The 57,671-nt window shown below is 45.9% G+C and carries 59 protein-coding genes (2 of these 59 only partly in view); 19 read left to right on the top strand and 40 right to left on the bottom strand.

The annotated features are described in order from the left end of the window. On the bottom strand, positions 1-688 hold the 5' portion of the coding sequence (locus AC4PM4_RS14110) for a response regulator transcription factor (protein WP_488731540.1). It extends 872 nt beyond the left edge of the window; the window shows 688 of its 1,560 coding nt (coding positions 1-688); its start codon is at positions 686-688; its stop codon lies beyond the left edge, outside the window. After that, positions 685-2,499 carry a cache domain-containing sensor histidine kinase gene (locus AC4PM4_RS14115; protein WP_491613877.1) on the bottom strand — a complete coding sequence of 605 codons (1,815 nt, stop codon included), beginning with the start codon at positions 2,497-2,499 and terminating at the stop codon, positions 685-687. The genes AC4PM4_RS14110 and AC4PM4_RS14115 overlap by 4 nt, the downstream gene beginning before the upstream one ends. A gap of 250 nt (positions 2,500-2,749) precedes the next feature. Here AC4PM4_RS14115 and AC4PM4_RS14120 point away from each other — a divergent pair, with 250 nt between their 5' ends. After that, positions 2,750-5,899, top strand: a complete 3,150-nt coding sequence (locus tag AC4PM4_RS14120; protein ID WP_491613878.1) for an alpha-mannosidase — start codon at positions 2,750-2,752, stop codon at positions 5,897-5,899. Between the two features lie 193 nt (positions 5,900-6,092). Further along, entirely contained in the window at positions 6,093-6,776 is a 684-nt protein-coding gene (locus AC4PM4_RS14125) for a DUF6199 family natural product biosynthesis protein (protein ID WP_491613879.1), read from the top strand. A 32-nt stretch (positions 6,777-6,808) separates the two neighbouring features. Here the strand turns inward: AC4PM4_RS14125 and AC4PM4_RS14130 are convergent, their stop codons facing one another. From AC4PM4_RS14130 to AC4PM4_RS14140, 3 genes are all read right to left on the bottom strand, one after another. After that, positions 6,809-8,131 carry an LLM class flavin-dependent oxidoreductase gene (locus AC4PM4_RS14130; RefSeq protein ID WP_491613880.1) on the bottom strand — a complete coding sequence of 441 codons (1,323 nt, stop codon included), beginning with the start codon at positions 8,129-8,131 and terminating at the stop codon, positions 6,809-6,811. A 77-nt stretch (positions 8,132-8,208) separates the two neighbouring features. Continuing rightward, positions 8,209-9,456, bottom strand: coding sequence for an MFS transporter (locus AC4PM4_RS14135; RefSeq protein ID WP_491613881.1), 1,248 nt, complete (start codon positions 9,454-9,456; stop codon positions 8,209-8,211). Positions 9,457-9,597: 141 nt separating this feature from the next. Further along, positions 9,598-10,038, bottom strand: coding sequence for a GNAT family N-acetyltransferase (locus tag AC4PM4_RS14140; RefSeq protein WP_491613882.1), 441 nt, complete (start codon positions 10,036-10,038; stop codon positions 9,598-9,600). Between the two features lie 353 nt (positions 10,039-10,391). Here AC4PM4_RS14140 and AC4PM4_RS14145 point away from each other — a divergent pair, with 353 nt between their 5' ends. The 6 genes from AC4PM4_RS14145 to AC4PM4_RS14170 are packed head-to-tail and all read left to right on the top strand — an operon-like array spanning position 10,392 to position 16,341. Beyond that, complete coding sequence (locus AC4PM4_RS14145) at positions 10,392-11,318, top strand: ABC transporter permease (protein ID WP_491613883.1); 927 nt, start codon at positions 10,392-10,394, stop codon at positions 11,316-11,318. A gap of 1 nt (position 11,319) precedes the next feature. Continuing rightward, positions 11,320-12,276, top strand: coding sequence for an ABC transporter permease (locus tag AC4PM4_RS14150; protein WP_063565300.1), 957 nt, complete (start codon positions 11,320-11,322; stop codon positions 12,274-12,276). A 13-nt stretch (positions 12,277-12,289) separates the two neighbouring features. Further along, a complete protein-coding gene (locus AC4PM4_RS14155) occupies positions 12,290-13,324 on the top strand; it encodes an ABC transporter ATP-binding protein (protein ID WP_063565299.1) in 1,035 nt (344 codons plus the stop codon). Continuing rightward, entirely contained in the window at positions 13,305-14,261 is a 957-nt protein-coding gene (locus AC4PM4_RS14160; RefSeq protein WP_063565298.1) for an ABC transporter ATP-binding protein, read from the top strand. The genes AC4PM4_RS14155 and AC4PM4_RS14160 overlap by 20 nt, the downstream gene beginning before the upstream one ends. Before the next feature lie 32 nt (positions 14,262-14,293). Beyond that, positions 14,294-15,952 (top strand): peptide ABC transporter substrate-binding protein, encoded by a 1,659-nt coding sequence (locus tag AC4PM4_RS14165; RefSeq protein WP_063565297.1) that lies wholly within the window; start codon positions 14,294-14,296, stop codon positions 15,950-15,952. Continuing rightward, positions 15,952-16,341, top strand: a complete 390-nt coding sequence (locus AC4PM4_RS14170; RefSeq protein WP_090809598.1) for a DUF3899 domain-containing protein — start codon at positions 15,952-15,954, stop codon at positions 16,339-16,341. The genes AC4PM4_RS14165 and AC4PM4_RS14170 overlap by 1 nt, the downstream gene beginning before the upstream one ends. Positions 16,342-16,453: 112 nt before the next feature. On the opposite strand, the gene AC4PM4_RS14175 is transcribed toward AC4PM4_RS14170, so the two are convergent. From AC4PM4_RS14175 to AC4PM4_RS14200, 6 genes are all read right to left on the bottom strand, one after another. Then, complete coding sequence (locus AC4PM4_RS14175; protein ID WP_491613884.1) at positions 16,454-16,993, bottom strand: SMI1/KNR4 family protein; 540 nt, start codon at positions 16,991-16,993, stop codon at positions 16,454-16,456. Between the two features lie 336 nt (positions 16,994-17,329). Further along, positions 17,330-17,659, bottom strand: coding sequence for a GRAM domain-containing protein (locus AC4PM4_RS14180; protein WP_063565294.1), 330 nt, complete (start codon positions 17,657-17,659; stop codon positions 17,330-17,332). Positions 17,660-17,843: 184 nt separating this feature from the next. Then, complete coding sequence (locus AC4PM4_RS14185) at positions 17,844-18,662, bottom strand: purine-nucleoside phosphorylase (protein ID WP_063565293.1); 819 nt, start codon at positions 18,660-18,662, stop codon at positions 17,844-17,846. 73 nt (positions 18,663-18,735) lie between these two features. Next, the gene (locus AC4PM4_RS14190; protein ID WP_491613885.1) at positions 18,736-19,116 is read right to left on the bottom strand and encodes an immunity protein TriTu family protein; all 381 of its coding nucleotides are present in this window, start codon (positions 19,114-19,116) and stop codon (positions 18,736-18,738) included. A 147-nt stretch (positions 19,117-19,263) separates the two neighbouring features. Continuing rightward, positions 19,264-19,440, bottom strand: a complete 177-nt coding sequence (locus tag AC4PM4_RS14195) for a hypothetical protein (protein ID WP_170867893.1) — start codon at positions 19,438-19,440, stop codon at positions 19,264-19,266. Between the two features lie 91 nt (positions 19,441-19,531). Next, positions 19,532-20,692, bottom strand: coding sequence for a serine hydrolase domain-containing protein (locus tag AC4PM4_RS14200; protein WP_491613886.1), 1,161 nt, complete (start codon positions 20,690-20,692; stop codon positions 19,532-19,534). A 185-nt stretch (positions 20,693-20,877) separates the two neighbouring features. Between AC4PM4_RS14200 and AC4PM4_RS14205 the strand changes: the two genes are divergently transcribed. Continuing rightward, the gene (locus tag AC4PM4_RS14205) at positions 20,878-21,318 is read left to right on the top strand and encodes an Lrp/AsnC family transcriptional regulator (RefSeq protein ID WP_491613887.1); all 441 of its coding nucleotides are present in this window, start codon (positions 20,878-20,880) and stop codon (positions 21,316-21,318) included. A gap of 12 nt (positions 21,319-21,330) precedes the next feature. Here the strand turns inward: AC4PM4_RS14205 and AC4PM4_RS14210 are convergent, their stop codons facing one another. Beyond that, positions 21,331-22,455 carry an MFS transporter gene (locus AC4PM4_RS14210; protein ID WP_491613954.1) on the bottom strand — a complete coding sequence of 375 codons (1,125 nt, stop codon included), beginning with the start codon at positions 22,453-22,455 and terminating at the stop codon, positions 21,331-21,333. 420 nt (positions 22,456-22,875) lie between these two features. Here AC4PM4_RS14210 and AC4PM4_RS14215 point away from each other — a divergent pair, with 420 nt between their 5' ends. Both AC4PM4_RS14215 and AC4PM4_RS14220 read left to right on the top strand, forming a co-directional pair. Next, positions 22,876-24,444, top strand: coding sequence for a helix-turn-helix domain-containing protein (locus tag AC4PM4_RS14215; RefSeq protein WP_491613888.1), 1,569 nt, complete (start codon positions 22,876-22,878; stop codon positions 24,442-24,444). An 87-nt stretch (positions 24,445-24,531) separates the two neighbouring features. Next, positions 24,532-25,599 (top strand): ABC transporter substrate-binding protein, encoded by a 1,068-nt coding sequence (locus AC4PM4_RS14220; protein WP_491613889.1) that lies wholly within the window; start codon positions 24,532-24,534, stop codon positions 25,597-25,599. Between the two features lie 127 nt (positions 25,600-25,726). Here AC4PM4_RS14220 and AC4PM4_RS14225 read toward each other — a convergent pair whose 3' ends face one another. The 12 genes from AC4PM4_RS14225 to AC4PM4_RS14280 all read right to left on the bottom strand — a co-directional run bounded on the left by AC4PM4_RS14225 (position 25,727) and on the right by AC4PM4_RS14280 (position 35,537). Next, positions 25,727-26,278, bottom strand: a complete 552-nt coding sequence (locus AC4PM4_RS14225) for a hypothetical protein (RefSeq protein WP_491613890.1) — start codon at positions 26,276-26,278, stop codon at positions 25,727-25,729. Between the two features lie 557 nt (positions 26,279-26,835). Next, complete coding sequence (locus AC4PM4_RS14230) at positions 26,836-27,183, bottom strand: hypothetical protein (protein WP_029881333.1); 348 nt, start codon at positions 27,181-27,183, stop codon at positions 26,836-26,838. Positions 27,184-27,239: 56 nt separating this feature from the next. Beyond that, positions 27,240-28,103 (bottom strand): phosphotransferase family protein, encoded by an 864-nt coding sequence (locus AC4PM4_RS14235; protein ID WP_491613891.1) that lies wholly within the window; start codon positions 28,101-28,103, stop codon positions 27,240-27,242. Between the two features lie 58 nt (positions 28,104-28,161). Further along, the gene (locus tag AC4PM4_RS14240; protein ID WP_064635944.1) at positions 28,162-28,590 is read right to left on the bottom strand and encodes a GNAT family N-acetyltransferase; all 429 of its coding nucleotides are present in this window, start codon (positions 28,588-28,590) and stop codon (positions 28,162-28,164) included. Positions 28,591-28,608: 18 nt separating this feature from the next. Next, complete coding sequence (locus AC4PM4_RS14245; protein WP_064635943.1) at positions 28,609-29,091, bottom strand: DinB family protein; 483 nt, start codon at positions 29,089-29,091, stop codon at positions 28,609-28,611. 493 nt (positions 29,092-29,584) lie between these two features. Then, the gene (locus AC4PM4_RS14250; protein WP_063565500.1) at positions 29,585-29,968 is read right to left on the bottom strand and encodes a nuclear transport factor 2 family protein; all 384 of its coding nucleotides are present in this window, start codon (positions 29,966-29,968) and stop codon (positions 29,585-29,587) included. A gap of 291 nt (positions 29,969-30,259) precedes the next feature. Further along, the gene (locus tag AC4PM4_RS14255) at positions 30,260-30,727 is read right to left on the bottom strand and encodes a hypothetical protein (protein ID WP_072734696.1); all 468 of its coding nucleotides are present in this window, start codon (positions 30,725-30,727) and stop codon (positions 30,260-30,262) included. A gap of 626 nt (positions 30,728-31,353) precedes the next feature. Next, complete coding sequence (locus AC4PM4_RS14260; RefSeq protein WP_072734698.1) at positions 31,354-31,881, bottom strand: cysteine hydrolase family protein; 528 nt, start codon at positions 31,879-31,881, stop codon at positions 31,354-31,356. A 40-nt stretch (positions 31,882-31,921) separates the two neighbouring features. After that, positions 31,922-32,350, bottom strand: coding sequence for a hypothetical protein (locus AC4PM4_RS14265; protein WP_491613893.1), 429 nt, complete (start codon positions 32,348-32,350; stop codon positions 31,922-31,924). A 41-nt stretch (positions 32,351-32,391) separates the two neighbouring features. Next, positions 32,392-32,937 (bottom strand): GrpB family protein, encoded by a 546-nt coding sequence (locus tag AC4PM4_RS14270; RefSeq protein WP_491613894.1) that lies wholly within the window; start codon positions 32,935-32,937, stop codon positions 32,392-32,394. 48 nt (positions 32,938-32,985) lie between these two features. Then, entirely contained in the window at positions 32,986-33,849 is an 864-nt protein-coding gene (locus AC4PM4_RS14275) for a GNAT family N-acetyltransferase (protein WP_491613895.1), read from the bottom strand. A gap of 197 nt (positions 33,850-34,046) precedes the next feature. Beyond that, positions 34,047-35,537, bottom strand: coding sequence for a glycoside hydrolase family 43 protein (locus tag AC4PM4_RS14280; RefSeq protein ID WP_491613896.1), 1,491 nt, complete (start codon positions 35,535-35,537; stop codon positions 34,047-34,049). 177 nt (positions 35,538-35,714) lie between these two features. Between AC4PM4_RS14280 and AC4PM4_RS14285 the strand changes: the two genes are divergently transcribed. After that, positions 35,715-36,617: an ArsR/SmtB family transcription factor gene (locus tag AC4PM4_RS14285; protein ID WP_491613897.1), complete on the top strand. Its 903-nt coding sequence runs from the start codon at positions 35,715-35,717 to the stop codon at positions 36,615-36,617. 105 nt (positions 36,618-36,722) lie between these two features. Here the strand turns inward: AC4PM4_RS14285 and AC4PM4_RS14290 are convergent, their stop codons facing one another. From AC4PM4_RS14290 to AC4PM4_RS14325, 8 genes are all read right to left on the bottom strand, one after another. Then, positions 36,723-37,196, bottom strand: coding sequence for an NUDIX hydrolase (locus AC4PM4_RS14290; RefSeq protein ID WP_491613898.1), 474 nt, complete (start codon positions 37,194-37,196; stop codon positions 36,723-36,725). Positions 37,197-37,223: 27 nt separating this feature from the next. Continuing rightward, positions 37,224-37,715 (bottom strand): GNAT family N-acetyltransferase, encoded by a 492-nt coding sequence (locus AC4PM4_RS14295; protein ID WP_269054393.1) that lies wholly within the window; start codon positions 37,713-37,715, stop codon positions 37,224-37,226. A 62-nt stretch (positions 37,716-37,777) separates the two neighbouring features. Beyond that, positions 37,778-38,188, bottom strand: coding sequence for a DUF6157 family protein (locus tag AC4PM4_RS14300; RefSeq protein WP_491613900.1), 411 nt, complete (start codon positions 38,186-38,188; stop codon positions 37,778-37,780). Positions 38,189-38,254: 66 nt separating this feature from the next. Continuing rightward, the gene (locus tag AC4PM4_RS14305) at positions 38,255-38,683 is read right to left on the bottom strand and encodes a GNAT family N-acetyltransferase (protein WP_491613902.1); all 429 of its coding nucleotides are present in this window, start codon (positions 38,681-38,683) and stop codon (positions 38,255-38,257) included. Positions 38,684-38,862: 179 nt separating this feature from the next. Next, entirely contained in the window at positions 38,863-40,089 is a 1,227-nt protein-coding gene (locus AC4PM4_RS14310) for an amidohydrolase family protein (protein ID WP_491613903.1), read from the bottom strand. Between the two features lie 123 nt (positions 40,090-40,212). Then, on the bottom strand, positions 40,213-40,881 hold the full coding sequence (locus AC4PM4_RS14315) for a DUF1361 domain-containing protein (RefSeq protein WP_491613904.1): 669 nt from the start codon (positions 40,879-40,881) through the stop codon (positions 40,213-40,215). 361 nt (positions 40,882-41,242) lie between these two features. Next, positions 41,243-41,797, bottom strand: a complete 555-nt coding sequence (locus AC4PM4_RS14320) for a methylated-DNA--[protein]-cysteine S-methyltransferase (RefSeq protein WP_400346147.1) — start codon at positions 41,795-41,797, stop codon at positions 41,243-41,245. 64 nt (positions 41,798-41,861) lie between these two features. Further along, a complete protein-coding gene (locus AC4PM4_RS14325) occupies positions 41,862-42,566 on the bottom strand; it encodes a DNA alkylation repair protein (protein WP_274568190.1) in 705 nt (234 codons plus the stop codon). 396 nt (positions 42,567-42,962) lie between these two features. Between AC4PM4_RS14325 and mgtE the strand changes: the two genes are divergently transcribed. Beyond that, the gene (gene mgtE, locus AC4PM4_RS14330; RefSeq protein WP_491613905.1) at positions 42,963-44,333 is read left to right on the top strand and encodes a magnesium transporter; all 1,371 of its coding nucleotides are present in this window, start codon (positions 42,963-42,965) and stop codon (positions 44,331-44,333) included. A gap of 133 nt (positions 44,334-44,466) precedes the next feature. Here mgtE and AC4PM4_RS14335 read toward each other — a convergent pair whose 3' ends face one another. Then, positions 44,467-44,970, bottom strand: coding sequence for a hypothetical protein (locus tag AC4PM4_RS14335; protein WP_491613906.1), 504 nt, complete (start codon positions 44,968-44,970; stop codon positions 44,467-44,469). A gap of 157 nt (positions 44,971-45,127) precedes the next feature. On the opposite strand from AC4PM4_RS14335, the gene AC4PM4_RS14340 reads away from it, so the two are divergent. Together AC4PM4_RS14340 and AC4PM4_RS14345 are read left to right on the top strand one after the other, a co-directional pair. Then, the gene (locus tag AC4PM4_RS14340) at positions 45,128-45,709 is read left to right on the top strand and encodes a LysE family translocator (RefSeq protein WP_076287827.1); all 582 of its coding nucleotides are present in this window, start codon (positions 45,128-45,130) and stop codon (positions 45,707-45,709) included. Between the two features lie 21 nt (positions 45,710-45,730). Continuing rightward, the gene (locus AC4PM4_RS14345) at positions 45,731-46,507 is read left to right on the top strand and encodes an AraC family transcriptional regulator (RefSeq protein WP_076287826.1); all 777 of its coding nucleotides are present in this window, start codon (positions 45,731-45,733) and stop codon (positions 46,505-46,507) included. Between the two features lie 137 nt (positions 46,508-46,644). Here AC4PM4_RS14345 and AC4PM4_RS14350 read toward each other — a convergent pair whose 3' ends face one another. Then, positions 46,645-47,211, bottom strand: a complete 567-nt coding sequence (locus AC4PM4_RS14350; RefSeq protein ID WP_076287825.1) for a hypothetical protein — start codon at positions 47,209-47,211, stop codon at positions 46,645-46,647. 145 nt (positions 47,212-47,356) lie between these two features. On the opposite strand from AC4PM4_RS14350, the gene AC4PM4_RS14355 reads away from it, so the two are divergent. Then, positions 47,357-48,025, top strand: a complete 669-nt coding sequence (locus AC4PM4_RS14355; RefSeq protein ID WP_491613907.1) for a phosphatase PAP2 family protein — start codon at positions 47,357-47,359, stop codon at positions 48,023-48,025. A 129-nt stretch (positions 48,026-48,154) separates the two neighbouring features. Here AC4PM4_RS14355 and AC4PM4_RS14360 read toward each other — a convergent pair whose 3' ends face one another. Continuing rightward, positions 48,155-49,588, bottom strand: a complete 1,434-nt coding sequence (locus tag AC4PM4_RS14360; RefSeq protein ID WP_491613909.1) for a glycoside hydrolase family 1 protein — start codon at positions 49,586-49,588, stop codon at positions 48,155-48,157. Between the two features lie 113 nt (positions 49,589-49,701). On the opposite strand from AC4PM4_RS14360, the gene AC4PM4_RS14365 reads away from it, so the two are divergent. Together AC4PM4_RS14365 and AC4PM4_RS14370 are read left to right on the top strand one after the other, a co-directional pair. Beyond that, positions 49,702-50,619 carry a helix-turn-helix transcriptional regulator gene (locus AC4PM4_RS14365; protein ID WP_083584792.1) on the top strand — a complete coding sequence of 306 codons (918 nt, stop codon included), beginning with the start codon at positions 49,702-49,704 and terminating at the stop codon, positions 50,617-50,619. Positions 50,620-50,694: 75 nt separating this feature from the next. Next, positions 50,695-51,510, top strand: a complete 816-nt coding sequence (locus AC4PM4_RS14370) for a class I SAM-dependent methyltransferase (RefSeq protein ID WP_063565258.1) — start codon at positions 50,695-50,697, stop codon at positions 51,508-51,510. 103 nt (positions 51,511-51,613) lie between these two features. Here AC4PM4_RS14370 and AC4PM4_RS14375 read toward each other — a convergent pair whose 3' ends face one another. From AC4PM4_RS14375 to AC4PM4_RS14385, 3 genes are all read right to left on the bottom strand, one after another. Beyond that, positions 51,614-52,408, bottom strand: a complete 795-nt coding sequence (locus tag AC4PM4_RS14375; protein ID WP_400346151.1) for a hypothetical protein — start codon at positions 52,406-52,408, stop codon at positions 51,614-51,616. A gap of 86 nt (positions 52,409-52,494) precedes the next feature. Next, positions 52,495-52,911, bottom strand: a complete 417-nt coding sequence (locus tag AC4PM4_RS14380) for a hypothetical protein (RefSeq protein WP_072734719.1) — start codon at positions 52,909-52,911, stop codon at positions 52,495-52,497. Positions 52,912-53,186: 275 nt separating this feature from the next. Further along, on the bottom strand, positions 53,187-54,467 hold the full coding sequence (locus AC4PM4_RS14385) for an XRE family transcriptional regulator (protein WP_465117536.1): 1,281 nt from the start codon (positions 54,465-54,467) through the stop codon (positions 53,187-53,189). Positions 54,468-54,847: 380 nt separating this feature from the next. On the opposite strand from AC4PM4_RS14385, the gene fabV reads away from it, so the two are divergent. Further along, positions 54,848-56,038 carry an enoyl-ACP reductase FabV gene (gene fabV, locus AC4PM4_RS14390; RefSeq protein ID WP_274568214.1) on the top strand — a complete coding sequence of 397 codons (1,191 nt, stop codon included), beginning with the start codon at positions 54,848-54,850 and terminating at the stop codon, positions 56,036-56,038. 104 nt (positions 56,039-56,142) lie between these two features. Here the strand turns inward: fabV and AC4PM4_RS14395 are convergent, their stop codons facing one another. Both AC4PM4_RS14395 and brfA read right to left on the bottom strand, forming a co-directional pair. Continuing rightward, entirely contained in the window at positions 56,143-57,375 is a 1,233-nt protein-coding gene (locus AC4PM4_RS14395) for a DNA glycosylase AlkZ-like family protein (RefSeq protein WP_256337999.1), read from the bottom strand. Positions 57,376-57,531: 156 nt separating this feature from the next. Then, positions 57,532-57,671 carry the 3' portion of a ribosome rescue factor BrfA gene (brfA, locus tag AC4PM4_RS14400; RefSeq protein ID WP_063565252.1) on the bottom strand. 85 nt of this gene lie beyond the right edge of the window, so the window shows 140 of its 225 coding nt (coding positions 86-225); the start codon falls outside the window, past its right edge; its stop codon occupies positions 57,532-57,534.

Genomic DNA, 57,671 nt, shown 5'->3' on the forward strand with positions numbered 1-57,671 from the left:
CGAACAGCAGCATGATGTCTCCGTCCTGATCAGGAAAACAGATGATTCCGCAGCCATCCGGGAGGCCTTTGTTCCCGATCTGCTCACACTGCTCAGCAATTCCCGGCAGATACATCTGGGGATCATCCCCCTTGTCATCTCCTACAATCCTTAGAGAAGCCGCACAATATGTGGATTTGTTCATGGGAATCTCAAGCATCTGCGCACGCTCACGGAATTCTTTGGCGTCAATGGTCTCGTTCGCCCACCGCTGCAAAATATTGTTGCGCAGAATCCTCCAGCTCTGATCCATTTGAATCTGGCGCATCTCTTCGTGCTCCCAATCCCGCTGCATATGCTTGATAGTCGCTTCCAGTTCATCCATATTGACTGGCTTGAGCAGGTAGTTCTCAACCCCCAGTGAGATGCCCTCCCGCACATATTTGAATTCTTCGTAACCACTTAAAATAATGAATTTGGTATATGGATTGCGCGCTTTAGTCTCCCGGATCAGTTCAAGTCCGGTCATTTGCGGCATCATGATATCCGTAATAATCAGATCGACAGGAACCTCGTCCATCATTGCTAGCGCTTCCAACCCATTGCATGCCGTTCCGGCAATCTGCATGTTATTCTGATCCCAATCAATGATCGCTTGCATTCCTTTGACAATAAGCGGCTCATCATCGACCAACATTACACTTCTCATCCCGTTTCCTCCCTTGTAACTGGAATGCTGATGGTCACCTCACATCCTTCGCCCTCCGCACTGTTCAGGTGCAGACCATAATCACTGCCATAATTCAGACGTATGCGGTCGTGCACGTTCTTAAGACCCAAAGATCGGTCAGATGTCTCAGCAGCTTCATCGCCCTTATGCAACCCATGTTGCAGTTCAAGTAATCTCTCCGCGGAAATCCCCTTTCCGTTATCCTTCACACGGATGTGAATCACGCCGTTCTCTTCTTCGGCTGTGATGGAAATCCGGTTATCATCATCATTTGTACGAAAACCATGCACAATGTAATTCTCAATAATCGGCTGGACCAGCAACTTGACGACCATGCTTCCCGCCGCTGCATTCTCAATATAGGTCTCCACGTGCAGCTTGTCCTCATACCGATATTGGACCAAAGCCAGGTACATGCCGCACAACTCTATTTCCTCCGCCAAGGTTACATGGGTCTGCTTTTTGATCAAATGACGGAACATCGTGGCGAGAATATAAATCATCTGCCCAACATCCCTCGCTCCCAAACTGATGGCTTTCATGCGGATGCTTTCGAGCGTATTGTACAAAAAATGTGGATTAATCTGGGCTTGTAAAGCCACAAGCTGCGCATTTTTTTGCTTAATCTCCGACACATATACCGTTTCTATGTAAGACTCAAGCCGATCACACATATGATTAAATCTCTGCGAAATCTGCTGCAGCTCATCTTCCCCCTCCATATCGATACGTTTACTCAGATCACCCTCCTGCCAGCGACGCATGTAAAGCACGAGTCTGTGAATTTTTTTGGAATAACGACGGATGATGGTGAACGTTACCGCGATGCTAATCATGATGCACAAAATCACAATCCCAATGAGGCTGAAACGAATCGCCTGAAGGCTCTGTTTGATTTGCGTCTCCGGAATAATAGAAGCCACGACCATTCCCGTATTCCCGATATTCAGCAGCTGCACCTTGGAGCGCTCCTCCAGATCCACCCAATCCTCCGGTAAATTCATCTTCCCCCAGTACGGGTAGACGGTGTTGTCATACTTGCCCTGCGAATCGAAAATCACCTCACCTTCCCCGGTCATCAGCATGACCCGACTGTTCTTGCCGCCCGGTCTGTCTCGAAGAAGCCCTTTGATGCGGTCTGTATTCAGCTCAAACATAATTGCACCATACTGCTTCAATGTCACGGAGTCTTTGAGCACATTCGCGTAGCTGTACGGGGTAGGCTCATCAGCCATTTTCCCTTCGAACAGCGGTTCGCTGCCCATGTACTGCCAAGGTGCACTCCTCAGCCGCTGGAACCAGTCCTGATGCCCTGCAGACAGCTTGGGATGATAGTAAAAGTGCTGGGTCTCCCGATTAAGAACATAGAAAAAATCCTGATCCGTGCTGTATAACACGACATTTGCAATCGAGGCCTCATCCTTTAACAGCAGACGTAATTGATAATCGAAGTTCCCTCGCTCTGTACGGTAGCTGTAAGCATATTGATTCAGACGCCAATTGAGAAAATCCTCGTATTCATGAGTCAAAAAATATTTCAGATCATCGCCGATCATGGCGTCGGTATAAATCTGCTGCACGGCATTATACAGCCGTTCGTACTGCTGATTCAGGTTGATACTGACAATATCCAGCTCCTGCAAACTGGCATCCATTTGTTCCTGTACCACTCGCTGTTCATAGTAGCGGTAGGCCAACACCGAGATGCTGATGAACAACAGGACCATAACCATGGAATAAAACAGTAGGATTTTGTTGAACATTTTTTTCTTCAAGTAGTTCTTATACATGGTTCGTATCCTGGACATTCGCGCCTGAACACCTCCTCCAGACCAATTTCCAACTCAGTGTATCACCGTTTGGTTAAATTCGACAATCACCAGTGCTCAGAATCAGTAATCCATATTTTGATTTGTCAAAAGCGAATGGAAGCGCTATAATGGGCGCATTCCCCTATAATAGTTATGTAATACATAATCGCTTTGGATGCTCTCTATATATGAATCACTCCCCGATAAAATGAACTGGGGGTTTTTAACGATGTTTCTTACTGAAAACAAACTACAAGCACGTATTCATGAATTATCCGAGCTGCGTTACCGGGATCGTTTGCCTTTAAATCATTTTCTTGCCTGCGAAGACCGCAGGGAAGAAATTAACCCTGCCCTGCCGGGAGACGATAGCCATTGGAAGCCTATGCATACAGGAGAAAGTTGGTCCGGTCGAGATCTCTATTTGTGGCTGCGTACAAAAGTCGAGTTCCCTGCCTCATGGGAAGATAAACGGATTGTCGGACTGTTTGATTTCGGCGATACCGGGGGTGGTAACAATTCCGGCTTTGAATCACTGTTCTACTGGGATGGAAAGCCGTTTCAAGGCGTAGATTCCAACCACAAGGAAGTGTTCTTTCCAGCCTCTGCCGCAGGCAGCACCAACGAGTTGGTCTTCCGCTTATGGTCCGGTCTGGAAGGTGGCGGTCAGCCCCGCAACCAGACGCATACGTTCAGACAAGCAGAACTGTGTTGGCTGGATGAAGCTGTTGATGATCTTGTATTTACAGGGTCAGCAATTCTGGAAACGGTCAACATTCTGGATGCCCATGCACCTGAACGCACAAAGCTGCTTCATGCACTCCAGCAGTCCTTCCGCCTGATTGATTGGTCGCAGCCTAAGTCCGATGTCTTCTATACCTCTGTGCATGAGGCAAGGGATGACCTGAGCGCCCGATTGAGTGCGATGGACAAAGCCTCTGATGTGACCGTCACTTGTATCGGCCATACTCATATTGACGTTGCTTGGCTGTGGCGGTTGAAGCATACGCGCGAGAAATGCGCCCGTTCCTTCTCTACGGTCATGCGCCTGATGGAGATGTTCCCGGAGTATGTTTTCCTTCAGACACAGCCCCAATTGTACGAATATGTGAAAGAGGACTACCCGGAACTGTACGAATCCATCAAGGAGCGTGTCGCTGAAGGACGCTGGGAAGCGGGCGGCGGCATGTGGCTGGAGGCTGACTGTAACCTGACCTCGGGCGAATCCCTGGTCCGACAATTGCTGATCGGTACTCGTTTTCTCAAAGAAGAATTCGGGACGGACTGTCGATATCTATGGTTGCCCGATGTATTCGGCTACAGCTGGTCTCTGCCGCAAATTCTGAAAAAATCCGGCATTCATACATTCATGACGACCAAAATCAGCTGGAACCAATACAACCGCATGCCATTCGATACATTCCACTGGCGCGGAATTGACGGCTCAGAGGTGCTGACCCACTTCATTACTACACCCGAGCCTTGGTCCGAGCCGGGTTCATGGTTCTATACCTATAACGGAAAAATCATTCCGAAGACGGTCAAGGGCATCTGGGATGCCTACCGCGATAAGGAGATGAACCAGGATCTGCTGCTGTCGTACGGATACGGAGACGGCGGAGGCGGAGTTAACCGCGAAATGCTGGAGATGAGACGTCGGCTGGATCAACTGCCCGGATTGCCCAAGGTCAAGACAGGACGCGCAGATGATTATTTTGAAAAGCTGCAGGAGACGGTCGAGAAAACCGATTCGTACATCCATACTTGGGATGGCGAACTGTATCTGGAGTATCACCGCGGAACGTATACCAGTCAGGCGTACAACAAACGGATGAACCGTAAGCTTGAGCTGGCTTACCGCGAAGCGGAATGGCTGAATGCATTGCAAAGTATTGTGCACAATGACTGGAATCTGTATCAAGCGAAGTCTCTGACTGCGGGTTGGAAAATCATTTTGCGCAACCAGTTCCATGACATCATTCCCGGTTCCTCCATCACAGAGGTGTATGAGGATAGCAGAATTGAATATGCAGAAGCTGAGCTGATTGGCAATCACGTGGACACGCAGGCTCGGATGGCTATTGCTGGCAGCGGAGAATCTCCGTGTACGTACACCATTTGGAACTCCTCCCCATGGGTCGTTACAGAAATCGTGAGCATTCCTGCGGCATCAGGCGAATTGGAAATGGGAACTTGGCTGAGCGATTCCGGTGAGATTCTGAACGCTCAATACCAGGATGCACGTTGGTCCGTCGAGGTAAAGGATATTCCTTCGCTGGGGTATACCACAATTCACTTCCAGAGCAATACGGTAAACGATATCCCTGAGCAATCTCCATTCATCCACACAGCTAATGGAATCGAGACACCATTCTATCTGCTCGAGTGGAATGAGAATGGGCAGTTGACACGCCTTTACGATAAAGAGCCACACCGTGAGGTGCTTGCCAAAGGCGCAAGAGGCAATGTGCTTCAGGTGTTCGAGGACAAACCTCTTGCCCACGAGGCCTGGGATATTGATATCTTCTATCAGGAAGATATGCGAGAGATTACGAAATGCACCAGCATTGAAGTCGTAGAGACTGGTCCGCTTAAGGCCGTGATCCGCTTTGCTTGGGAATACCTTGGCTCTACGATTACGCAGAACATGACTGTATATACCGGGCATCGACGTATCGATTACGCCACTGAGGTGGATTGGCATGAACAGCAGCAACTGCTGAAGGTTGCCTTCCCAGTCGGCATCCGCTCCACTGAAGCCACCTATGATATTCAGTTCGGTAACGTTAAACGGCCCACGCACTGGAACACAAGTTGGGACTGGGCGCGTTTCGAATCTGTTGGCCATCAATGGGCTGATCTGTCCGATAGAGGTTATGGCGTCAGTTTGCTGAATGATTCCAAGTACGGTTATGACATTAAAGACAACGTCATGCGGCTGACCCTGATCAAGAGCGCTACGCACCCTGATCCACATGCCGATCAGGGACTGCACAGCTTCACCTATGCTCTTCTTCCGCATCAGGGAGATTGGCTCGTTGGCGGAACCGTGCAGCAGGCCTGGCTTCTGAATGCTCCAGCTCGATATACACAAGGGGTATCAGAGCAGCCAAGTCGATCCATGCTCACCTTGTCCGGGAGCACAGCCATGATCTCGGCAGTTAAGAAGGCGGAGGATTCCAATCGTGTCATCGTACGCGTTCATGATTATTCAGGCAGCATGAATACGCTTGAACTGACAAGCGATCTACGGATTCACGCGTGGAGAGAATGCAATCTTATGGAAGTACCAGAGGGCGAACTCCTGTATGATACACCGATAACTTTTGCTCTTGAACCTTATGAAATCAAGACGTTTGAGATTGATCTGAGAGTATAACCCTATAACTGCAGCAGCTTAACCAAAGAAACCAGCAAATCCCCAGATGATGGGCGACTTGCTGGTTTCTTCGTGTTGTAGTTATTTGATCGTTATTCAGACAGTAACGGAGATCGCAACCTGTGCTTCTTAATGACGTATTATAGAACTAAATGGAAAGGATGGCGTTTATATGGGAGAGTCACTCAAAAAAATGAAGTCCCCCACCTTCATTTTCTTTTCATGCGTTCTGGTCCTGTCCGTAATCATCGCGATCCTGTCCAGACCTTATTTCACAGAGCCGATTTTCCATGTTGAGAACAACAAGTACACATTCGATAGTGAACAAGGTAATCTAATGACTTATCGCAGCGGAACGGCAGATCCTATTCAAGTACGCCTTGATCATCAGGAACGGACTGTTTACATCAATCATCAGCAATATCTCATCAAGAAAATTGATTCTGCGTTCAGTACAACGTATAAGTTGATATATCCTAACGGGAACAAATATGAAGTCCAAGATCATTCCGGACAATTAATAAGTTTTGATGCAAAAGGCAATAGCGTTTCCGAGGTCTTCTTGTACGTTGGCAGTCAAAGAGTACTTCAAGAGGGGGAAGAACAATTCTCTCCTGCAACGCTTGTAACAGCCGCTTACCCAGAATATCATTACACTCGTGGTGCTCCAGGTTATCTGTTTCTCGCATTAGCCGCAGTGATTTTCGGATGGTGCAGCTTCCGTTATCAAAAATTTCAAGACTTCCTTTTCTACCTCTCACTTCGTTCGTTCTGGGCGAACGATGTCGAGCCTAGCGACTTTGATTACTTTTTGAGCAGGGTATGCGGGATTGTCGTTATGATAGGGGCTGTCTGGATCGCTTTTAAAGCATTCTGAACTGGAAGCAAGTTCGATGTGCGATAATTGATTTATTTTACCGTCTCCAATGTATATCGATTGCGTGGAATCTCAAGCCCCAGATTACCGCGCAGTGTCTCATGCTCATACTCGGTACGGAACAGGCCTCGCTCTTGTAAGACAGGTACGACCAGGTCCACGAAGTCCGCGAGTCCGTTCGGCACAACTGTGCGAATATTGAAACCGTCCGCAGCTTCACCTTCGAACCACTCCTGAATCTGATCAGCGATCTGATCCGGTGTACCGATGAAAGAAGTGCGAGGCGTCGATGCAAGCAATGCCACTTGGCGGAGGGTCAGTCCCTGTTCTCGTGCCTGCTGCTTGATCTTGTCTGTTGTACTGCGGAAGCTATTACTTCCCAAATCACCAATCTCGGGGAAGGGCTCATCCAATGGGAATTGGGCGAAGTCATAATGATCGAAGTATCGGCCCAAATAGTTCAGTGCCTGGTCAATACTGACCAACTCCGCAATCTCCTGATACTTGCGCTCGGCTTCTTCCTCCGTTCTGCCCACAATGGGACCAATGCCAGGGAAGATCAGAATATCTTCTGCCTTACGACCATAAGCCACCGCTCTTGACTTCACATCCGAATAGAACTCCTGAGCTTCCTCTAACGTCTCATGCCCCGTGTATACAGCATCGGCCGATCGGGCCGCCAGATCCTTGCCGGATTCGGAAGAACCTGCCTGGAAAACGACCGGATGTCCCTGCTCCGAGCGCGCCACATTGAGTGGACCCTGAACGGAGAAGTGATCTCCCTTGTGGTTCAGCGTATGCAGTTTGGATGGGTCGAAGAAAACACCGTTCTCTTTATCCCCGATAAACGCGTCATCCTCCCATGAATCCCACAGCCCTTTGACCACATTCAGATGTTCTTCTGCAATTTCGTAGCGCAGCGCGTGGTTCGGATGTTCACCTTTGCCAAAATTCAGAGCCGAGCCTTCCAGTGGTGAAGTGACAACGTTCCATCCGGCTCTTCCTCCACTGATATGGTCCAGGGAGGCAAATTGTCTTGCCACTGTGAATGGTTCACTATATGAGGTAGACAACGTCGCAACCAGCCCGATGTGTGAGGTTGCTCCTGCGAGAACGGAGAGCAGGGTTAACGGTTCAAAACGATTCAGGAAATGCGGGTTGGATTTCTCGTTAATAAAGAGGCCGTCGGCAATAAAGAGAAGATCGAATTTCCCTTCCTCCGCCTTAATCGCCTGTTTCTTGTAGAAATCCAGATTTACGCTGGCATTGATCGGAATATCCGGGTGTCGCCAAAAAGAGATGCTATTTCCCACTCCATTCAAGTTTGCTCCCAATCTCAATCGTCGTTGTGACATATTAATTCCTCCCTATGTTGTAGTGATGACCATTTAATTCAGTCCAAGTACCTTTTTTTTCTCTAAGGATCATTTCATCATTTCTTTATGCTGTTTCCGCCTGCTTCTGCTGCTGCCATGCCCAATCCCGGTTTATTCGCCTCGTTCCTTTCGCTTAACCGGACTGTCCAGGCTGCTCCCAGAAGGACAATGCCTGTTAGGAGAAAAATAAAAGGAATCCCCGTCCATCTGCCCAGAAAACCGCCGAGTAACGGGCCGAGTACAATACCGAATTGATTTGCAGTCTGACTCAGACTGACAGCCCTTCCCCGGAAATCACGGTCAGCATATTTGATGATTAACGCATTCAAGGCCGGATACACGGCAGCAAAGAACAGACCGTAGACAAATCGCAAACTTCCAAAATAAATGAGGTTATACGCCGTCAGTTGCAGTAAACTACCAATGCCGCCGCCCAGCAGGCCGATAAACAGCGTTTTCTCGTATCCGATTTTCCCACCAATCCGTCCCCAGCGCGGCCCCATTATTACCGTTGCCACGCCGATGGCTGAGAAGACGATTCCTGCACTAAGTGTTGCACTACTAACGTCTCCACCAATCTGGACCACATAAAGCGTCAATACAGGTTCAATAATGAGCACGGAAGTTGAAACGAGTAAAATCAAACCATAGATCCGCATTAATCCCGGAGTGGAGGCAGCTTTTTTCAGATCACCCAGAATACTTGTGCGAACCACAGTGCGGGGGCCGCGGGCTTCTTTTACCCATATCACCATCACAGCCGAGAGCAGCGTAATGATTCCCGAGGCGATAAAGCATCCTCGCAGCCCGATCCAATGGCTTAGTACTCCACCCACAAGCGGTCCAAGAATGCCTCCGGCAGCCGTGGATGTGGAGATGACACCAAGCGCATAACCTACATGCTTCTCCGGTGTATTGGTGCCGACCAACGTAATAGATGCAGGATTGAAGCCGGCCATGAGTCCTTGAAATATCCGCACAGCGATAAACGTGTAAGGATCATAAACGAAATAGTTAGCCAGATGAGCAATGGCGAGGCCAACGCCCGAACGAATCAGCATCAGTTTGCTTCCATATCTGTCAGCCAGCGAGCCCCAGAAAGGAGCACATAGTCCGCTGATCAGAAAGCTGATCGAGATCGAAATGCCGGACCAGACTTCCAATCCGCTCTGAATACCGAGATCATTTTGCAGAAACAGCGGAAAGAACGGAACAGACAAGGTGTAAGCCATATGATTAAAAAATAGGCCAAACCACAGAATATACAGATTTCGCTTCCAATGCGGCATCTTGGTATTCTCCATACTATATAATTCCTATATAAAAAGTAGGTTATTATCCATATTAGGATACCGTCACTGGAAAGTATAATAGAAAAGTTCAATAGACCCATTCAAGAATTAAATGAATGGGTCTGTTAGATGCTGCTATTTTGACCGTAACGATTACTGCACTTGAACGGACATGAACACATCCACCTCATCTTCACTGTCCAAAACAAACCCAAAACGTTCATACAAACGCCGAGCCGGACTGCCCTGCAATACATTTAAAGTAACACGTTTGCCCCGGACCTCATCCCGTTTCAGCAGCATATTCAGCACTTGAGTTCCTATTTGTTGACCCTGATAATCGGGATGAATATAGAAATGCTCAAGTAGCATCTCCTCTGACTTGGGCTTCAACGCTACACACCCCACCAGTGCACCCTCGACCTCAATAATCCACGTGTGGACAGGGTCAAATGTATTACGGAAACGTTCACGGACCTTCACCTCATCGTACCTTTTCAACCTGTTTAAATCATCATATAGAACCACAGCTCGCAACTCAGCAAGGTGCTCCTGATCTGCCTGCTTGGATTGACACATGGTTACTTGGTTCATTGGAAGGGCTCCTTTTTCTTCGATTATTTTATTCTGTATTCTAGCTATTCAGATTGTCTATATTGGATTCGGTGGATCATTGGTCTATGGGGATTTAATAAATTCATTCGACCCCAATTATACAGGAAAAAGCAAGCCATTTTTATATTCTAAGAGTTATCCAAAGTAACAAACCTGACTACCTAATGTTGACAATATATACAAACCACTTTAATATACCTAGTATTCTTATCAGCTTTTAATAGTTTCTCGCATTCTACATCGAATGTGTGCATTTCTGCGCGATTATTAATTGAACAGCAGTAGATTAAATGGGAAGAGTGCTTAGAGAAACAGAACAGGAGATTTGCATCATGTATATTGTTAAACGCTTTTTCACCATGCTTTTGACGCTCTGGATCATTGTGACGCTGACCTTTCTAATCATGCACATGATCCCTGGAGACCCTTTTTCCAACGATTCCAAAACGATACCTGAAGCTGTCCTGCAAAATATGCGTGCAAGATACCATCTGGATGAACCGCTTGCTGTCCAGTATGCACTGTATTTGAAAAATTTGCTGGTGCTGGACCTAGGACCCTCCATCCAGTCCAAAACGACCGCTGTCAACACATTGATCGCACGAGGGTTTCCGCCCTCCGCCCTTCTTGGCATCCAGTCCATTGTCATTGCACTTATTGCAGGCATTGCACTGGGCACGGTTGCCGCCCTGTTCCACAAAAGGCCGCTGGACTACATATCCATGTTCATTGCCATCATCGGGATATCCGTCCCGAGCTTCATTCTTGCACCGCTGCTCATTAAATATGCGGCTGTCCAATGGAGGCTCTTCCCCGTTGCATCCTGGGGAACCTGGCAGCATACGATACTGCCCTCGCTGGCTTTGTCGGTAACACCACTGGCTGTCATCGCTCGCTTCATGCGGACCAGCATGCTGGATGTGCTGCAGCAGGAATACATAAGAACAGCAGAAGCCAAAGGATTATCTACCTGGTCAGTCGTCATCCGGCACGGAATGCGAAACGCGCTCATTCCGGTATTATCTTTTATCGGGCCGCTCTTCGCCTCCGTAATCACCGGCACCTTCGTAATTGAGAAGATATTTGCCATTCCGGGAATCGGCAAATATTTTGTGGACAGCATCTTCAACCGTGATTACCCGGTCATCATGGGAACGACGATCTTTTACAGTGTCATTCTGGTCGTAACCCTCTTCCTGATCGACCTTTCGTACCGGATCGTCGATCCGAGAATCAAGCTTTCCAGCAAAGGAGATTAGCATGAAAGCTACAACTACAGACCCCATTACATCGGACCCTCGCTTCACACCGGCAGATCGAAGCCGATTGAGTGCGAACCGCATATCCAGCCCGGGTCTTCCCTTATGGAAGCAACGTACATACAGTATTTTTCGTCATCGATTATCCTTGCTTGGTTTGTTGTTGCTCGTTGTCATTATTGCGCTGGCTCTGGTAGGTCCGTTACTGGTTCCCTACTCGCCAAGCTCACAGTCCCTGCTCAAGACCAATTTGCCACCCTCCGCTGATCACTGGTTTGGCACGGATGATCTCGGACGGGATATGTGGGCCCGTACCTGGTCAGGAGCTCGTATATCCCTGCTGATTGGCTTTACAGCCGCAGCCATAGACCTCGTGCTTGGCGTCCTGATTGGCGGAATCGCCGGTTACTGCGCCGGACAGGGACGGACAGGAGATCGAATCGACAGCCTTTTGATGCGAATCATTGAAATTTTGTACAGTATCCCGTATTTGCTGGTTATCATCCTACTTCTTGTCGTTATGAAACCGGGATTGTTAACGATGATTATTGCCCTGTCCATTACTGGTTGGGTTGGGATGGCCCGCGTCGTCCGAGGTCAGATCCTGCAATTGAAACAACAGGAATACGTGCTTGCAGCGCAGAAGCTCGGCACATCCCATGCCAAGATCATTTTCAGGCACCTGCTGCCCAACGCGGCTGGAATCATTATCGTCAACCTGACCTTCACGATTCCATCGGCTATTTTCTCCGAATCCTTTCTGAGCTTTTTAGGACTCGGTATCCAGTCACCCATCGCTAGCTTGGGGACGATGGCCAACGATTCGCTTGGGGTCATTCTGAGTGGACAATGGTGGAGACTGTTATTTCCCGGTCTAATGATCTCGCTCACCATGTTTGCATTTAACGCTTTCGGTGATGGGCTGCAGGATGCTTTTGATCCGCGCTCCAACCGTTAAGGAGGTTCACACCATGAGTCATTTACTGGAGGTCAATCATTTGAAGGTCTCCTTTGCCACACGTGATAAAGAACTTGAAGCTGTAAGAGATGTTTCTTTTCACGTCGATGAAGGAGAGACACTTGCCATCGTCGGCGAAAGTGGGAGTGGAAAAAGCGTAACCGCCCGTTCCCTGATGGGGATGTTCTCGTCACCGAACGGCCGTATTCGCAGCGGCGAAATCCGCTTTGAGGGGCGGGTTATCAGCGGATTATCCGCTAAAGCCATGCGCCGAATCCGAGGCTCCGAGATCAGCATGGTGTTCCAGGACCCCATGTCTTCTCTGAATCCAACGATGAAAGTCGGCATTCAAATCGGCGAGGGGCTTCGCAAGCACCGCAAACTATCGCCAAAAGATGCCCGGGCCAGATCTGTAGAACTGCTAAACCTCGTGGGTATTCCTGATGCACCAAGCCGCTATCATCAATATCCTCATGAATTTAGCGGCGGAATGCGTCAGCGGGTTGCCATTGCGATGGCACTTGCCTGTGATCCCAAGCTTCTGATCGCCGATGAGCCAACGACCGCTCTCGACGTTACCATTCAGGCGCAGATTCTGGATATTCTAAGCAGCCTACAGCAGCAAACGGGCAGTTCAATTTTGCTGATTACCCATGACCTGGGCGTTGTCGCCGAAGTGGCTCACCGCGTTGCTGTCATGTATGCAGGCACCATTGTGGAGACCGGTACGGTGGAGGATATCTTTGATCGGCCACGCCATCCATATACGTGGGGACTTCTCCAGTCCACCCCGCGACTGGATGATACAGAACATGACAGGCTAATTCCTATTGAGGGCTCGCCCCCGGATATTGCTGCGCTCCCGCCTGGCTGTCCGTTCGCAGACCGATGTCCGCACACGATGGATATCTGTTTGACGGAAATGCCTGATGCAACCATATTTTCATCAAAACACAGTGCCAGATGCTGGCTAAACGACCCTCGAGCTCCTCGAGTGGATGACCGTATCCCGGCAGAAAGGAATGAGCATGACCGAATCTATAATTGAAATTCGCAATGTGAAGAAGCATTTTCACGGCCCGTCCAATCTGACCGTCAAATCCGTTGACGGCATCAGCCTGAACATCCGTCGGGGAGAGACACTCGGGCTTGTCGGCGAGAGCGGCAGCGGCAAATCTACACTAGGTCGAACCATCGTGGGGCTGCTGAAAGCTACGGAAGGACAGATTTTGTTTAACGGACAAGATACCGGACAGGCCAAACCGCGTGAGAAGCGGGAGTTGAACCGCCATCTGCAGATGATCTTTCAGGACCCGCACGCTTCGCTTAACCCGCGGCTTCGCATCGGAGATATTATCGCTGAGGGGCTGGATGCTTACAAGCTGGCTCGAGGAAAAGCGCGAAAAGACATCATCGCAGACTTGTTGCTGCGCGTCGGGCTTCACCCGGATCATGCCCACCGCTTCCCCCATGAATTCAGTGGAGGACAGCGCCAGCGCATCGGGATTGCCCGGGCACTTGCCGTCAAGCCACGTTTCATTGTAGCCGATGAACCCATTTCCGCGCTGGATGTGTCCATTCAGGCACAGATCGTCAATTTGCTGAAGGACCTGCAGCGTGAAGAGGAACTGACGTATCTATTTATCGCGCATGATCTGGCTATGGTGAAGCATATCAGCGACCGGATCGGAGTCATGTACCTGGGTAAAATGATGGAACTGTCCGGACGGGACGATCTGTTTGCTAATCCGCTCCACCCCTACACTCAGGCGCTGCTGTCGGCCATTCCCGCCGCACATCCCCGTTTAAAAGGGCAAAGGGAGCGTATTCGGCTTCAAGGGAATCCGCCCAGTCCCATTCATCCCCCGGCGGGCTGTCCGTTTCATCAACGATGTTTTGCCGCGATGGATGTTTGCGCAAACCGCATGCCTGCCGGAAGGGAGGTCGAAAAAGGACACTGGGTAGCATGTCATCTTTACGAATAACACGAATTAATCATTAATGGAGGAATGAACAAATGAACAAAACAAAAACGAACTGGACCGTCTCTCTCTTGCTCGCAGCATCCGTTGCCTTGAGCGCATGCTCCAGTTCGACAACTGACAATGGTGCCACTGCTTCAAAACCGGACAATCAGGCAGCAGCGGCAAACGTTGAGCAAGTACTGAACACAAATCTGGCCGGTGGAGAACCATACACACTGGATCCTGCACTGGCATCTGATACAACATCCTACTGGGTGATTGATAATCTGTATGAGGGACTGTATACATACGACAAATCAGGCAAAATCGTTGAAGGGGCAGCAAGCAAAGTCGATGTATCACCTGACGGTAAAACCTACACCTTTACCATCCGCGACGATGCAAAATGGTCGAATAACGAACCTGTAACTGCCAAGGATTTTGAATACTCTTGGAAACGTGTATTGAACCCTGCCACTGCCGCTTACGACCCCTCTTCTCTGTATTACATTAAAGGCGCAGAAGCTTATAACACGGGAAAAGGAAAAGCTGAGGATGTCGGTGTGACTGCCAAAGATGACCATACACTGGTGGTTGAGCTGAAATCTCCGCTGGCCTTCTTCCCAACCATTGTCGTTGGCCATGCTTATCTGCCGGTTCAAGCTTCCGTTGTGGACAACAATGAGAAGTGGGCAGCAGAAGCCGATACGATTGTAGGTAACGGTCCTTACATTGCTAAGGAATGGAAACACAATGAACAAATTACACTGGCCAAAAATGATCAATACTGGGATAAATCCAACATCACGATGGATACCATCCATTTCAAAATGGTTCAGGACTCCAACACGTACTATCAACTGTTCAAAACGGGTGAGCTTGACCTGATCCTCTCCCTGCCAGTGGATACGCTTGATCAGGAGCGGAACAATGCGGAGTTCCTGTCCCATCCTTCATTCAGCGTATATACCTACTCCTTCAATGTGGAGGAAAAACCTTTCACGAACAAAAAGATCAGACAGGCCCTAGCTTATGCACTTGATCGTGAAGCGTTGACGACAAGTGTAACCAAGGGCGGTGAAACACCAGCTTTCGGATATGTCCCTTACGGCGTAACAGCACCATCCGGCAAAGATTTCCGGGAAGAGGCGCCAACCCAATATTATGCGTACGATCCGGCAAAAGCCAAAGAATTGCTGGCCGAAGGATTGAAGGAAGAAGGCTTGTCTGCACTCCCGACAGTTACCTTCAAATACAATACGTCCGACAAACATAAAAAAGTAGCCGAAGCCATTCAGGAAATGCTCAAAACTAATCTGGGTATTGAAGTCAACTTGGAGAATCAAGAATGGAAAACTTACATCGATACCTTCAAGCAAAAGAACTTCCAAGTCGCACGTATGGGCTGGGAAGGAAACTTCCTCGATCCGCTGGGTGTGCTGGAACACTACACATCGAAGAACTCCAACAACTTCACCAACTGGAGCAATCCTGAATACGACAAGCTGATCAGTGAATCCACGTTTGAGCTTGATCCAGTTAAACGGTTTGAAGAGCTGCATCAAGCCGAGGCCATTCTAATGGACGAACTGCCAATTATACCGATCCTCTTCTCTGCCGACACTGCATTGATTAGTCCTAGTATTGAGGGCGTTATCTTTGACACTCGTTCCAACCCGGATCTCCGCTTCACCAAGCGGGTAGCCGAGTAATGTTTATCCGGTACGCTCTGGCCGGTCTGATAACGGCTCTGGCCGCCTATCTGCTGGACTTCTGCGGAATACTAGGCGGCTCCGGTGGCCTACATGAAGGTTCAGACCAGCTGTTTGTCGCCGGTCTGATATGTCTCTTGGCCGGAACAGCAATCCATGTGCTGCAGACTGGGTTCATGAACCCCTTTCTGCAAGGATTCGGTGATCTCAAGCGCATGTTTGTCAGAGAATCGAACGCCCTGCAACGGGAAAATGAACGGATTCGCACCCAGACAGCTCTGCCGTTCTGGAAAAAGTCCTTACTCCGCCAGCTCACGGTCTATACCTTGGGCGGCGGTTCAGGTCTGATTCTATGTTCACTGCTGTTGCTCTGGCCCGTATCCTACTAAATCCAACATAAAAGAATCGCTCTCTGGTGCGGCTTGATGCCTGCACTCCAGGGAGCGATTTATTTTTCTGCGCCACTATTTTGCACGGAAATTTCTTTCTTCTGCCTAATGATTAAGCGGAATCGTTCGATTCGTCCTCTGCTATACATTTCCGAATAAAATCAAATAATCCCTTAGCCTCAACCGACCGATGTCCCCAATCATGCCAAAAGTACAATACCTGTCCCACGGTTCCAGAACTTGATGGGTCAGTGTCCAGACATAGATAATCCCCACCACCATTTTCCGCAATCGGAATCCATTTGCAGTTCCACAGTACTGGCTTAATGGCATCATCTTCAATCTCGGGCTCCATCTCGTCCGGATCGAATTCTTCCTGCAAAAAGGCCCAGTTCTCCTTCACCTGATTCAGAGGTGACAATGTCAGGTTACGAACAAAGGAATCTACGCCAACATTCCAGGCTTGTCCGTTATGCACACGATACAGAGCCTTCATCTCGTCAGGCAAGGTCACGCCAAGTTCGTTTTCTACGGATCGAAAATCTTCATCGCTCGCACCCGGCTGGAGATTGAGCGCTACCTCAAAATCTGCATTTGCTCCCGTACCTTTTGCAATAATACGCCGCCATAGCAGCTCTGCTTGCTCTATCATTCTCCATTCTCCTTCTTGTGCGCTTTATAGATTGTCTAGTCTAATGATATAGAAAATCTAACTGTACGATATCAGAGATAGGAAATACAAGGGAGTGCATGACGAGCTTGTTAATCCCATCATTTTGCCAAATCAAAAAGCACCGCTCAACGGATTAATTCCGTATAGACAGTGCCCATTGTATAGCCTTTTTAGTGCATATCATGTTATTAATATTGTCTATATAGATTTCAATGCATCATTAATCTATGAGGATTTGATAAATTCATCTGGCCAGAGCAGAATCCGTTCACTTTATTATCCCACATTTTTTGGTTTATGTACTTCATCTGAAACTTACATTATTTCGTTATTCATTCTCTTGGCTTGTACAATCTCCTTGATAATCTTAGAGCGATTCCAGACAACAAACTTGAAGACATGTCCACTGTCTAATGTAATGGTAATTCCGTTAGGGATTAGTCCCCATGTCGCACTTTTCTCAATCTTAGTCATAGCCCAGATCTCGATTTGAACCCATTCCGTCTGAAAATTCAGACCATGAGGAATAAAAACTAATCGTTCATTAGTTAGAAAAAGCTTTCCTCCTACTCCTTCAAAACCTCTTAACCAGTTTGCATGAATCCTCTCAAAAATGACGTGTTCATGGGGGCCCAATTCTTCCATTTCTATCAGTCTCCTTTTTCAGCCTATAGCTTGAATCTCTATTATTATAGGTCGTTTTGACCGATATAGGAATATTTTGCACATGTTCATTTGTAAAAAAAGCACTGCCCTACGGAATCCCTCCGTCTTGGACAATGCTTAATATATTAGTGCTTTAAAAGGAAGCATCCTACTTGATTCCGAATTACATCTCTTTCAGAATACCTTTAACCAGTCCGATGAAGGTTGTTTTCACTTTTGCCGCGACTTCAATCACTTCATCATGACTTAACGGCTGATCCAGAATGCCGCAGGCCATATTGGTCAGACAGGAAATGCCCAGTACTTTCATCCCGCCATGAATGGCTACAATCGCTTCAGGTACCGTCGACATACCCACAGCATCCGCGCCCATCGTACGAATCATGCGAATCTCTGCTGGAGTCTCATACGCCGGACCGCTCCACCATGCATATACCCCTTGCTGCAAGCCAACATTCTGCTCCTCCGCTACCTTCAGGGCGATACTGCGAAGTTCACGATTATATACCTGTGACACGTCAGGGAAGCGCACGCCCAGCTCGGCATTATTCGGCCCCATCAGCGGATTGTTGCCTACCAGATTGATATGATCGGTAATCAACATAAGCTGTCCAGGTTCGAAGCTGGTATTGATCGCTCCACAAGCATTGGTGATAATCAACTGCTCGACACCCAGTGCTTTCATAATCCGAACCGGGAACGTTACTTCATCCAGCGAAAATCCTTCATAATAATGAAGGCGTCCTTTCATAGCTACGACAGTCTTGCCCATCAATTCTCCGATGACCAATTCGTTAGCATGACCAATCGCCTCGGATTGAGCAAAATAAGGAATGTCCGTATATGGAATGACGGTAGCATTCTCGATCTCGTCCGCGAGCGCTCCCAGCCCTGATCCCAGAATCATACCCACGACAGGCTTGTTATTAATACGGTTTAATATGTAATCTCTGGCTTCCTGAATATGTGCGGATTGATGCATAAATATATTCCCCCTGAACATCTGAGTTTGGATTAAGTAAGTACTATAAACCAAGTGTAATGAACATTAGTGATCAAGTAAATGGGAGCCGGATAAAGTGGACTATGCCTCTCCTCCCGAAAGCAGGTTGAAGTTTAAGCCCTGACTGTAACACCTCGAAATATGGTTTCAAAATCTCATCAAAATCAGGTTCGTCGCCTTCTACTTTTTCAACATACTTCCATAAAAGAAGTTCTTCCGTTTCGATGTTCACAACCTCATATTCCATTTGTTTTGATGCCCAGACAGTCACCTGGCCGATGGCATACACGGACTCATGAACGAATCCGGTTGAAGGATCTGGGATAAGTTGTTCATCAACGTCCCCCTGTTTGGCCTGCTCCGTCGAGATACCCAACGATTGCAGCCGTTCTACCTGACATCTGGCCCATTGATTAAATTGGTTTCGGATCATAGGAAAAGCTCCCCTGCCTTCTGACTTGACCAACATTCATGCCATACATGCTTCAACTGTACACAAAAAACCGATCCTCTGTCGAGAATCGGTTCCATTATTAATTACGACTAAATATTCCGCACTGGCATGTAATGATAAGCTGGCTCACTGCTGCTCCAACGAATGCTGATTCTTACTTTTCATGAAATCCATCCCCATGCTCAGCAACAGCATCAGTGCAGCAAACATCACGGATTTACCAATGGTTCTTTCTGGAAAGATCATATAGGCAGCTAGAAAATTGCCTGCGAAAACAAACAGGTAATTGCGGATGCGATCCATCTTCTCATCTCATTTCGGAATCAAATTTAGATTTCACTGTAATCTGCTGCTCTACCTTATCATAATTTTCCATATAAATCCATAATACAACTTATCTCTTTCGCTCAATCCCCTCATAGACTGCCTCGCAAAGTTCAGTTGTGAATCTGCCTGACATGCCCTCCAGAGCCGTATTCGTAAAAGCGACAACGCTCAGTTCTTCTGTTGGATCAACAAACCACGAGTGACCATAGGTTCCACCCATGCGCCACGTTCCAGTAGATTCCAAAGTACCCGCCTCAACCGGATCTTTCAGCACCGTGAATCCCAGCCCAAATCCTCTGCCTGGCCAATAAGGCATCTCCAGATCGCCAATCTGATTAGTCGTCATTTCGGCGACCAGCGCTTTAGGAAGAAGCGAACCTCCACCTTGACGCAGTGTTTCAAGCAATATAAGAAAGTCTCCTGCACTTCCTATCATGCCCGCACCACCCGAGAGATAGGCCGATGGATCAAGGTATCTTTCGGGTGCAAGTTGGAAGCCTGCCGTTCCTTCAATAAAAGGAACCTGGTCCTCATCACGCAAGCGACGAGGTTGCCCAGAAATGTCGGAACTGTCCGCATAGGCAGCCGTCATTCTCTCCGAGTCCACTGTGACAAAATCCGTATCCTTCATGCCCAGCGGATGAGTTACGAGCAGTTGTACTGCCTCTCGCAGTGTCAGCCCGGTCACTTTCTCAATAACTGCACCGAGTACATCAGTTGCAATCGAATATCTCCACATCTTCCCGGGCTCATACAGCAGTGGAGCAGAAGCAATCCTCTGCAAATTCTCTTCCAGCGTAATGCCAGCGATATCCATTCCATCTGATACTCCGGCAAGTTCGTACGTTCCTCCGTTTTCCTGAAAAAAACGATACGTTAAACCCGCCGTATGTGTCATCAGATGATGAACCGTCATGGAGGCCACTTCCCCATTTGGCTGTTTGGGACGGAATTCAGGCAGCCATTTCATAACCGGGTCATCCAGCTTTAATTTACCTTGGGATATCAATACCATGGCGGCGGTGGATACAATCGGTTTGGTTACAGAAGCATACCTGAACAGCGCATTTTCTTGCATGCGTCTGTTCTGTTCCCGATCGGCGAGGCCATCCGCGCTGTTGTAGACCAGCTCCCCTTTCCACGCAATCTGAACAACGGAACCCACAATTCTTTTTTCTGCCAACGTACGGTGAATCACTTCTTCTACAAATGCAGAATTAAACTTCATATCTTTGTCTCCCATTTCTCTCTTCCCCTCCATGTGCCACGTGCTTGATTATTTAAAGTAAGTGTGCTTATTATATAAATGATCTCATTCATATTACATAAGACAACAAAGTTATCCGCTTTAATCTACAATGAATATAAAGGCATTCACAAAATATTTCCTATAATTTAAAAGGAGGCCATCTTATGGACCAAATCGATACTAATATCCTCTTTCATTTGCAAAACCAGGCAAGGCTATCCATGACGGAATTGGGCAAGCTGGTCGGTTTATCTCAACCCGCCGTAACGGAACGCGTGAAGCGTCTAGAAGAAAGCGGTGTAATCGAAGAGTACCGTACTATCATTTCCCCGCAGAAAATAGGGAGGTCGAGTACTTCCTATCTTCTTTTTCGCACACGGGATTGTCATGCCTTTCTTGATTTCTGCCGTTCGTCACCCGAAGTGATCGAATGTCATCGCGTGAGCGGAGAGCATAATTACCTGTTGAAGATCATGACAAATTCGATTGCTGGTCTTGAAGCATTTGGAGACCGATGCGATCAATACGGTACCTACACCACCCTCATCGCGATGTCCTCACCTATTGCAACCAAAAATCTCATCGAAGGAACGAATCCGGTGTAAATGTTTCATCGATCATCGGTCCTTAACCTGTCTTGGAAAATCATGTTTACTGGCGAACCAGGCGCCGAGTAAGGCCATAACGATCAACAGGATCAGGGAAATAGGTAGGAAACGAGCGCCTGTCTGCTCCAGCAGGATGGCTCCGACGATCCCTCCCCCTCCGATCCCCAAGTTCCATGCTGTCACCAGCATGGATTGGGCAACATCGGCACTTTGGCCCGCCGCCTGCGCAATTGCAGTCTGTAATAACGTAGCCGCTCCGCCAAATGTAAGCCCCCACGCCACTACTCCCAGAATGATCATCATCGGTTGATGGATAAAGATCCCCATCGCCAGTGAGGCCAGCGCAAATAGAACAAGGCTAACCAGAATCAATAATCTCATGTAACGGTCAATCAACAGCCCAATAATCCATATACCGATTACCGAAGTCACTCCAAAGATCATCAGAACCAGGTCCACCCGTTCGGACAGCATCGTCTCGCCCAGATAAGGTGAGATATACGTGTACAGAATGTTATGGGCCAGTACCCAGGTCAGAACAACAAACAATATGGGACGAACCCCCGGTATAACAAAAATCCGATGAAGCGCAAGCTGCTGACGTGCAGGCTCCCCCTCATAGTCAGGTACTTTCCAGAGCACCCACAATACAAGCACTACCGTCAATAATGAAACTGTTCCAAAAATAAGACGCCATCCTGCGTAATTGCCCAAAAAGGTACCCAAGGGAACGCCCAATGCAAGCGCGAGTGGTGTGCCTACCATAGCGACAGCCATCGCTTTTCCCTTTAACGTGTCTGAAACCATGCGGCGTGCGTAACCTGCAGTCATCCCCCACAACACTCCAGCAGATACACCCGCCATGAAGCGTGCAGCAAGGGTCAAACCATATACTGAAGATACGGCCGTAATCGTATTGAAAATCAGAAAACCAAAGATGCATAATAGCAGCAGCGGTCTGCGTTTCCATCCACGAGTTGCTGTCGTCAGCGGAATTGCCGCCAGAAGAGATCCCACCGCATACAAAGTGACGAGCTGTCCAGCCAAACCTTCTTTGATATTCAGATCTTTCGCTATTTGCGGCAGCAGCCCCGCCGGCAGGCTTTCTGTAAGAATGCATATAAATCCAGCCATGGCCAAAGCGAGTAGAGCTGACCAGGGAAGGCGTTCTTTTGCGATTGTGTTCGCGTTCACAAAAACTCTCCTTTATCCTTTATTTTTGTATAATCTAGAAGCCTCTGGCCTACAGAATAAGCTTATAAAATCGGACCAACATTTGGCATACTTAATCAACGGTAGATCGTCCGTTTTAGGAGGATAATCCACTTAATTTAGGTATTTCACTTCGAATTTTAATGTAAACGCTATTAAACAGTTATTATCGCGCACTGGATCATTAAAGAGGATGGGAGAACAACGAAGGGAACATCGAAGATGGCGAAGATGATTGATAGCACTTCTGATACTCGCTAGAATGATAAGATAATACATAGGCTTTGACTTCAATGCCTTTAAACACACACTGAAATCGGCTTCATAGAGGGGGACATCTCGATGTACAATCTTACATCCATTGAGCACCACACCAGGCTGCCCTCTAACGGCAACCCGTTCACACATACAGAAGGACAACTGTTATTGCTCCTGGAGGATGGAGAGATCTGTCTTACCGTGAATCGTCAGCATCGCGATCTTAAGGCAGGGTATTTTATTTTTCTCCAGGATGGCAAGCAGCTGCAGATTAGACAGACTTCCGCAGATCCATTACGCATCATCGCGTTGGAGATAGAGGGGCAAGTCTCGAATAGAGAGGATTCCGAAGAGGCTCTTATTCTCCCTCCCCTTTTTGAGCATAACCGTGTGGGTATTCTGCAATCCCATGAACGCGAGTTAATCAAAGAACTGCATATACTCTGGCAGAAGCATAATCATTGGCAGCAGATTCGTATCCAAGGACAATTTCTGCAATGGGTCGCAGATGTAGGAGAACGGCTTGAAGCCACCTCCGATTATGACTCGGCCAGTCTTGTACTGGATGCGCTGCGTTACATGGAGCAGAACTATCAGACACAAATCACACGCCAACAGCTTGCCGAACGAGCAGGTTTCTCCGAGGGGTATTACTCCCGTTTTTTCAAGAAAAACGTGGGTAAAAGTCCGCAAGAATATCTGACCGACATTCGAATGCATCATGCCAAACGGCTGCTCACCAGGCAACAAAGCTCCATACAGGATGTAGCCGCCCAAGTGGGTTATAACAACCCTTTATACTTCAGTCGTATATTCAAAAAAACCGTAGGCCTCTCGCCCACCGTCTATATTCATTCGAATCCACGCCAGATCAGGGTGGCCGCCATGAATAATCAATATACAGGTCATCTGCTAGCACTGGGACTGGAGCCTTGCGCAGCAACGGGTCCTTCTTTCAAAGCCGAAACCTCTTTGCTGGATCATACGCTTTTCATGAATGCCTATGAAGGGGATGCGCCCGATTCAACTACATTGCTCCGGGCTGAACCGGATCTGATTCTGACCAGTGAATATACAGATGATGCACATGTTCAGCAGTTGCACCAGATTGCACCTACACAGACGATTGCTTTTCAATCCCAGGACTGGCGCAGTCAGTTCCTCGAAATTGCTGAGGCTACCGGACGAAATCAACAAGCTTACAGCTGGCTGGATGAATATGATGAGAAATCCCATCAGGCTGCAACCCATCTTCGTCAGCAGATTGGCTCTGCTTCAATCGTGTCGTTACTCGTTCGAAGTCAGGATTGTTTTGTTGCTGGCTACCGCCATATGGGCGCGGTCCTGTATCAGGATCTGCAATTGTCCACCCCTTCCCTGATCCATGAACAGCAAAGCCATTATATTGCTGAGGATTGGAAAATGGACGATCTTGATGCCGATTACATCATGTTGGTGTTCCACCCTTCGGTCAGTGATGCCGAGCGGCAGAGATGGTTGAACTCACCCTGGTGGAAAGCGCGGGAAGCGGTGAAGCGGGGGCGGGTTTATTTGGATCAGATGAATTATGTACTCGGCAGCTATAATGCCTTCTCGCATGATCTGTTATTACGGGAAATTCCCGAGCGCCTTCGGTCACTATCGTGCATGTGAATGGTTCCTTTTGTGCCTCGACGCACGGAATCTTCTCTCCTATACTAGTAATTGAGAATGATAATCAGTAAAGGGGAACATGCACATATGAATACAGATAGAAGAAACAAACGTGGATTCAAAACCAATTTGAAGGCAAGCATCATGCTAATGCTGCTGCTTATTCTGGTTGCCGGGTGCTCCAAGGCCGAACAAGCTTCTACGGGTGAATCCACTTCCACAACCAGTGAGTCAACAGAGAGCACCAACGGCACCTCATCGTCGGATAGCGAGGCAATCAGTACAGAGACACGCACCGTTGAGGGTATTAAGGGTCCTGTTGATATTCCTGCTGAACCCAAGCGTATCGCTGGCTTGACCTATGCGTATGCCGATCACCTCGTGGCATTGGGCATGAAACCATACGCCATGGTGACCCAAGTCGGTCAGGAGATGCCTGCCTATCTGAAGGACAAGCTCGAAGGCGTCATTCCACTCGGTTCAGTTAATGAATTCAACAAGGAAGCACTTCTAGACACAGAGCCGGATCTCATTCTGTCCAATGAAGTACTTGTTGATGAATACGACGCAATCAGCGCAATTGGACCAGTCTATATGAGTAGCTACTTCAGCAATTCGCTTGAATGGTTCAAGGACACAGCCAAAGTATTAGGCAAAGAAAAAGAGGCAGACGAAATCGTGGATCAGTTGTATCAAAAGGCGAAGGATCTGGGCACCAAGGTTGCTGCCAGCGATGCCGCGGATGACACCATTCTGATTTTTCGTTTGACCGATAAGCAGATTCAGGTATTTGCTCCAAGTGACAAATCACCTGACGCCTTCTATTCTCCGAACCTGCTGTACGATATAGCCGGACTCCATGCACCTGATCTTGCCAAAGCAGGCATCGTCATGAATGAAGTTATTGAGAATGTGTCGCTCGAATTGTTGCCTGAATTGAATCCGGATCGTATTTTCATGATCATCTCCGGTAGTGAAGCAGATAACGAACAAGCGCTCACTAAGCTGCGTGACAATTCAGTCTGGAAAGGCCTGAAAGCTGTGAAAAACGACCAGGTTTACATGGTGGACAACACGGTTTGGGTAGCTGGATTTGGACCGATTGCCTATGGTCAGGTTCTGGATGAAGTAGAACAAGCTTTGCTTGGAAACTGAACGCAAGATGACTAGAGATTTGCAGCATAAATAAAAAAAACAGGCATGTCGTTTACATGAAGGGGGAAGGCCCTCAACGTAAATGCATGCCTGTTTATGTTTATGTTTATGTTTATGATTTTGTTTCTCATTTTAATGTATAGCCCCCGATATAAATTTCCATCAGTTCATTAGAGAGCTGAATAGCTTCGGAACGATTCGTTGCGGGCATTGAGAGCATGAGCCCATCTTCGGAGCTCCAGCTTTTACTGTTCTGCTCTCCGCTTGAATCCTCCTCCGAAATGGCGATGGTGAGTTTGCTGAATGCACGATCAACAAATAGTATTCCGTATAAGAAGATATCCGTTTTCCCATTTTCAGAAATAAAGTATTCCATCGATCCGTATCCTTTATGAAAACGAATTTTGAGCATTTTTTGATCTTCGGGTACAGGGAAAGATTCACCTTCAATATCAATAGTTCCTCTGAATATGTAGTCACCCGAGGTCGTTAGATAACGCTTGCCATCCATCTTGATATGAACCGTTTGCTCTGGCTCCCTGTTGTCTTCTCCCCCCAGCCGATACTTTACACCCACACCATCAAGATGGATCGTTCTGGGCAGAAACAGAAGAACCACACTGATCACAATCATCAATACCCAGATGGCAAGCACGATCGAAATGATTTTTTTCCTCATAGTCCATCTCCTCAACTCATCGGTCTACAACTTATGAAGATATACTGTCTCTTCCTGATCTTCATTCCCTTGAATATGGACAAGGATGGGAAAATCTTCATTCTCCCCTCCTAATCAAAGATGGCATATGAATTAATTACAAATTATAACATATAAACTACTCGCATAACGGTTCAAAGCAATTCGCTTACTTTCATTAAGGCACGGAATCAGGCCTATGCTTACAAATGACTTAAAACGCATAGCTGAAATTGGCACACAACTTTGCATACAACAAAAAAACCGGTCACCTCGTGACCGGTTTAATCAGCTCCTCGGGGAGCATTTGCAAATATGAGCGAATGACAAGGAGCACATATTTGCTCTCTTAATGTTACTCCAGAACGGCTTCTTTGGCTGAGCTGCTGATCGAATATACAAAGGCCAGTTTTTGCTTCCACGAAAAAAAACAAAAACACCTCCGTATTCCGTCGATGATGACAGCAGAGCAATATGCCGTGGAAGGTGCTTTGTGATGACGATCATAGAATGGTTAATCTGTAATGGCGTGTGAAGGGTTACAACTTGTCCACCTGTAATAATGTTACCGGCTTCACCGTACAAGCTGGACTAATCTGCTCCTCAGTCAGTATGTTCAGTTTGATCAGGCTTTTCAGCTTATGACTGTCCACCTTGGACAGAAGTCGCCAGATGTCCGGATCGGGAAGGGAAGCATACAGCTTCTGATCATCATATTCCTTGCGGTGCTGAAGCACCGTTTTCACAGCGTATCCGCCAACTTGCGTCTCATAGACGCCCTGCTCCTCACAATACCCGACAATCTCATCTCGTAACACAGATAGACGTTGTTCAATTTCTTTTTGTTGCTGTTTTAATTCAAAATAGGTTTGCACCTTCTGTTCCATACCTATCACGCTCCTCTATACCATAGGTATGCAACGAAGAACAGTTTAGGACAGAACTACAGCAGTTCATCATTTAAATATGAATTATTGCCAGTAATCTTTTTAACTCGCTGCATAACACCCGGCCCCAGAGGAACATTAAACACTCGCTTTAATAGAATCCAGCGCAAACAAGCCATCGCTTCAAAAATCTCCTCATCGTCTGGTGTGTATTCCGTCAGACTCTTGAATAGAGCACTGTACATCTTACCGTTTCGTTCCCCCGTATAGATCGTCATCAAAAAAATGGACCACGCCATATCGTATCTGGGATCACCACGCTGACCATTTGTCCAATCGATAATCGCATATTGATCACCTGCCTCCAGAATATTTCCCAGGTTATAATCACCGTGGATCAAATGATCCTGCCTCAACTCAGTCCGTTGAAGAAGGGTCGTCAGAATCTGATGCATATCCTCATGCAGTTCAATGGAGGGAAAAAAATATCCAATGAAATCATATTGTGGTATGTAATTTGCAGCCGCGTTACCTGTATCCTTTACATCATAACCATGGACTTGAATTAACTTTTGAGCCAATTGCTGCAACTTGGTTTTGCTTAACTTGGCTATAGGCTCACCGTCATAACTCGTTAATAGGACTTGATTAGAATCCACATCCATGCCCCAACCGTACGGTTTGGAGACTTGTATTCCACTCTGGTATAGTTCAGATAATAGTTCATATTGGTTGCGAATATTGGGTTTGGAGTCCTTGTTCCATATCTTTAACACATAAGAGTGATCACCGCATTCTATCTTCACAACGTCTGCTTCCAGCCCTGGTGACAGGGGAAGCATCTTGTATGGTTTCCCAAGCAGACAGCGAGTTTCTTCGCTCAACTCCATCCAACGGATACTTTCCAGAGTTAACCTCATTTTGCCCAACCCTTCTCTGTGAAATTAGAAATAACGGCATTTGATACTCCATAGATCTTTATAATGATTTATCAAAAACCTTCTGCCACTTCTTCTCATTATATCCGATGGCAATATAGAACCGATGCGCAGCTTCCCTTTTACCGCTTGATCGCACGCGAATCTTGTTAAACCCGTTCATCCGTGCCCACTTCTCACATTCGCTCATGATCTTTTTACCAATTCCCGCACCTCTATGATGCTCATCGACAACCAAGCCACCAATCTCAGCAAAAGGTACACTTTCGATAGAATATCTTCCCTGTACGTGCCCCCAACCCACAACAAGGGAATCGATCTCAGCTACGCAAACATAATGATCAGTCATTGAGCCTAGTCGATTCAACCTTTCGATGATCTCTTCTGTTGTACTGGTGTAACCCAGTTGATGGGATAATTGGCTAATCCCCTCGCCATCCCCAATTCTAGCTTCTCTGCAATGAATCATAGTGTCTCCTTTTCTAATCTAGTTATCAGGTGTAATAAGTCCTTTACCAATGAAATTGGCAGACACAGGCTTCTTGTCCAGTTCTCTGGACCATACCGATAACTGCCCCATATGGTGAATCTCATGAGCAATCACGTGTCGCATCACTTCTCCCCACGATTCCTTGGCGACGGTGCTATCCAATTCGGGATCAATGCAAGGTCTCTTTTCCATGCTGGGGTCCCAGGATAGAACAAATGCCTCCACATCAGGTCGCAGCTTGCGGTCGAATTGTCGTACGGCTTCCAGTGTTTTATAATTATCAAAATTCTCCATACCATCCGGTTTGCCCTGCAATACTTGGAGCCAGCTCCACTCTACATCGATGATATGAAAAAACGTTTGCAATATATTGCCTACCCCGCCTGTTCGAGGCCGAAGCAGCTCTTCCAGCGGTACATCCTCACACCACTGAAACCATTGCTCACGCACGATCCAGTTATAACGAAAGAAAGATTCCATTTAGCTATTCTCCTTTTCTATATAATTGAACTAAAAAATATTTACACTTGCCACTCCGATGACAGAACAACCTTCCGATCGCTGTTATCCCCAGATTTTTTGGAATCCCTTTTTCAAAGGGGAAAATCCGGGGATAAAGGCGAACGCTCCGCTTCTTCAGGTTATTTCTGCCCTCTACGTTCTCGTGTAAATGTTTAGTTCAATTTATATATCATGCTTTTTAAGTATTTTGATCAGTTCCATATTGGCAAAAGTTTTGTCCGAATGTTCAAGGTGTTTTCCAAAATCCAATGTCATGCTTCCAAAAACTTTTAGAAACTTATGCATCCATTACGTAATCACAGCGCTGATCGGGGTTACTAAACGGGCAAATCATTACGCTTACTTATCTGCCGGATAGTTCAACGGAAAGAAACTGCCTGTATAACCTGCAGGCTGCTCCATACTCATTTGAACTAACGTTACCCGTTAGCTTAAAAAACGTGTGGTGTATTCAACTGTAATCTTCAATCAAAGAAATTTTTCCTTCCTTAATCTCGAATGTTGTCTTTCCTTTTAATTGCAGCTTATCCCCACTCTTTAATCCATTAGGAAAATCCACGGCAAGAATACCTTCATAATCGATTCCTACCTCTACTTTGTCATTTATAACACTGTAATCGGTAATTGTCTGGCGACGGCTAGAGAACATCGTTGACGACTGTTCTGCCAACTCCCTAAATGCTTGTATTCCTCTGGTCTCCGTTGTAGTTTCTCCATTGGAAATATTACTGAATATTATGTCATTATGTAAGAGTTCGACCATTCTTTCAATTTCAAATGAATTGTATGCTTCAAGATAATTTTCAATTATGCCCCTTATTTCTTTACTAACCATAACCATACTCCTCTCCTTTACATAAAAGAGATGATACCCTTGTTTACCCAGGCAATTTATTCTCAATGTAATATTACCATATATTTCAACTATCCTGCCCCATAACTTAAAGAGGCATCATCACTCTAATATAATTTTACATTTCTCTATCGTCCCTAAAGGTATACAAAAAAAGGATCGTCAGCATATCTGCAACGATCCTTTTTTGACAGCCTGCTAGTTGAAAACAACATCTGACGCCGGTAAATACCGAATTCAGTTTGCAGCCTAAGATTTCTATTTTATTTCGTATTAAAGCTCTTCCTTCGTATTTGCAAGTTTAACAGAAAGCAATCCTGACATGTTGCCACTGTTTTTAGTGCTGATGCTAACCCAGTGGGTACCTGTTGCCCATGGTTTTGTTCCATATTCAGACCAAGTTGCACCAGGAGCTACAGAGAATAACATTTTTTGAGTACCAGACAGAGTACTTTGAGTAACTCGGACAGTTAGGGTTTCCTTAGATGTATTTTGAACCCAAACTTTGACCCATCCATAATTTGCTTGGATATTAAAACTCTTCGTGTAGCTACTTCCGGAAATCTGTGAATTCACAATCTCATTATCAACTGCCATTGGGGTAATGATTCCTTCGCCTTGTGCAGATGCAGTAGTTGCTGATGAGTCCCCTACATTATTTGTTGGTGCTGCAGATGCAAGCGTGACAGCTGCTACCAAGGATAATGCCGACAAACCTACGAACAAAGTGCTTTTCTTCATAATTAAAAATCCCTCTTATTTAAAAATATACATAAAAATAGCTTTGCAAATTTACCATAAGTTACATGTATATACAATAAGAAAATAATTACAATTTCAAAATTTTATGGGCGGCCAGCTCAAAACGTGGACATGAAGCTTAATGGGATATTATTAGTCTAATATAATTCCCCTGTTCTCTACCGTCCGCAAAGGTATACAAAAAGGATCGTCAGCATTTCTGCAACGATCCCTACTTTCATTCCGCTAGCTGGCTGTATACCTCAATTATCATAAGCCTTCTATCATAACCCATGATATGGAAAAAACAAAAGAGCCGCGATCGTCGCAGCTCCCTACTCTTTTGGCTTCGTCATTCTCTTCTTTACATAGAGTAAAATATGAATTCCAGCGTATATAAACAGGACATTAAACAGATAAAGAAGAGCATTCACATAAACATTGGAAAGGAACCAGATCGTATCATCAGGTTTCTTATAATGATAATCAGTAAAGAACCGCAATGGAAAACCATACTCTGTTCGTAAAGTCCCCTCCGTGTAGGCTGTTCCTGGAATAAAGATCAAACCTAATACAGCAAGCCAAGCCGAAAGATTAAATATTCTTTTATTAAACGTCAATTCATCTCATCCATTCATTACATTTTCGGTATCCACCACATTCGCAAACATACTCAGAACCGAATTGTGATGTTCTATAATTTGCTCAGCTTGAAGAATGTTGGAATTCCATGTGCTGTGAGCATCACGAACCAAGGTTAGTGCATAGCCAAGGCTACTTGCTCTGCGACAAGTCGTATCCACGCATATTTCCGTCTGCATGCCAGTCAGAATAAGATCCTTCACTTCGTTTTCTTGTAATTTCATGTTCAGATCTGTTTCGTGAAACGAATCCGGTGTAAGCTTTTCAATAATAAGGTCACCAGTGATCGGCGCAATGGACGGATGAATCGCCCAACCTGCCGTTCCACGCTCAAGGGGACTGCCTGCTCCTTCACTGTGCTGAATGTAGATAACGGAGTGACCTTTTTCCCGAGCCTTGAAAATGACGTGTTGAATTTTCTGAAGCAATATATCCCCCTGATATACGGGATCTGATTCATCGAACATGGCTACCTGAACATCGATAACAAGAAGTGCACAGTGGGTTGGCATCTTATATTCCTCCTGAAAAATAATATTAAATCAGCAATTGTTATGACTCCTTCTTCCGTTTTCGCACCGTTAACAAACCTTCCAATCCCACATCGATCAACACAAATAGTATAGCAGCTAGAACGCCAAATAAAGTCAAAACTATCGACTCTTTAAAATTTAAAATTTCTTCTCCCGCGCCCATGAGTAAATAATAGATATACATTCCTAAGACTCCAGAACATGAGTAACCCAGTATTCTCAAACTTAGATACAAGGCATGATTAACGAACTGAATTCTGCTCAACAGATAGTCCAGCAATAAAGATAACGGTAGCCCGATCAATGTGATCAGGGGAGTCGCATATACAAGATAAACCAGAATATAGAAATCAAAGCTGTAAGATTCATTCATGGATATGATACTTGCAATTAAAGTAAAACTAATGATGGTTAGAACGGTCGTCAGCAGCTTTCTTCCAATGTTCATCTCACCACTCCCATAAGGTTATCCATATACAATGAATATTCCTATGCGTCAGATTCTCCCGGTTGCCACCCGATTTCTTGGGACCATATATGAGCTTTCTCTAATATGCTCCACACCATCGGTCCTTTGCCTTCCACGTATTTTGGACGCTGGTCCTTGTATAATGCCATAAGCCGGTGCTTCTCTTCTACATATTTCAATCGATCCTCTGGATGTTGCCTCAAATAATCTCTAAAAAGCAAGTTCATCTGCTCAGAGAAACTCCCTGCTTGTCTTACATGTACATGTGTTCTCCTGCTTCCGGGTACTTCACGAAAATATCGCTTGGTATTATCGGGATTTTCTTCTCTAAATACGAAGCCGGCCGCTTCGATTTCTTGTTTGTAGTTAAGCAAACCATCATAATCAGATACGGAAATTTGTATATCTATGATCGGTTTGGCATCCATTCCGACGATGGAAGTTGATCCGACATGGTCAATCCGCACAGCCTTTTCTTCCAACGCCTCTCTTAATCTCATCCCGGTTTCGAGGAACATTGGCCTCCAAGCAGGATCATACGTTGCAATTCTCCATTGATCTTCCATGTAGTCCTCCCTTCGATTTCATTAAGTATAGTTTCTATCATCATTTCTCTACACGACTCTATAAACCAAGTGAGATGTTTCCTCTCCTGAAAGAAAACCTAATCTGGTATATAAATAGTCAGCCTTATTTCCTAATGTAACGAATAAACGAATGGTTGGAGAGAAACCTTCCAGATGAGAAATCGCCTTGGATAACATATATCTTCCCAAACCCTGATTACTATAGCACGGCTTAACTGCTATATCATACACAAGAGGTATATCCTCCCACATCGAAATTAAACAAAATCCAACGACCTCGTTTGTCTTTTTATCTACTAAAATCGATGATGCATTCAATAGCTCATCCTGACGGTTATGTTCAAAATAATAACTCACGTCATCCCGATATGTATCCAGATTTCCCTCATCCATTCCTCCACGATATGATTCGTTCATGACTTGAACAATGCTTGGCAAATGCTCCAATTTGGGTTTAATAGAAATAAAATCAGTATGCAGGTCATTTTCAATCTTCTCCGTAGGTCTAATCATACATTTTCTTGTGTTTAACACTTCGAAACCAGCCGACTTCAACACATCAATATGTTCAGCCAGAACATTGTATGCATCTACCTTTGACTGACCCCCTGAATTTTGAATGGCATAATTCTTTAAGAAATGAACCAGATCTACAGTCAACATGGACGGAGGAATCATGAAGAAAGATCCGAGCTCACTGCTTGTCAAAGAAATCCCGCCCACTCGTTGATTGTCTTGATAGATCCAATAACAATCACTTGCGTCTAACATCATTTCTTGAAGAGATACCCAGCTCGGTCTAAACCAGATATTCTTTCTATACGTCGCAAAATACTTGGCATAGCTAGTTTGATTCGCTGCTACTAACGAATATGAAGTCTTATCACTCATTGCCTTCTCCCTCTCTACTACAACTTACTTCTCGGTGGTTATCCAAATATGTTGTAATCTATATTTGATTCTCAGCATACAACTCATTCTTTGCTACGGCTATATAATACATAAACAAGTGCTACTACACTTTTGTTTGAGAAATCACGAGAATTGACAAAAAAAGAGAAGGAACACAAGTCCCTCCCCTTACCTTTTCAGATATAATCACACTTAAATTTAGAAAACTCAGCTACAGAACCCTCTCCGCTCGCGTATAGACCAATGAGCACCCCTGTAAATCCCCCGGCAACTTCTGAGGAAAGGTATTTCGTCTGTGCTGTCCCTAAGAGGATATCCTTGCCATCTGCATGAATAAGGAAGCTGTAGCGTTCATGGCTTGCCTGTATAACCAATGTGGCATGATGATTACTTCCCAGTTCAACTTCATTTTCGACTGATTTGATATCCCCAATATTCAGACGCTCAATCACCTTATACCCGCTCTGCTCTTTGCGAATGGCCAAGTCATAATGGTGCTGTTCATCCATGTAGATGGTGATGCCTGCCTCGCCATTCGTAAGACTAACGTCAACAGAGATGGTCGCGTCAAAGTCTTTTTGACGGAGCCCAATGAATGTCGGGGATGCTGGAACATCCAGTGTCACTTCAGTTCCTTTTAACTTTATGTTGCTTTGCTCTAACAAGTAATTTTCTGTATTAGGATGACGAAGATAACACCAGTCCAGATTCCAATCCGTGTTCTCGAACGTATAGCTTTTCTTCTCTTGTTGAATGACTATGTCGGAAATACGATCAGTTTCAAAACTCATAAGCGTCGTACCTTCATGCCCTGCCGTAAACCAGCCTTCCTCATCAAAGTTAACTGGCGTAAGGAATACTTCTCGGCCCAGATGATGATAGGTAAGCCACTGCCCACTCTGACGGAATCCCAAATGGAAGATCCACCAATTCCCTTCCTGGTCCTGGATCAGGTCACCATGGCCAACCCCTTGTAGTTCGTAACCGCCCAGATTACGGTTGGTCAGAACAGGATTCTTGGCATAGGGTTCGAAAGGACCCGAAGGAGAATCTCCCCGCGCATACGTGACCATATGACCGTATTCGGTTCCGCCTTCAGATGCCATGAGGTAATAGTATCCATTGATTTTATACAAATGTGGGCTTTCCAGATAACGTCCGCCTGATCCTTGCCATATTGAACGGCTTGGAGTCTTTTTGCGACCTGTTTCAATGTCAATTTCACACTGAATGATTCCCCCAATTCCTTCATCGTCGGTTCCGTTGCTCATAAAGAAGGCCTTACCATCTTCAAAATACAAATCCGGATCGATTCCCCCTTGATCCACAATAATCGGTTCTGACCACTCCCCGTATATATCATCAGTCCATATATAGAAATTCTGACGCGTGGTGTCGTTCGTCGTGGTCATATAGAATCGCCCGTTGTTGTATCGAATTGTGGGGGCGAAAACTCCGCCGGAGCTGCTTACGGTCTCCAGATGAATTTGGCTTTTTCGGGTTAAACAGTGACCGATTTGCGTCCAGTTCAATAAATCTTTGCTTTCAAAAAGCGGGACACCCGGAAAATACTGAAAAGAACTGCACACCAGATAATAAGTGTCATTCACCTTGCAGATGCTCGGATCTGGATAGAACCCTTTAATGACGGGATTATTGTATTTCACTTGAGCCACCTCTTTTTCTCTAATTTACATATTTAAGAATCCAACTTCATAAGCAGATAAAAAAATTAAACACTATCGCAATCATTCTTTCAATGCGTTAGAGTTGAAGAGTCAAGTTAATTTCGTTAAATTAATATATATATGATTTCAATAGATCTGGTTAGGAGATTGTTAAGGATGATCAAAGCGAACGGAGATCCAAAATTCATACCGTTATACGAAGCGCTGGCAAGCGAGGTTAGATGGAGGATCATGGATATGATTGCACCTAGCGAAATGAATGTGAAGGATATTGCAGCTGCGTTAGAACTTAGCCCCTCCATCGTCACCATGCACATACGAAAGCTTGAGCAAGCCGGACTGATCGATAGCCGCCGGATACGCCTGAATGGAGGCACGCACAAATTGTGTTTCCTCAAACAAAATAACATCGAGATCGAACTACCATCCGCCAGCCGGACAGCAAGAATTAGAGAACAGACAATTTCAGTGGGGCACTATACTGCATTTGAAGTCTATCCTACCTGCGGTCTTGGGACGCATGAGAAAGAAATCGGTGTTTGGGACGACCCACGCTACTTTCTTGATCCTGAGCGGGTTCACGCAGCCATCCTTTGGTTTGGAAGAGGTTATGTCGAATACAAAACACCTAACTATATGCTTCCTGACGAGACTGCTAACGCCATTGAGATTTCAGTGGAACTGGCTTCTGAAGCCCCGGGTTTAAGAGATCATTGGCCATCGGATATCCGATTTACGTTTAACGGCATTTCACTTGGAACTTGGACAAGCCCCGCTGACTTCGGAAGAGCTGCTCGAGGCAAATATACGCCGACATGGTGGCATCGCAATGTGAATCAATATGGATTATTAAAGACGATTCGTGTTGATAGCTCGGGTACGTATATGGATGGAGAGCGGATGTCGGACGTGACGATCGAGGATATCAAACTGGAGCAGCCATTCTGGACGCTTCGTTTCACAGTTGACGAGGAGGGGGCTAACGTCGGGGGATTAACACTTTATGGTTCCGGGTTCGGCAATCATGACCAGGATATTGTCATACGCGTACAACGCTAATCTTTCTTTATGTAGTAACGAATAATCCCGTTCTTCTCTTCAAACGTATTCCTTTGAATGAACGGGATACTGCTGTACGCAGTTAAAAAAGCCTTCTTCTCACCATTACTTGGTTCTTATATGCCTTACCATAGACCCATTTTCTAGTTTTTGTTCCATTAACAATTCCAGCAATCCATCAGGAACTAGCTTTACATCATCCATTGTTGTTGAAAAATAAGTGATTGGTTTCCAACATGCTTTATAGGGGATAGAGCCTTCTATTCCAACAAATTCTTCCTGGTTGTATTGAGATTTATCTATAAATGATGCTTCATAGATAAAATCAATTTCATGACCTAATTCATCTTCTACTCCAAAAATATTTTCAATAACGGAAATTAATCTGGACTCTTCGATCTCTTGATCCAACTCTTCCTTGAGCTCCCTGATCAGAGTTTTCTTACTGTTCTCACCGAACTCTATCGTTCCACCAATAGGTCTGTAGAAAGTAGTTGAAATATCCGGGAAGTTAATTTCCTGAACCAAAATGCGATCTTCTTTCCTCAAAATAGCTAATGAGACAGAACGAATTTTCATTTTTTTCTCCTTAACCTATGTTTGTTTTTATTCTTTCGTACTAAATGTCTGAATATACTTTCTGGCATCGTCTCTGAATGTTTCCGTATAATGATCATTTGTATAATCTTTTAACACCTTTCGCCAAAACGCTATTGCAGGAGTGTTACTCTCCATCTGAGCAAGTGCCCAATTGGCTTTGTATAACTCAAATGTCTGCATCGCAGCAGCATATCCAACTCCACTTCTTCTAAACTTCTTCAGGATCATAAAATCATAGATTACATGTGTAGGATCTGGATCGGTATCTAAATTTTCAAGTAGTACAATCACAAAGCCGGCTATAGTGCCAGAAATCGTAATGAAATATGGCCTCCACCTGTTATCACCTTCCCAAATGAAGTCAATATTCCCATCGTATTTGCCTTCTTGATTGATATCCTCGCTTGTAAATTCGCTGAAATCATAATGGTACAGTTGATACAGATTCGATAACATATTTTTCTCTGCCAACGTTACTGGAGTGAGGTCTACTATCATACTGCCTCCCTATAGTTCTCTTTTAAATTTCACGCTGAGCATTGGTGCTCCAACGGATAGAGCTATTGACGGCTCGAACGCATCGCCTTTACATGTTTTAAACTGCTGTCGTTTAAGAACTCTTTATAGACTTCGGATTCAACGGCGTAGATCGCCACTTTTCCTTGTGAATTATGATGAATACCCCAACCGTAACGCTTACCCAACGAAGAAGTACGAAGACAGGGTTGTCCCTTAGAGAAAAACTTGGTTCTCTCTATGGATCTTTGTTCGTCGGGTATATGATTGCGCTGCGCGAACACTTCAAACATGACATCCTCTTGCGTATATTGATAAGGGTGGTTTGTTATCATTTCATATTGTAAAACTGGAACGGTTTTGCCGCCGTTTTTGGCTTTGGGGATCTCTGCCACTTTAACAGGACAATCTTCTGCTGCTGCAATGAAAGTTTCATAATAGTTCATGTCTTTCATCTATATATCCTCCCATCTATTCATAAAAAAATATGGATACGAATATACAATCAAGCTTGAGCTGTTTTATAAATATTTCTTAAAAGCCTTGCTGGATTCCCCATCGTACCCTAACTTCGTGTAGAAGCCGTGTGCTTCGTACCTGGATGAACCGCTGGTGAGAAAAACCTTTATACAATTTTTCTGTATGCATACATCCTCTATATACTTCATAAGTTCAGATCCATATCCCTTGCTCTGCACATGTTCCGTAATGATAACCCGCTCAACCACGCCAAACGGTCTATTTTCCACCAAAGCATCCAGACAAATATGTAAATGCGCAGTCCCAATAACCTGATCACCGACTTCGTAAACAAATAAGAAACTGTTGGGATTATCCCTTACTTCTTCTATCCGCTCTGCCAGTACCTTCGTATTCAGGTTGTTCGGTAATAATTCTTTGTACAACCTTTCAATTACCTCGATATCCCTTGCTTCGGCCTCTCTGATCATCAGGTTCCACTCCTCAACTTAAATAGTAAATTAAATGATAACTACGTCCATAATAACCCAAAAAGCGGTATATGCGAACAGTAAATTCCTCTTTTTCCACCTGCTGATTAGCGGTTCTTTCCTTACAGGTCCAGAACAAAAAACCACGGTTTCCCGTGGTCCATCCATTCCAGTATGCTCTATTCTACCGATCCACTTACCAGTCTTCCTTCAAACCATACCGCTTGTCGCGCAGACCTTCTGGCAACCGCCTCTGCCGAGCAACTTGCTTCTACTAGTACAAAACTAGCTGTATCCCCTACCTTCGGCCATACCTGTTGTCCCTCTGAATCCAGTGGAGTGATACCACTTGTGACAAATGCAAGAGACTGAGCCAAGGAGCGTTCATCGTTATACCCGTACAATTCGGCAAAACGGCCGGCTTTCTCCAGTTGATCTCCATTGCCAAATGGAGACCAATGATCCGTCAAACTGTCTGTCGCCAGCTTCACGTTCACCCCATGTTTATGGAGCATCGGAAGTGGCATCATCATTTTACCGATAGGCACGGTCGAAGCAACGCTCATACCAAGGGAGGCCAATCGCTTGGCCATATCTTCCGCTTCTTGCTGCTCCGCACGGGCGAACCAGAACGCATGGCTTACGGTAACTTTACCCTGAAGTCCTGCTTCTTCGGTCAGATCAGCCAATTGCAGCAACGTTTGTTTACCCGGTTCTCCAGAATCATGCAAATGAATATCGATACCTGCCTGATATTGAACAGCCAGTTCGACCATTGCGTTAAGCGATTTCTCGATATGCTCGTCCACGGTGTGAGGATCCAGTCCACCTACATGAGTGGCCCCTTCTGCCATGGCTTGACGCATGAGCTCAACCGAATTAGAGCGGAGAAGTCCATGCTGTGGGAAAGCGACGATTTCAGAGGATATTTTGCCCGAAAATGTCTCCAATGCCTGCTTTGTCGCTTCCAGCCGTTTCAACCCGCTGACCGGTTCAATATTGCAATGACTGCGCACATGGGTAGACCCATATCCCTGAATCAGGCTCAGAATGCTCTCCGCCTGACGCTTTGCATCGGGTAATAGCTTGGGCAGCAACACTTTCTCTTCTTCGATACGTTCGAAAATGCTGGAGATGCGTCGAACCGCTTTCCATGGTGCATCATAATACGTTTTATCCAAATGAATATGGGCTTCCTCGAACGAAGGCAACAGCAGCAATCCTTTACCATCAACCTTTGGCAACTCGCTTGTTAATTCCGTATCCCCATCCACGATGGCTGTAATGACTCCATCTTCAATCCGCAGATGACCAAGGCTCGTCCGGGTGCCAGTTACCTGCCCGTCTTCCATTACATAACTTTGCTCCAATGATACGTTGGTTAACCAGTATTCCTGCTTCAACATAGTCACTCCCTCTTTCCACTCGGTCTATCGAGCATCGAGTACCGATTCATCTGTGGTCAATGGTACCATAGGACCTCATTCAGCAAAAATAGTTAAAACGTTGGTGTTCCATACGATTATCGTCTAGATATTATTGGACTTCCCCATTAGTATACGAAGTGTAATATATCCCAAAACTTGAATCACAAATACCATAGCCACAAATTCAACCAGAATGCTGTTGCCCGCACTTAAATCAGTCATGATATCCTTCAAAATGAGGCCAGGCTGCTTCAAGACATCCCAACTATTCCACCGATTAAATCTCCCGATGTATACCCCTAGACTGCTCAGAAGTAAAACAACGCCTACAACTACCATACCGCTAAATGGGTTTAATCGTTTATTTAACAATTTGTGGACTTGATGTATGGAGCAAATGGACAGAAGTAAACCCAGTATGGCTACGACAAACGCTAGGGTAAGGCTATACCAAAAATCAATATTAACCCAGAATTTAGTTTCCCCCTGAGGATCAAAGTATCTGAATGCATGCAAAATTTCTGTGAAAAGATATGCCGAATTCGGTAGAAAGAACAACCAGCCTGCACACATTACCCCGACTAGTGCGATGCTCGTTCTTGTAAGTTTCTTATTGCTTACATAACTAATCGTTGATGAAATGATGAATGGAACCCATGCCAAAAAAATGTCCCACGTTAAAAATTGATACATGTTCGTGTTTGTTTTGGTACGCAAGTAGTGAACAACAAGTAGACAACCTATGGTAGCAACGATCAACACAATACTCATTTTTAAATAAATTGTATTTTTATTATTGTTCATTTCTTCGCTTCGATTTCCCTTTCCTTGGTGGTATGCAAGTGCAGTCCTGATAACCTGATCATCCATTTCATAAACGAACTGTGACTCCGCCTTCCTAGTAATACACGTCCATCATAACCCAAAATGTGGTTTATGCGAAAATAGCGGCGTGAACCCAGAAGGAAAAGAAAAACTTTTGTGGTATTTGCATTCCTCTTCCATTCTCCTCACTCCTAACAGTAGAGAATGCAAAAAAACAGGCACTAGGGAGTGCCTGTACATATTTAGAACCAAGCAAAGTACTTAGCTAATAGTTCACTGCTTCTTTTTTATATGAAATATATGATGATCAGAAATTAAACCGCGCATGGCCGCCATCCGTCACGCCTTCGATCTGTTCAATATCCAGCAGTCTTCGCTTCATCTCCAATCCTCCGCGAAAACCGGTCAGCTTGCGGTTGGCACCGATAATGCGATGACACGGCAGCAGCACCGGAATGGGATTGGCTCCATTGGCTGCCCCAACAGCTCGCACTGCTGAAGGTCTTCCCACCGCAGCCGCAATATCGCCATATGTTCTTGTCTCACCATAAGGAACATTCCCTAACTCCGCCCATACCTGCTGTTGGAATGTCGTTCCGATCAAATCGAGTGGTATTTCGTCTGTGAAAGCCACCTTGTTTCCGGCAAAATAGGATTGCAGCCAATCCATCATGCCCGTATGCTTCAACGCTGCTTGATTCTCTTCGAGCTCCACTCCAGGAGCAATTCGGCCAATCCAACTACTCCAATCTTCCAGCGTTTCATTGGGCATGATGACACGGCATAACCCTTTTTCGGTGGCAAGCAATACCCACGGACGACCGTCTAATTCCATTTTGGTCCACTTGATGCTTTTTCTCATACGTCAATCGTCCTTTCCCCTCGTAGGTTTTATATCTGGTTTCTTTTCTCGTTATGCACACATACTACACACGAATCCGTTTTATCGCTTTCCGTCTCATGCTGCGGATGATCTGCTTCGTCTCCGGATCAACACGATAGGACTCCGTTATTTTCTGAAGAGCCTTATTATACGTAAAGTCGTCCAAGGTATTGTCCTGCAAATAACGTAGCGTGGCTTCAGGCTGTTTCACATAAGCGATGGAAATCGCCCAGGCCACTGCCATTTTCACATAGTACCCTTCGTGATGAATGGTATCTAATGAAGCAAGCACTCTGCTGATATATTTTTCTTCCATATAAAAGTTCAACAGCATTACAACCCCGAAGCGAATGTCGTATTCCTGGTTGGATACCAGATAGGCCTGCAAGAACTGCCACACTTGATCCAGATGTGCCTTTGTATATTTCAAACCACCGCAGAAGCTGTCGCATACAGACCAGTTATCTATTTTGGGAACAAACCAGGCAATATGCTGCAGGAGTTCCTCCATATCTGCTTGGGCATGACCGATGACCATCGCTTGCAGCATCACTTCTTCAAAATAATCATCATCAGCGGTTTTCAGGTAGGCACGCCAGTCCTCTTTGACGATTTGTTTCGCCATCTTGCGTATTTCAGGCAGTCTCACACCTAACAGATTCGTGATATTCGGAATGAGCGCAGCCGAGAATTTCTGATATTCCGGTTCGACCAGAGATAACAATTGTGTTCTTACAACCGATTCCACATGTCTCCTCCTCATCGGGTTTTCTACAACAAGTATATCCCGGCAGCATCCATTTGTAAGCCCATATCGAATGTTTTAGCAAGATTACAATATCCATTTCCCGTGGTCACTGTTTAACTTTCATTCCATTTCGTTTAAGAATACGGAGTTGAAATATGTTCAACCAAACATTTACACAATAACGGAGAGGACAGAAATAACCTGAAGAAGCGAAGCGTTCGCCTGAAAGCTTTCTGAAAGAAAGCTACATCGGAAGCATAAGCTATCCCCGGATTTCCCCTTTTTCAGAAAGGAATCAAAAAAATCTGGGGATAACAGCGATCGGAAGGTTGTTCTGTCATCGGAGTGCCAGTGTAAATATTCATTTGTTGAACCCATATAGAAAGGAGACTACATATGAATCGATCCCATCCCAAAAAAGATTTTTCGGTTGAAGAAATTACAGAGCTCCTTGTGCAATTCGTGCAAACCCAAAACCTGACCGAATTTTACAAATGGGCCAAAGAACTTCATCCCTACGACCTTTCTCTGGTATATAAAAAGTTCCCTGAACAAGAGACGAAACGCTTCTTGCTCTTATTCAAACCGGACGTTCTCGCCGACATGGCAGAAGCGCTCACGCTTCACGAACAGGTGCATCTATTCGAACAGTTAGGCCCGGAGCGCACTCTTGAAGTCATGCAGCAAATGGACAAAAGTGATCTGATTCGCTTCATGCATGATCTGCCCCTCCAACGCAGAGAAGAACTGTTGTCCAATATGAATCTCGACCATTCAGCCATTATCCGCTCCGTGCTGAACTATCCACCGGAAACGGCTGGACGAATCATGACCGATCGTTACCGTACCCTGTTATCGCATGAAACCGCAAAGGGAGCACTGAGAGAATCGCAGGCTACGCTGCACAGTCCTGCGACCAGTTATCTGTATGTCACCGATGATGAAGGCAAACTGGTCGGAGTCGTGAGTTATCAATCCCTTGCTCAGGCAGATGACAACACCAAAGTGGAAGAGCTGATGACTCGGCGTGTCATCCATGCAACAGTCGATATGGACCAGGAAGAAGCTGCACAGCTGCTGCAGCGTTATGAGTTTATGGCTTTACCTGTCGTGGATGAAAACCGCAGATTATGCGGTGTTATCCAAATGGACGATGTCATTGATATTATTATGGACGAAGCCAGTGAAGACATCGCCAAGATGGGTGGCGGCAGTAAAGATATCGATTTTGATACCAAACCATTGGTTGCCGTTAGACGTCGCCTTCCATGGCTGATTTTATTGTTATTTATCGGATTGATCTCAGGCAGCATCGTGGATTTTTTCGAGGACACGCTGAATCAGGTTGTGGCGCTGGCGTTCTTCATGCCCATGATAGCCGGTATGACGGGGAATACGGGTACACAATCCCTTGCAGTGGTTGTACGTGGCTTGATTGGACGTAAGCTGGACAAGGCCACAGTGCTCGCGCTTATTGGCCGAGAGATTAAAGTAGGCACCATGATTGGACTTGTATGCGGTTTGCTGATCACGGTCATCGCCTATTTCTGGCAAGGTGACTGGCTGCTCGGAGCAATTATTGGAGTATCACTATTCTTCACCCTGGTTATCGGAACACTGACCGGTACTTGTATTCCTCTTCTGCTCAGTCGTTTCAAAGTAGACCCTGCGGTCGCCTCCGGCCCATTAATCACAACGCTGAATGATATATTGTCGTTGTTTATCTATTTCGGCATTGCAACCCGTTTTCTGGATGCCTTAATGTAAATTAGCCTTTCAGTCTTTATTCATTGAACAGGTGCTTTAATACAGTAACCAAAAGACTCAACTTCCTTTTTACATACAGTGAAGTTGAGTCTTTTGGTGTTATTTTCAATCTAAAGGAGAACTGCCTTATGCTTCATTTTAATGTATTTGCTATTTCAACTAATGTTTGATAATCGTATAACGGTTCAAGATTGTTATTTTTTCCTGAAATAAGAGAGTACGTTAAACCCTCGTTTCTCCAATAGATGGCACTTATATGTCCGTCTCCTTGGTCCCACGTTTGCGAACCATTAGATAATTTTTGACCTTTCTTCCCATTCGGAGGTGTATCAACCTTTGAGTTTGTAATCATAGTGATCAGGTTCAATCCTTCATCCGTATTTGCATACGTGATTTCTACTGCTTCAAATGTACCATTGGTATCTAAAATCCTTGCTGATTTTTGAGTAACTTGGAAAGGAACTGACGGTTGTTTGATTTCAAACGGGGTCCTAGCTTCCGCCTCTTCAAATGAAATTTCAACTGGAGGACTTAGATCCAAATTATTGATCAGTTGGATACCTTTCCCATTTTTTAAGCAGGCAGACAATAAAAGAGGTATCATACATAGGAACAGCAACTTACTTACAGCTTTCATTTAATCACCTCGATATCAGAGTAGTTACTTCTATGACGTTTCTATTAGCTGGAAAGTTATGTTTTTTTCCTGCTCATGTGCATTCTGCTGCAATAATGTACTATAAGCCAATGCCTCCCCGGAGTATGATCATGTAACTACAACTCGGGGAGGCCCTATGAATCTTACATCTTTTTTCATCTATTGCATTGTCGTTACCTTCACACCTGGCCCCAGCAATATTGTGATTCTCACTTCCGTCGGACAGGTTGGTCCCCGGAAAACGATGGAGTATGTGTGGGGTGCCACCGTTGCATTTGGCTTATTACTTGCTGCTTCTGCTCTTCTCAATCATGTACTTGCTGAGGTATTGCCTGGTATTCTCCAAGTGATGCAGATTGTGGGTAGTGTTTATATGATATATCTGGCTTATCAAGTCTATAAAATGGGTTCCACCGAGACGGGATCGAAGCAAGTTACGGGGTTTCTAAACGGTTTAATCATGCAGTTTGTGAATCCAAAAGTAGTTCTGTTCACGTTCACAGTTATTCCCAGTTATGTTCTGCCGTACTACGATAGCACCATGTCAACGTTTCTGTTCGTGATCATTATTACCATCATCGGCTTCTTGGCCTATTCCAGTTGGGCCGTGTTTGGCTCCATCTTCAGAACCTTACTCAATCGTCATCAAAAAGCAGTGAGTATCCTAATGGCCCTTTTTTTGTTATACTCAGCCATCATGGTATCGGGAATCATCTAACGCGCGGGAGGTGTGTGCAGCATGGAATTGTTTAACTATAAGAAATCACAGGACGTACTGGCTCTATCCGCCAGCTTTACGGATTTCACCTATAAAAAGCATTGCCACGAGGAATATGCAGTAGGAGTCACGCTTCGCGGTATTCAGCAATACCATCTGGACGGACATTATCAGGCCTCCCACAAAAACGGCGTGATGTTATTCAACCGGGAGCAGTCCCACGATGGAAGTTCCTATGACAAAGCCGGTATAGATTATGTCATGCTATATCTGAAGCCGGATTTGGTCGAAGAGGTTCTAGGGAAAAAGGAATTGCGTTTTAATAGCCCCATCGTCTATGACCCTGTGCTTGCACGAAGCATCCTGATGCTGAATGATGCTATTCAAAAAGGACAGGATGAAGCGAAATGCAGTGAACTGCTCTTGGGCCTGTTGCAATTACTCTCCCAGTCGGAAATGGACACCAAGTTGTGGCGGCCTCAGGACAATCTGGTTCGAAAAGCGAAAGAAATGATGTTTTGCAGTATTGAAGATGTGCTGAAACTGGACGACCTGTGTGCGGAATTCAACATGTCCAAGTTTCAATTTATCCGCGAGTTCAAGTCCCATGCTGGCATATCGCCTTACCAGTTTTTTCTGAATTGCAAGGTGGAGCGTGCCAGACAGTCCATTGAAACGCATAAGGATGTTTACTCCGCTGTAGCCGAATGTGGTTTTGTCGACCTGACTCATCTGAACAGACACTTTAAACGAGTATTCGGTATCACGGCTTATGAATATATGCTGCAGTTAAACTAATTTAATCGGTACGATTATCCGACCAAATGTATTAAATCCCCGCTTGGAACGCGAGTTTACCTCAATGTTCCACACGGGGATTTTCTTTTCCCTTCCGTTGCCGTGCTACCATTCTCCCTTAAATCAGATCCTAGCATTCACGCGCGCTTCTTCCTTCTCCAGATCCAGCCACTTACCAATACAAGCAATAGAATAACCCCACCATATATTATGAGATAAAATGACCAACTTCGTCCTTGATCGTTTTTTTCAAAATCAGCCTGACTCACTACTTTTCCTGCTCCCAGCAGCTTCAACGCGTCTCCAGCTTGATCAATGGAAACATTGCCACTGCAAAGATTCGTATGCAACTTATCGTCCATTTTATTCTGATAAGCAAAGATCAGATAGGATTGGTTCTTATCCAATTGAATCCCACAAGATTCCGAACCGGCATCATTACCCATGACAGTCATTCGTTTAGAAGAAACACCCTTCCATGCGGTATCCACTTCAAAGGTATATGCTCTCACTCGGTCAGTGCTAAATATCTGCACCCCACCCCTTTTCACCACTTTACCTGTAAAAACCGCCGTAGACGTCTTCAATTTCTCTTGGGCGTTCGATTCTACGCAGCTGCAAGCATAAGCTTTCTCCCCAGGAAATACCGTGTAACCCAATCCAACCAACAACAATATCAATGCAAACCATACTAAGCGCTTCATCCTTTCACCCCCGGCTCAGATTGCAACACCCTTCTTGTAATCGTTCACATTTTGTTTGAAGCTATATTTATTGTAAGATTATAGCATAATACGAATATTGTATTGAGCATCATCAGAATTCAGACACCTTGGAGGAAACCGTCACTTGAATCAGACTTTGAAAAAGAATATCTCCATCCCGCTGCTCGTTGCAGCGTTATGTCTCATTGCATTTGTAAGCATCGCCCTGTCCATCAGCGACAACCAGATCCACGTCTTTGACGATACCTTGATTGGTTGGATTCAGGGCATGGAATCACCCAGAATGACACGATTGATGCAGCTCTTTACCTGGATTGGCAGCGAGGTGCCTGTGGTTGTCATTACCATTCTCGCCATGCTTGTGCTGTATATCTACCTCAGGCACAAACGCGAGCTGCTCTTCCTGGCTTGTGTTATTACGGGCTCGACTTTGCTCAATGCATTGATTAAGCTGGTATTCCAGCGCGCCAGACCTACGATTAACCGGATTATTGAGGTGAGTGGTTACAGCTTCCCAAGTGGCCATTCGATGGCAGCGTTCAGCTTGTATGGCGGCTTGGCATTCCTGATCTGGAAGCATGTACCGACAGCGACTGGACGTGTATTCATGATTATCGTGAGCGCAATCTTTATCCTGACGATTGGAATGAGCCGAATTTATCTGGGGGTACACTATCCCAGCGATGTAGTGGGTGGGTACTTTCTGAGTGGATGCTGGCTTGCCATATGCATATGGTTCTATCAGCGACATCTGGAACGCCTTTCCCTGTTACAGTCCCAACCTCTCGCTTAGGCTTTTTCGCTCACCATGCAATGATCCAACCCATGCTTGAAAACAAACCAAACGTAAAGAACCTCATGGGTGCATCAAGCACCAATGAGGTTCTTTTACGTCATTATGGATCTATTTTACAGTGGCAACTTAGAGCTCCTCGCCATTGGATTCAATGACTTTTTTGTACCAGTGGAAGCTCTTCTTCGGTGTTCTGCTGAAATCACCATTGCCATCATTGTCCTTGTTCACATGAATGAAGCCATAACGCTTCTTCATCTCTCCCGTGGATGCGCTGACCAAGTCGATACATCCCCACATCGTGTAAGCGATAAGCTCCACACCGTCGGCAACGGCTTCTTTCATTTGTTCAATGTGACCTCTCAAATAATCAATCCGATAGTCATCTTGAATAGAGCCATCTTCCTCCACTAGATCCACTGCACCCAGCCCGTTCTCCACAACCATCAATGGAATTTGGTAACGATCATACAGGTGGTTCAGGGTATAACGTAATCCTTTCGGATCGATCTGCCAGCCCCAGTCGGAAGCTTCCAGATACGGATTTTTGATGCCGCCCAGCAGATTTCCCTCTGCTCTATCCAACGACTCATCCGCACTCTCGACCAAGGACATGTAATAGCTAAAGGAATAGAAGTCCACGCAGCCTTCACGCAGAGTCTGTGCATCTTCCGGCTGCATCTCGATCTGGATGCCTTCTTCGGCGAAGAAACGTTTGGCGAATCCAGGGTACGCTCCACGAACCTGTACGTCTCCACAGATCATGTTGGACAGCTGGTCCTTCTTCTGCGCGAGCAAAATATCGTCCGGATTGCATGTATTCGGATATGTTGTCATGAAAGCGACCATACAGCCGATTTGGAAATCAGGATTGATTTCATGTCCCAGCTTCACTGCTTTTGCACTTGCAACAAATTGGTGATGCAGCGCCTGGAAGCGGGTCTGTGGATCATCAACGCCATCGATCAATGTCTCTTTGCCTTCAAACAGGATACCTGCAGCCATATAAGCCCCCATTGGCATTGTCAGACAGTTGATCTCGTTGAAGGTCAGCCAGTATTTCACCTGATCTTTGTATCGGTTAAACAGGGTTGTACAATATCGGATATAACAATCAATCACTTCGCGCGAAGCCCAGCCGTTATATTTCTGGGTCAGACCAAATGGTGTCTCGTAGTGAGAAATGGTCACGAGCGGTTCAATGTTGTACTTTTTCAACTCGGCAAAGACGTTGTCATAGAACTGCAATCCCTCTTCGTTTGGCTCCAGATCATAACCGTTCGGGTAGATTCTGGACCAGTTAATGGACATGCGGAACATTTTGAAGCCCATTTCAGCCATCAGGGCAATATCCTCTTTGTAATGACCATAAAAATCAACCGCTTCATGGCTCGGATAATACGTACCCTCTTCCAGTACAGGCGTAATCCGCCGTGGTGTCGTGTGCGTTCCACCTGTCATCATATCGGAAGTACTTGGGCCTTTACCACCCTTGTCCCATCCACCTTCAAACTGATTGGCAGCCGTAGCGCCACCCCAGAAAAATCCGTCTTTCATCGACATCATCAATTCCTCCTTCTTGATCTTCCTAACACTATACATCCAGTGTATCACCCATACCCTGACACCTATTGTCATGGTATAATGTCGGCATGGAAAATAACCGGTTATTCAGAATGCTATTGCTGTTATTGGAGAAAAAGAAAGCTACCGCCCCCGAGCTCGCGCGTTTGTTCGAGATATCCGTGCGCACAGTGTACCGTGATATCGACAGACTGAGTGCCGCGGGTATTCCCGTATACACGACAACCGGCAAGCATGGCGGCATCCATCTCATGGACAACTTTGTCATGGACAAATCCCTGTTGTCCGAAGATGATCAGAATGAAATTTTGCTTGGATTATATAGCGTCAGCGCCATCCCTCACCTTAACACTGCCCATATGCTCAAACGTTTAACCGCCCTGTTTGATCACAAGCTGGATTGGATCGAGTTCGACTTTTCACCATGGGGCAGCATTCCACTGCAGGAGAGGGAGCTGTTCAATCAGGTCAAGCAGGCGATCTTCACGAATCAATGGATTACGTTTCACTATGTCAATTCGGATGGAGAGAAGAGTGTTCCGACGGTTGAACCTCTCAAACTTTTGTTCAAGAACAGTACTTGGTATTTCAAGGGGTACATTCACGACGAGCACGACCGAAACGAATTTCAGACGTTCAAAATGAAACGCATTACCCAGCTGAAATTTCTGCCTAGGGTTCCCCGAAACAACATGAACATCGGATCAACGGAAAATGAGACACAAGTCTCTATCAACCAAATCGCTCTGGAACTGTCGTTCTCCAACTCTATTGCGTATAGGGTGTATGATTTTTTTGAACCATCACGCGTTGAAAAAGAGCCCGACGGCAGGCTGCGCGTTGCCCTTGAACTCAATGAGGGAGAATGGCTGTACTCCTTCCTGATGTCGTTTGGATCTGACCTGACCGTAATCAAGCCTGCACACGTTGGACAGGAACTGCTTAGGCGACATATCAAAGCGGTAGAACATTTACAACAGGTCGTTAACAACAGGTTGGAAAATGAATGATATAATGTAGCTCTGATCATCTGTTGATTCTTTTACTTTTTTGCTATCTATCCATTTCCTGAAGGAGGTTTGTCCATGCAAGACATTAGACGTAACAATGTGGAACGATTCAAAGGTTTCGGTACGTTATATGACCAGAACCGGCCCGCTGCGCCCACCGAGGTCGTAGATATTCTGACGAATTATTTGGGCAGCAAACCTCGCTTGGTCGCAGATGTTGGCTGTGGTACGGGCTTATCGTCATGGATTTGGCTAAATGAGGCAGAACGTGTTATTGGCGTCGAACCAAGCGATGATATGAGAGCTGTCGCAGAGTCCAAATGGGAAGCCGCAGGCAAACCGGACCATCTTCGCTTTGTCTCCGGCCTGTCCCACGAACTGGTACTACCTGATGGCAGTGTGGATATCGTGACCTGCTCACAGTCGTTCCACTGGATGGAGCCCCAGTCCACACTGCGCGAATTTGCGCGTGTACTGCGTCCAGGAGGCATATTTGCTGCCTACGACTGTGACTGGCCACCAGTGGTCGATTGGCAGCTGGAACAAGCCTATCTGCATTTGAATACGGAGGCAGATCATCGAGCTGCCAGTCTGGCTCCCCAGGAGAATCAAGCACATAAATGGAGTAAAGACGGACATTTGCAGCAGATTCAGCAGTCCGGCTTGTTCCGTTACTCGCGTGAAATTGTGTTTCATCATCGGGAAACATTCGATGCCGACCGATACGTCAATCTGGCACTAAGCCAAGGCGGCCTGCAAACGGCAGTGAAACTCGGAGCGACTGATCTACTTGAGGTAGCAGACGAATTTAGACAGCTGGCTACTCGTATATTTGCCGGTGAATCGAGACAAGTTCTATTCTCATATCGGATGCGTTTGGGCATCGTCTGATCTTAATCTAATCTCATCCAGAATCTCCAAAACATAATTCACAAAAGAAACCTGCCCATCACGAACACAGTGATGTTGCAGGTTTCTTTTGTTTATATAGCCATCAGGATGAGAACAAATTACTTAGTTGTTCTTCCTGTACATTCAATGCCAACACTACTTTTGACGGGTCCTGCTTCGAGTAGATCACGTTAATAATATGACCTTGCTGAACCTGAGGTAGGGTAGATGGATAAATTTCCTTTGGTATAGTGACCTTAAATGTCTCTCCATTTGACTTCGTTACACTAAGCGTAAGCTGCAGTTTGATTTTGCCATTACCTCCGCTTCCAAGCGGAGTAACATCCAAAATTTTGGCCATCGCTTTCTCGCCCGTTCGTGCAATATCCATCATCTCAGGTGCCACGCCATGCTGCACCATCTTCTCATCCAGCAATTGCTGCATATCTTCCCGAGACAATTGTCCTTTCAGATCAAGCCCTACCTTCCGTTCATCCTTCACGGAGACCACTAACGGAATAAAGCTGCCCGGCTGGAACTGAGCCATGGACGTCAACGGAATAATGGTTCTCAACTCGGTATCGTATTTCTCACGCCCTTTAAGCGAGACGGTCAGGCCCAGTCGAACTTCCGGCTGCTCATTAATATACGTACCCGTCTGCTGGATGCTTTTAATGACACCAACCGCCGATAATCCTGATTTCACCCTCCCGACGCCGAAGATATTAGCCAAAATGGAGGGAATAAAGATCAGCCCAAATCCGGCAAAAATCGCTGGTGTATACCACCATGCCTGCATAATGATAAAAGGATCATTCCACAGCTGCTGTGCCAGAAATGGGGAGAATCCCACCCCAAACACAGTCAACACACCGACCAATCTCAGGAAACCTACCATCTGCCCCACCCTCTCTATATCTCTATTATTCGTTGTTAGTTGTCTTTATTAAATGATAGAATGCTCGTTTGTAGTTCGAACACCTTCTAGACGGACAACAGACCCATGTAAATTAACTCTGTCGGATTCGCCGGATTTTGCCCCAATCCCACTCGATCTCCCACGCGTGGAATCTGCATCTTGGACACCAGTGTTTCCAATGTTCGCTGATACTGATTGCCATTCGTCTCTGTTACATCCAGCACAAGCACAACAATTGGATCAAAATTGATCAGCTTGCCCGTATCGGTAATCGTGATTACCGTGGCTGTTGCAGTTAAGGGAAGGGAACCACTTGCCGCCAGTTGTGCCTGTTTTGCCGAATCCAGACTCTGGTTGATGGCTTCCCGATGCTCCTTTGATACAAAACCTTTCATCATCATGCCGGTAAGTCCTTTATTCATCATTTTATCTGCCTTCGCAATCGCATCTTCCTGCTTGTTCTTTTTACCAAACCATCCCATAATGAACACCTCGTTTTTTTATTTTTGGTTATAGTTAAAGTATAAACAGGAGGGCTTGTCCTTGAATACCCTTTTGACTGCATACAAAAGAAACGAAAAAACCGGTGATTAAACCACTGGATTTTCGTTTCTTTAACATGCTTTTTGATGGATTCTGCAAAAAAAGAGCCGAAAACGACTCTTGAATGAAAGGTTTGGAGGCATATTTTGTGCCTAATGCACCGGTATTGAACAAAATCATGCAAAAAAATGGCGGTTCCAAGCCGATTTTCGATCTATTTTTTGCGTAACAGGTAGACCAGCTTCCGATAATACATGGCGGCTTCCTTATATTTTCGCAGATCCTCGGACACCACGGCCATTCCCTCATATAAAGGTTCAAGACGCATGGCATGCTGCACAGACTCAAAATAAGGCAGACATGCGAGCGCTCGCTCCATGAACACTTCACGATCTCCATGCGCAAGAGCAAGATGGCTCTGGTAGAAGGTTGCACTCATCTGCTGATCCTGAGTTGTTGCACTATTCAACAGTTGATCCACACTCTGCGCGAGTACCCCCCAGTTCTTTCGTGCCAGTGCCACTTCACAGCGATACACACTCACTAAAGGCTTCATGGCCTGCTGGGTTTCTTCGGGTTCCTGCTGCAACAGGGATTCGAATCGCTCGATCTCCGACTGCGCCTGATCCAGCTCCCCTGTCATGGTTAACATCACAATCCGATTATTGGCAATGGCAGTGACAAGATCGCCCTGATTACCCGCATACACCAGATTCGCCTCTGCCATGGTCAATGCCGAGAGCGCCTCCTGTACAAGTCCCATCGCAAAGCAATATCCGCTGTACGCCACATACAAACCGGACAACCGATGAAACAGCCGCTGATCATAGACATGTCTCATGGTGAGATCGAATACCTGCTTGGCCTCTTCGTACTGTTTGACCTGAATGTAGGCTTCCATCTTGATATTTTGCACAGACAGCCAGAATTCACTTCCAGGAAGAGCCAATTCACTGAGCCTGGTTGCATGTGTTAACACATCCACAGAGGCAAGCTTGGAACGATAGTACTGCACTTTGTAATATAATAACGCCTTTGCTAACGGACGGGGCAGATCCACATCGTCAGGACGGCCGTATTTCTCCAGATAAAAATTCAAATAGGATGTATGTATATATTCATGAGCCGATGCATCATTTAATTGTTGGTAATAGACCGCCTTCATTAAAGCCGTGGTTAGCTCTACTGTCAGCGTATCATCCCGATCTTCAAGTGCATGGACCGTTTCTTCTAATATGGCGGAAGCTGGAACTGACATTTGTTCAAAAATGGCCTCTGCCCGCGCCAGTGTTTCTTCATCCTGTGCAGAAGCGTTTAACAGATAGGAAGTCGTTACGCCAAGACGTGACGCAATAGCCTCTGCCAGATCTTCAGGGAGTGGATAACGATCGGCCAGAATATTGGCAAAGTGAGCCTGCGTAACCAGACCTTCCACGAGGTCTTTGCGGGAGATTTGCTTTCTTTTGCTCAGAAATTCAATCCGTTCCTTCAGCATGGCTAGTCTTCCTTTCGTTTCGATCCTGGAATTACTATAAGTTGAACGAATGATTTTACACTAGAGCACTACGTGGCCAGAACCATCTTCCGATCGCTGTTATCCCCAGATTTTTTGAAATCCCTTATAGAAGGGGAAAATCCGGTGATAAAGGCGAACGCTTCGCTTCTGCAGACCTGTTCTGTCCTCTCCGTTATCGTGTGAATGTATAGCTCAAATTATATAATATCATCCCGGATGCGAAGCCGGATACCGTCTTTTAGCCAAATCCATCGAAACGGTTTCCGTTTCGGAGGCAATTGTTTTACAATAAGGTGGTATGTACAAGAGCATTATCCAATAATGAAGAACAAGAGTTGAATATGAAAGGATGCAAATGAATGATTATTAAACCAAGAACACGTGGTTTTATTTGTACAACTTCCCATCCTATAGGCTGTGCTGCACAAGTCCAGGAACAAATTGATTATGTAAAATCCCAACCGCAATTGAATGGACCGCGGAACGTACTCGTTATCGGAGCTTCTACTGGATATGGACTTGCTTCGCGCGTCGTATCCGCATTCGGTGCCGGAGCCAACACCATCGGCATTTACCGCCCAAGCAGCGCCACTGAAAAACGTACGGCTTCAGCAGGCTGGTACAACTCCGCTGCATTTGAGAAAGCTGCGGAAGAAGCAGGACTGAAATCATACAGCATCACAGGTGATGCCTTTGCCAACGAAACAAGAGAAAAGACCGTTGAACTGATTCGCAGTGAACTCGGTCAGGTTGATCTGGTAGTCTACAGTGTAGCGTCGGCACGCCGTACCGATCCGAATACTGGTGAAGTATTCAACTCCGTGCTCAAACCGATTGGACAATCGTACACGAACAAAACAGTCAATTTCCATACGGGAGAAGTGACTTCCATTACGCTTGATCCGGCAACTGAAGAAGAAATTCGCCAGACCGTGACCGTGATGGGCGGAGATGATTGGGAACTGTGGATGGATGCCTTGCAACAAGGTGGCGTACTCGCCGACAATGCAACAACTATTGCCTTCTCTTACATCGGTCCTGAACTTACACATGCGATCTATCGTGATGGTTCCATCGGTCAAGCCAAAAACCATCTGGAAGCGACAGCCCACAAGCTGAATGATCGTCTGAGTGCAAAGGGCGGACGTGCTTACCTAACCGTAGCCAAAGCGCTGGTAACCCAGTCAAGCTCCGCAATTCCAGTGGTGCCGTTGTATATCTCTGCATTGTACAAAGTCATGAAGGAAAAAGGCTTGCATGAAGGCTGCATCGAGCAATTGCAACGCTTGTTCGCTGATCGCCTCTATGCGGGAGGAGAAGTTCCGACCGATGAAGCGGGGCGTATTCGTATTGACGATTGGGAGATGAGAGCGGATGTTCAGGAAGAAGTGGCGAAGCTATGGAACGAGCTGACCACCGAAAACATCTACGATCTGTCCGATCTGGTAGGATACCGTCAGGAATTCTTCCAACTGTTTGGTTTCGAAACCGACGGTGTGGATTATGAAGCAGATGTTGATCCGAATGTTCAAGTACCACATCTGCGTTAATTGAAAAGCAATATTGCTGTGGGACTGGCGTAACAAGCTTATTACAGGTCCAAATCCAGCCTTAGGGGAGCGAGCTTTCGCTCCCTTTTTGACGTCTACCGATTCTATAAGATCGACTTGAGTTGCTTTTTCAACCCCTTCGGCACCGTCTTCTCTACCGTGATGGATCGCGCTCCATGCATCGTTGCAAAGAACTGGAGTCCCTCCCGAAAATCCGCGATCCATTCCTCCACAGGTGGAGCAGTCTCTTCCATCGATAACAACCGCACCGTTAGCACGCCCGTTTTACGATCGAGTCGCGGGTCCATACGTCCAATCAGCCGATCGCCGTGAAGAATGGGCATGGCGTAATATCCGTAAGTTCGTTTCACCTCTGGTGTGTATATCTCCCACTTATAATGGAAATCAAATAAATCCACAATCCGTTCCCGTCTCCACAGCAGGTTGTCCAGTGGAGGCAGGAATCGTACCGGACCTGATGGATCATAATGCGGCTCTTCCCTTTCCATCTCACGCAACAAACCCTCATCTTCTGCACGGATGTAATAAGGCGTCGCGACGTCCTCTACCTCCAGTGTGATCATGCGACCATCTGCGACACGTGCAGCCATATCATTCCGACGTTCGGCAGCGGTGGATTTCATCCAGCCTAATCGTGGATCTCGGGTATCCACGACCCGATATGCGTAAATGTACTTGTCCATCAAAGCTTGCCTTTGAGTCAAAAGATCGATCTCCGCTGTCATGGATTGGGCCTGCTCCAGCAGTCCGGATTCAGTAATATGAAAATAACGTTCATTGCCCTGCCTTGCGACGACACGAATGGCAGCCGAATCCAGCAGCAAGTTTAACGCTAGCGTAGTATCCTTCGTTTTCGGTACATCCGCATTGTCCCAATATCCGCTTACCCGTTCGACGGCACGAAAAGCTCTGGAGGGTAACGGCCCCTCTTCTTCCAAACGCTTCAGCACATGCTGCACCGTGTTTCCCAGCCCTTCCAATGACGGAGCCAGACGATCCCTTAATCGAGCACGTACAGGTTCGAACATCGCATAATCTTCGATCGGAATAACACATGCGGCATTTGCAAAATATTCGAACACTTTATGATCACTCAACAACGTATGTAAATATTCGGAGGTATAGCCCGGATCACGAGCGCCCAGCACCAAATGCTGATTTCCGGTTACGGCAGCGACAGGATCAATCTGCACGCAGCCAAGGGAGCGAATCAGTTGCATCACCTGTTCAGGACCCGAAGGCAAGGAAACGGCGGGCCAACGTCCCAATAAAGATTGCGTCTGCAGCAAAAAACGCCGAACGATTTTTTTATCCATGCGAAGCGCTGTTGTCATATGTAGAATTCTTCCCTTCATCGAAGATAGGAGGATGTATAGCTATAATTGATCCAATTCAAAAGATATACATTGATTTTAACAGTCCAAGGGATGTCATACCAATCGAAGGAAGAGCTTTTTTTAAAATTTTGATGCTTATGCAGCACTCCGCACATCACAGACAAAATAAAAAGAAGCACCACCATCCTGGGTCCGCTTCTTGTGTTTGACCTTTTGCAATTTTTCCTGTTTCGTGGGCATGAGTCGAACATGCTGGGATAACGCTCCATAATCTC

Source organism: Paenibacillus sp. MDV22-iso6 (assembly GCF_058408365.1).

Coding starts and splice junctions, on each gene's coding strand:
- AC4PM4_RS14215 (WP_491613888.1), top strand. CDS start 22,876: ATGTACAATCTTACATCCATTGAGCACCACACCAGGCTGCCCTCTAAC.
- AC4PM4_RS14210 (WP_491613954.1), bottom strand. CDS start 22,455: ATGGCTGGATTTATATGCATTCTTACAGAAAGCCTGCCGGCGGGGCTG.
- AC4PM4_RS14360 (WP_491613909.1), bottom strand. CDS start 49,588: ATGTCGATGAAAGACGGATTTTTCTGGGGTGGCGCTACGGCTGCCAAT.
- AC4PM4_RS14340 (WP_076287827.1), top strand. CDS start 45,128: ATGAATCTTACATCTTTTTTCATCTATTGCATTGTCGTTACCTTCACA.
- AC4PM4_RS14115 (WP_491613877.1), bottom strand. CDS start 2,499: ATGTATAAGAACTACTTGAAGAAAAAAATGTTCAACAAAATCCTACTG.
- AC4PM4_RS14230 (WP_029881333.1), bottom strand. CDS start 27,183: ATGGAACAGAAGGTGCAAACCTATTTTGAATTAAAACAGCAACAAAAA.
- AC4PM4_RS14165 (WP_063565297.1), top strand. CDS start 14,294: ATGAACAAAACAAAAACGAACTGGACCGTCTCTCTCTTGCTCGCAGCA.
- AC4PM4_RS14350 (WP_076287825.1), bottom strand. CDS start 47,211: ATGAAGCGCTTAGTATGGTTTGCATTGATATTGTTGTTGGTTGGATTG.
- AC4PM4_RS14135 (WP_491613881.1), bottom strand. CDS start 9,456: ATGGAGAATACCAAGATGCCGCATTGGAAGCGAAATCTGTATATTCTG.
- AC4PM4_RS14275 (WP_491613895.1), bottom strand. CDS start 33,849: ATGAGTGATAAGACTTCATATTCGTTAGTAGCAGCGAATCAAACTAGC.
- AC4PM4_RS14160 (WP_063565298.1), top strand. CDS start 13,305: ATGACCGAATCTATAATTGAAATTCGCAATGTGAAGAAGCATTTTCAC.
- AC4PM4_RS14300 (WP_491613900.1), bottom strand. CDS start 38,188: ATGAAAGACATGAACTATTATGAAACTTTCATTGCAGCAGCAGAAGAT.
- AC4PM4_RS14185 (WP_063565293.1), bottom strand. CDS start 18,662: ATGCATCAATCCGCACATATTCAGGAAGCCAGAGATTACATATTAAAC.
- AC4PM4_RS14305 (WP_491613902.1), bottom strand. CDS start 38,683: ATGATCAGAGAGGCCGAAGCAAGGGATATCGAGGTAATTGAAAGGTTG.
- AC4PM4_RS14180 (WP_063565294.1), bottom strand. CDS start 17,659: ATGGAAGAATTGGGCCCCCATGAACACGTCATTTTTGAGAGGATTCAT.
- AC4PM4_RS14235 (WP_491613891.1), bottom strand. CDS start 28,103: ATGAGGTTAACTCTGGAAAGTATCCGTTGGATGGAGTTGAGCGAAGAA.
- AC4PM4_RS14140 (WP_491613882.1), bottom strand. CDS start 10,038: ATGAACCAAGTAACCATGTGTCAATCCAAGCAGGCAGATCAGGAGCAC.
- AC4PM4_RS14200 (WP_491613886.1), bottom strand. CDS start 20,692: ATGAAGTTTAATTCTGCATTTGTAGAAGAAGTGATTCACCGTACGTTG.
- AC4PM4_RS14120 (WP_491613878.1), top strand. CDS start 2,750: ATGTTTCTTACTGAAAACAAACTACAAGCACGTATTCATGAATTATCC.
- AC4PM4_RS14310 (WP_491613903.1), bottom strand. CDS start 40,089: ATGTTGAAGCAGGAATACTGGTTAACCAACGTATCATTGGAGCAAAGT.
- AC4PM4_RS14240 (WP_064635944.1), bottom strand. CDS start 28,590: ATGATTCATTGCAGAGAAGCTAGAATTGGGGATGGCGAGGGGATTAGC.
- AC4PM4_RS14365 (WP_083584792.1), top strand. CDS start 49,702: ATGCTATTGCTGTTATTGGAGAAAAAGAAAGCTACCGCCCCCGAGCTC.
- AC4PM4_RS14315 (WP_491613904.1), bottom strand. CDS start 40,881: ATGAGTATTGTGTTGATCGTTGCTACCATAGGTTGTCTACTTGTTGTT.
- AC4PM4_RS14195 (WP_170867893.1), bottom strand. CDS start 19,440: ATGGATCGCATCCGCAATTACCTGTTTGTTTTCGCAGGCAATTTTCTA.
- AC4PM4_RS14255 (WP_072734696.1), bottom strand. CDS start 30,727: ATGAAGAAAAGCACTTTGTTCGTAGGTTTGTCGGCATTATCCTTGGTA.
- AC4PM4_RS14345 (WP_076287826.1), top strand. CDS start 45,731: ATGGAATTGTTTAACTATAAGAAATCACAGGACGTACTGGCTCTATCC.
- AC4PM4_RS14265 (WP_491613893.1), bottom strand. CDS start 32,350: ATGAACATTGGAAGAAAGCTGCTGACGACCGTTCTAACCATCATTAGT.
- AC4PM4_RS14270 (WP_491613894.1), bottom strand. CDS start 32,937: ATGGAAGATCAATGGAGAATTGCAACGTATGATCCTGCTTGGAGGCCA.
- AC4PM4_RS14395 (WP_256337999.1), bottom strand. CDS start 57,375: ATGGATAAAAAAATCGTTCGGCGTTTTTTGCTGCAGACGCAATCTTTA.
- AC4PM4_RS14130 (WP_491613880.1), bottom strand. CDS start 8,131: ATGTCACAACGACGATTGAGATTGGGAGCAAACTTGAATGGAGTGGGA.
- AC4PM4_RS14170 (WP_090809598.1), top strand. CDS start 15,952: ATGTTTATCCGGTACGCTCTGGCCGGTCTGATAACGGCTCTGGCCGCC.
- AC4PM4_RS14190 (WP_491613885.1), bottom strand. CDS start 19,116: ATGATCCGAAACCAATTTAATCAATGGGCCAGATGTCAGGTAGAACGG.
- AC4PM4_RS14295 (WP_269054393.1), bottom strand. CDS start 37,715: ATGATAGTAGACCTCACTCCAGTAACGTTGGCAGAGAAAAATATGTTA.
- AC4PM4_RS14205 (WP_491613887.1), top strand. CDS start 20,878: ATGGACCAAATCGATACTAATATCCTCTTTCATTTGCAAAACCAGGCA.
- AC4PM4_RS14285 (WP_491613897.1), top strand. CDS start 35,715: ATGATCAAAGCGAACGGAGATCCAAAATTCATACCGTTATACGAAGCG.
- AC4PM4_RS14245 (WP_064635943.1), bottom strand. CDS start 29,091: ATGGAATCTTTCTTTCGTTATAACTGGATCGTGCGTGAGCAATGGTTT.
- AC4PM4_RS14335 (WP_491613906.1), bottom strand. CDS start 44,970: ATGAAAGCTGTAAGTAAGTTGCTGTTCCTATGTATGATACCTCTTTTA.
- mgtE (WP_491613905.1), top strand. CDS start 42,963: ATGAATCGATCCCATCCCAAAAAAGATTTTTCGGTTGAAGAAATTACA.
- AC4PM4_RS14260 (WP_072734698.1), bottom strand. CDS start 31,881: ATGCCAACCCACTGTGCACTTCTTGTTATCGATGTTCAGGTAGCCATG.
- AC4PM4_RS14125 (WP_491613879.1), top strand. CDS start 6,093: ATGAAGTCCCCCACCTTCATTTTCTTTTCATGCGTTCTGGTCCTGTCC.
- AC4PM4_RS14370 (WP_063565258.1), top strand. CDS start 50,695: ATGCAAGACATTAGACGTAACAATGTGGAACGATTCAAAGGTTTCGGT.
- AC4PM4_RS14290 (WP_491613898.1), bottom strand. CDS start 37,196: ATGAAAATTCGTTCTGTCTCATTAGCTATTTTGAGGAAAGAAGATCGC.
- AC4PM4_RS14145 (WP_491613883.1), top strand. CDS start 10,392: ATGTATATTGTTAAACGCTTTTTCACCATGCTTTTGACGCTCTGGATC.
- AC4PM4_RS14380 (WP_072734719.1), bottom strand. CDS start 52,911: ATGGGATGGTTTGGTAAAAAGAACAAGCAGGAAGATGCGATTGCGAAG.
- AC4PM4_RS14175 (WP_491613884.1), bottom strand. CDS start 16,993: ATGATAGAGCAAGCAGAGCTGCTATGGCGGCGTATTATTGCAAAAGGT.
- AC4PM4_RS14375 (WP_400346151.1), bottom strand. CDS start 52,408: ATGGTAGGTTTCCTGAGATTGGTCGGTGTGTTGACTGTGTTTGGGGTG.
- fabV (WP_274568214.1), top strand. CDS start 54,848: ATGATTATTAAACCAAGAACACGTGGTTTTATTTGTACAACTTCCCAT.
- AC4PM4_RS14385 (WP_465117536.1), bottom strand. CDS start 54,467: ATGCTGAAGGAACGGATTGAATTTCTGAGCAAAAGAAAGCAAATCTCC.
- AC4PM4_RS14155 (WP_063565299.1), top strand. CDS start 12,290: ATGAGTCATTTACTGGAGGTCAATCATTTGAAGGTCTCCTTTGCCACA.
- AC4PM4_RS14320 (WP_400346147.1), bottom strand. CDS start 41,797: ATGAGAAAAAGCATCAAGTGGACCAAAATGGAATTAGACGGTCGTCCG.
- AC4PM4_RS14225 (WP_491613890.1), bottom strand. CDS start 26,278: ATGAGGAAAAAAATCATTTCGATCGTGCTTGCCATCTGGGTATTGATG.
- AC4PM4_RS14220 (WP_491613889.1), top strand. CDS start 24,532: ATGAATACAGATAGAAGAAACAAACGTGGATTCAAAACCAATTTGAAG.
- AC4PM4_RS14250 (WP_063565500.1), bottom strand. CDS start 29,968: ATGGTTAGTAAAGAAATAAGGGGCATAATTGAAAATTATCTTGAAGCA.
- AC4PM4_RS14150 (WP_063565300.1), top strand. CDS start 11,320: ATGAAAGCTACAACTACAGACCCCATTACATCGGACCCTCGCTTCACA.